The 57,671-nt window shown below is 47.5% G+C and carries 49 protein-coding genes (1 of these 49 running past the window's edge); 26 read left to right on the top strand and 23 right to left on the bottom strand.

All coding sequences use genetic code 11. The annotated features are described in order from the left end of the window. On the top strand, positions 1–400 hold the 3' portion of the coding sequence (locus tag RYZ26_RS09545) for a methyltransferase family protein (RefSeq protein WP_317682970.1). Its footprint begins 203 nt before the window's first position; 400 of the gene's 603 nt are visible here — the last part of the coding sequence; its start codon lies beyond the left edge, outside the window; it ends in the stop codon at positions 398–400. A gap of 6 nt (positions 401–406) precedes the next feature. Then, the gene (locus RYZ26_RS09540) at positions 407–1,111 is read left to right on the top strand and encodes a methyltransferase domain-containing protein (protein WP_317682969.1); all 705 of its coding nucleotides are present in this window, start codon (positions 407–409) and stop codon (positions 1,109–1,111) included. 4 nt (positions 1,112–1,115) lie between these two features. Here the strand turns inward: RYZ26_RS09540 and RYZ26_RS09535 are convergent, their stop codons facing one another. The 5 genes from RYZ26_RS09535 to RYZ26_RS09515 form a co-directional block, all read right to left on the bottom strand. Beyond that, on the bottom strand, positions 1,116–1,859 hold the full coding sequence (locus RYZ26_RS09535; RefSeq protein WP_317682968.1) for a substrate-binding periplasmic protein: 744 nt from the start codon (positions 1,857–1,859) through the stop codon (positions 1,116–1,118). A gap of 240 nt (positions 1,860–2,099) precedes the next feature. Continuing rightward, positions 2,100–3,788 (bottom strand): hypothetical protein, encoded by a 1,689-nt coding sequence (locus RYZ26_RS09530; protein WP_317682967.1) that lies wholly within the window; start codon positions 3,786–3,788, stop codon positions 2,100–2,102. A gap of 288 nt (positions 3,789–4,076) precedes the next feature. After that, entirely contained in the window at positions 4,077–5,219 is a 1,143-nt protein-coding gene (gene dnaJ, locus RYZ26_RS09525; protein ID WP_317682966.1) for a molecular chaperone DnaJ, read from the bottom strand. A gap of 84 nt (positions 5,220–5,303) precedes the next feature. Beyond that, positions 5,304–7,235: a molecular chaperone DnaK gene (dnaK, locus tag RYZ26_RS09520; protein ID WP_317682965.1), complete on the bottom strand. Its 1,932-nt coding sequence runs from the start codon at positions 7,233–7,235 to the stop codon at positions 5,304–5,306. Between the two features lie 194 nt (positions 7,236–7,429). Beyond that, positions 7,430–8,320 carry a LysR family transcriptional regulator gene (locus RYZ26_RS09515; RefSeq protein ID WP_317682964.1) on the bottom strand — a complete coding sequence of 297 codons (891 nt, stop codon included), beginning with the start codon at positions 8,318–8,320 and terminating at the stop codon, positions 7,430–7,432. A 126-nt stretch (positions 8,321–8,446) separates the two neighbouring features. On the opposite strand from RYZ26_RS09515, the gene RYZ26_RS09510 reads away from it, so the two are divergent. The 3 genes from RYZ26_RS09510 to RYZ26_RS09500 all read left to right on the top strand — a co-directional run bounded on the left by RYZ26_RS09510 (position 8,447) and on the right by RYZ26_RS09500 (position 11,246). Further along, the gene (locus tag RYZ26_RS09510; protein WP_317682963.1) at positions 8,447–8,899 is read left to right on the top strand and encodes a group I truncated hemoglobin; all 453 of its coding nucleotides are present in this window, start codon (positions 8,447–8,449) and stop codon (positions 8,897–8,899) included. A 57-nt stretch (positions 8,900–8,956) separates the two neighbouring features. Next, positions 8,957–10,213: a cytochrome-c peroxidase gene (locus RYZ26_RS09505; RefSeq protein ID WP_317682962.1), complete on the top strand. Its 1,257-nt coding sequence runs from the start codon at positions 8,957–8,959 to the stop codon at positions 10,211–10,213. 130 nt (positions 10,214–10,343) lie between these two features. Beyond that, the gene (locus RYZ26_RS09500; protein WP_317682961.1) at positions 10,344–11,246 is read left to right on the top strand and encodes a hypothetical protein; all 903 of its coding nucleotides are present in this window, start codon (positions 10,344–10,346) and stop codon (positions 11,244–11,246) included. A 44-nt stretch (positions 11,247–11,290) separates the two neighbouring features. Here the strand turns inward: RYZ26_RS09500 and RYZ26_RS09495 are convergent, their stop codons facing one another. After that, the gene (locus RYZ26_RS09495) at positions 11,291–13,339 is read right to left on the bottom strand and encodes a sensor domain-containing diguanylate cyclase (protein ID WP_317682960.1); all 2,049 of its coding nucleotides are present in this window, start codon (positions 13,337–13,339) and stop codon (positions 11,291–11,293) included. Between the two features lie 111 nt (positions 13,340–13,450). Between RYZ26_RS09495 and RYZ26_RS09490 the strand changes: the two genes are divergently transcribed. The 5 genes from RYZ26_RS09490 to RYZ26_RS09470 all read left to right on the top strand — a co-directional run bounded on the left by RYZ26_RS09490 (position 13,451) and on the right by RYZ26_RS09470 (position 19,999). Next, a complete protein-coding gene (locus RYZ26_RS09490) occupies positions 13,451–14,356 on the top strand; it encodes a DUF1848 domain-containing protein (protein ID WP_317682959.1) in 906 nt (301 codons plus the stop codon). A gap of 101 nt (positions 14,357–14,457) precedes the next feature. After that, entirely contained in the window at positions 14,458–16,413 is a 1,956-nt protein-coding gene (locus tag RYZ26_RS09485; protein ID WP_317682958.1) for a PhoX family protein, read from the top strand. A 149-nt stretch (positions 16,414–16,562) separates the two neighbouring features. Next, positions 16,563–17,186, top strand: a complete 624-nt coding sequence (locus tag RYZ26_RS09480; RefSeq protein WP_317682957.1) for a bacteriohemerythrin — start codon at positions 16,563–16,565, stop codon at positions 17,184–17,186. Positions 17,187–17,270: 84 nt separating this feature from the next. Continuing rightward, entirely contained in the window at positions 17,271–17,726 is a 456-nt protein-coding gene (locus RYZ26_RS09475; protein WP_317682956.1) for a hypothetical protein, read from the top strand. A 131-nt stretch (positions 17,727–17,857) separates the two neighbouring features. Then, positions 17,858–19,999, top strand: coding sequence for a protoglobin domain-containing protein (locus tag RYZ26_RS09470; protein WP_317682955.1), 2,142 nt, complete (start codon positions 17,858–17,860; stop codon positions 19,997–19,999). Here RYZ26_RS09470 and RYZ26_RS09465 read toward each other — a convergent pair. Continuing rightward, positions 19,996–20,613: a LysE family translocator gene (locus RYZ26_RS09465; protein WP_317682954.1), complete on the bottom strand. Its 618-nt coding sequence runs from the start codon at positions 20,611–20,613 to the stop codon at positions 19,996–19,998. The genes RYZ26_RS09470 and RYZ26_RS09465 overlap by 4 nt on opposite strands. A gap of 128 nt (positions 20,614–20,741) precedes the next feature. Here RYZ26_RS09465 and RYZ26_RS09460 point away from each other — a divergent pair, with 128 nt between their 5' ends. The 3 genes from RYZ26_RS09460 (at position 20,742) to RYZ26_RS09450 (ending at position 22,841) form a co-directional block, all read left to right on the top strand. Next, positions 20,742–21,578: a hypothetical protein gene (locus RYZ26_RS09460; RefSeq protein WP_317682953.1), complete on the top strand. Its 837-nt coding sequence runs from the start codon at positions 20,742–20,744 to the stop codon at positions 21,576–21,578. Next, positions 21,575–21,760: a hypothetical protein gene (locus RYZ26_RS09455; protein ID WP_317682952.1), complete on the top strand. Its 186-nt coding sequence runs from the start codon at positions 21,575–21,577 to the stop codon at positions 21,758–21,760. The genes RYZ26_RS09460 and RYZ26_RS09455 overlap by 4 nt, the downstream gene beginning before the upstream one ends. A 298-nt stretch (positions 21,761–22,058) precedes the next feature. Next, complete coding sequence (locus tag RYZ26_RS09450; RefSeq protein WP_317682951.1) at positions 22,059–22,841, top strand: substrate-binding periplasmic protein; 783 nt, start codon at positions 22,059–22,061, stop codon at positions 22,839–22,841. Between the two features lie 9 nt (positions 22,842–22,850). Here the strand turns inward: RYZ26_RS09450 and RYZ26_RS09445 are convergent, their stop codons facing one another. Continuing rightward, a complete protein-coding gene (locus tag RYZ26_RS09445; protein ID WP_317682950.1) occupies positions 22,851–23,312 on the bottom strand; it encodes a tRNA (cytidine(34)-2'-O)-methyltransferase in 462 nt (153 codons plus the stop codon). Between the two features lie 253 nt (positions 23,313–23,565). Between RYZ26_RS09445 and petA the strand changes: the two genes are divergently transcribed. The 5 genes from petA (at position 23,566) to RYZ26_RS09420 (ending at position 28,080) form a co-directional block, all read left to right on the top strand. After that, complete coding sequence (gene petA, locus RYZ26_RS09440; protein WP_317682949.1) at positions 23,566–24,120, top strand: ubiquinol-cytochrome c reductase iron-sulfur subunit; 555 nt, start codon at positions 23,566–23,568, stop codon at positions 24,118–24,120. A 14-nt stretch (positions 24,121–24,134) separates the two neighbouring features. Then, complete coding sequence (locus tag RYZ26_RS09435; protein WP_317682948.1) at positions 24,135–25,367, top strand: cytochrome b; 1,233 nt, start codon at positions 24,135–24,137, stop codon at positions 25,365–25,367. A gap of 13 nt (positions 25,368–25,380) precedes the next feature. Continuing rightward, positions 25,381–26,196 carry a cytochrome c1 gene (locus tag RYZ26_RS09430; protein WP_317682947.1) on the top strand — a complete coding sequence of 272 codons (816 nt, stop codon included), beginning with the start codon at positions 25,381–25,383 and terminating at the stop codon, positions 26,194–26,196. Positions 26,197–26,391: 195 nt separating this feature from the next. Next, the gene (locus RYZ26_RS09425) at positions 26,392–26,826 is read left to right on the top strand and encodes a BLUF domain-containing protein (RefSeq protein WP_317682946.1); all 435 of its coding nucleotides are present in this window, start codon (positions 26,392–26,394) and stop codon (positions 26,824–26,826) included. 441 nt (positions 26,827–27,267) lie between these two features. Further along, complete coding sequence (locus RYZ26_RS09420) at positions 27,268–28,080, top strand: hypothetical protein (protein WP_317682945.1); 813 nt, start codon at positions 27,268–27,270, stop codon at positions 28,078–28,080. A 66-nt stretch (positions 28,081–28,146) separates the two neighbouring features. Here the strand turns inward: RYZ26_RS09420 and asnB are convergent, their stop codons facing one another. Then, on the bottom strand, positions 28,147–30,063 hold the full coding sequence (asnB, locus tag RYZ26_RS09415; protein ID WP_317682944.1) for an asparagine synthase (glutamine-hydrolyzing): 1,917 nt from the start codon (positions 30,061–30,063) through the stop codon (positions 28,147–28,149). A gap of 3 nt (positions 30,064–30,066) precedes the next feature. Then, a complete protein-coding gene (locus tag RYZ26_RS09410) occupies positions 30,067–31,287 on the bottom strand; it encodes a UbiH/UbiF/VisC/COQ6 family ubiquinone biosynthesis hydroxylase (RefSeq protein ID WP_317682943.1) in 1,221 nt (406 codons plus the stop codon). Positions 31,288–31,484: 197 nt separating this feature from the next. Here RYZ26_RS09410 and RYZ26_RS09405 point away from each other — a divergent pair, with 197 nt between their 5' ends. The 7 genes from RYZ26_RS09405 to RYZ26_RS09375 all read left to right on the top strand — a co-directional run bounded on the left by RYZ26_RS09405 (position 31,485) and on the right by RYZ26_RS09375 (position 41,462). Further along, positions 31,485–32,993 (top strand): class I SAM-dependent methyltransferase, encoded by a 1,509-nt coding sequence (locus RYZ26_RS09405; protein WP_317682942.1) that lies wholly within the window; start codon positions 31,485–31,487, stop codon positions 32,991–32,993. Between the two features lie 287 nt (positions 32,994–33,280). Next, entirely contained in the window at positions 33,281–33,619 is a 339-nt protein-coding gene (locus RYZ26_RS09400) for a P-II family nitrogen regulator (RefSeq protein WP_317682941.1), read from the top strand. A gap of 14 nt (positions 33,620–33,633) precedes the next feature. Beyond that, on the top strand, positions 33,634–34,962 hold the full coding sequence (gene amt, locus RYZ26_RS09395; RefSeq protein WP_317682940.1) for an ammonium transporter: 1,329 nt from the start codon (positions 33,634–33,636) through the stop codon (positions 34,960–34,962). A gap of 441 nt (positions 34,963–35,403) precedes the next feature. Then, entirely contained in the window at positions 35,404–36,633 is a 1,230-nt protein-coding gene (locus RYZ26_RS09390; RefSeq protein WP_317682939.1) for an ammonium transporter, read from the top strand. Positions 36,634–36,834: 201 nt separating this feature from the next. Next, on the top strand, positions 36,835–37,728 hold the full coding sequence (gene cysD, locus RYZ26_RS09385; protein WP_465245935.1) for a sulfate adenylyltransferase subunit CysD: 894 nt from the start codon (positions 36,835–36,837) through the stop codon (positions 37,726–37,728). Then, positions 37,728–39,647: a sulfate adenylyltransferase subunit CysN gene (gene cysN / locus RYZ26_RS09380; RefSeq protein WP_317682937.1), complete on the top strand. Its 1,920-nt coding sequence runs from the start codon at positions 37,728–37,730 to the stop codon at positions 39,645–39,647. The genes cysD and cysN overlap by 1 nt, the downstream gene beginning before the upstream one ends. Positions 39,648–39,806: 159 nt before the next feature. Beyond that, a complete protein-coding gene (locus RYZ26_RS09375) occupies positions 39,807–41,462 on the top strand; it encodes a heparinase II/III family protein (protein ID WP_317682936.1) in 1,656 nt (551 codons plus the stop codon). Positions 41,463–41,471: 9 nt separating this feature from the next. Here the strand turns inward: RYZ26_RS09375 and RYZ26_RS09370 are convergent, their stop codons facing one another. The 13 genes from RYZ26_RS09370 to neuC form a co-directional block, all read right to left on the bottom strand. Beyond that, positions 41,472–43,364 carry a polysaccharide biosynthesis protein gene (locus RYZ26_RS09370; protein ID WP_317682935.1) on the bottom strand — a complete coding sequence of 631 codons (1,893 nt, stop codon included), beginning with the start codon at positions 43,362–43,364 and terminating at the stop codon, positions 41,472–41,474. A 60-nt stretch (positions 43,365–43,424) separates the two neighbouring features. Continuing rightward, a complete protein-coding gene (locus tag RYZ26_RS09365) occupies positions 43,425–44,426 on the bottom strand; it encodes an MraY family glycosyltransferase (protein WP_317682934.1) in 1,002 nt (333 codons plus the stop codon). A 14-nt stretch (positions 44,427–44,440) separates the two neighbouring features. After that, a complete protein-coding gene (locus tag RYZ26_RS09360; RefSeq protein ID WP_317682933.1) occupies positions 44,441–45,562 on the bottom strand; it encodes a glycosyltransferase family 4 protein in 1,122 nt (373 codons plus the stop codon). Beyond that, positions 45,559–46,797, bottom strand: a complete 1,239-nt coding sequence (locus RYZ26_RS09355; RefSeq protein ID WP_317682932.1) for an O-antigen ligase family protein — start codon at positions 46,795–46,797, stop codon at positions 45,559–45,561. Before RYZ26_RS09355 ends, RYZ26_RS09360 begins: the two co-directional genes overlap by 4 nt. A gap of 11 nt (positions 46,798–46,808) precedes the next feature. Beyond that, complete coding sequence (locus RYZ26_RS09350) at positions 46,809–48,092, bottom strand: nucleotide sugar dehydrogenase (protein ID WP_317682931.1); 1,284 nt, start codon at positions 48,090–48,092, stop codon at positions 46,809–46,811. Then, positions 48,089–49,111 (bottom strand): NAD-dependent epimerase, encoded by a 1,023-nt coding sequence (locus tag RYZ26_RS09345; protein WP_317682930.1) that lies wholly within the window; start codon positions 49,109–49,111, stop codon positions 48,089–48,091. Before RYZ26_RS09345 ends, RYZ26_RS09350 begins: the two co-directional genes overlap by 4 nt. 83 nt (positions 49,112–49,194) lie before the next feature. Then, positions 49,195–50,361 (bottom strand): hypothetical protein, encoded by a 1,167-nt coding sequence (locus RYZ26_RS09340; RefSeq protein WP_317682929.1) that lies wholly within the window; start codon positions 50,359–50,361, stop codon positions 49,195–49,197. A gap of 32 nt (positions 50,362–50,393) precedes the next feature. After that, a complete protein-coding gene (locus RYZ26_RS09335; protein ID WP_317682928.1) occupies positions 50,394–51,557 on the bottom strand; it encodes an N-acetyl sugar amidotransferase in 1,164 nt (387 codons plus the stop codon). A 21-nt stretch (positions 51,558–51,578) separates the two neighbouring features. Further along, positions 51,579–52,208: an imidazole glycerol phosphate synthase subunit HisH gene (gene hisH / locus RYZ26_RS09330; protein ID WP_317682927.1), complete on the bottom strand. Its 630-nt coding sequence runs from the start codon at positions 52,206–52,208 to the stop codon at positions 51,579–51,581. Further along, positions 52,205–52,972, bottom strand: coding sequence for an imidazole glycerol phosphate synthase subunit HisF (gene hisF, locus RYZ26_RS09325; RefSeq protein ID WP_317682926.1), 768 nt, complete (start codon positions 52,970–52,972; stop codon positions 52,205–52,207). The genes hisH and hisF overlap by 4 nt, the downstream gene beginning before the upstream one ends. 32 nt (positions 52,973–53,004) lie before the next feature. Beyond that, positions 53,005–53,604, bottom strand: coding sequence for an acetyltransferase (locus tag RYZ26_RS09320; RefSeq protein WP_317682925.1), 600 nt, complete (start codon positions 53,602–53,604; stop codon positions 53,005–53,007). After that, positions 53,601–54,689: an N-acetylneuraminate synthase gene (neuB, locus tag RYZ26_RS09315; protein WP_317682924.1), complete on the bottom strand. Its 1,089-nt coding sequence runs from the start codon at positions 54,687–54,689 to the stop codon at positions 53,601–53,603. The genes RYZ26_RS09320 and neuB overlap by 4 nt, the downstream gene beginning before the upstream one ends. Next, positions 54,686–55,852 carry a UDP-N-acetylglucosamine 2-epimerase gene (gene neuC, locus RYZ26_RS09310; protein WP_317682923.1) on the bottom strand — a complete coding sequence of 389 codons (1,167 nt, stop codon included), beginning with the start codon at positions 55,850–55,852 and terminating at the stop codon, positions 54,686–54,688. The genes neuB and neuC overlap by 4 nt, the downstream gene beginning before the upstream one ends. A gap of 224 nt (positions 55,853–56,076) precedes the next feature. On the opposite strand from neuC, the gene RYZ26_RS09305 reads away from it, so the two are divergent. Further along, a complete protein-coding gene (locus RYZ26_RS09305) occupies positions 56,077–57,375 on the top strand; it encodes a hypothetical protein (protein WP_317682922.1) in 1,299 nt (432 codons plus the stop codon). The last annotated feature ends 296 nt before the right edge of the window (positions 57,376–57,671 follow it).

The following is a 57,671-nucleotide window of genomic DNA, read 5'->3' as shown; positions in this document are numbered from 1 at the left end:
GTATTTGCTGGCAGGCTGGTTAAGTTCTTCGCTGACGGTCCTATATATTGCGGGCTGGATTTTGATGGTTCTGGCCTTGCGCGAATATGATCTGGGTCTGTTTAGCGGGCTGAAACAGGTGCGTACCAAAATGACGAATGATGAGGAACCTTTGCATTTCAAAGGGTTCCATCGTTTTGTGCGCCACCCGATATATTCAGCGGCCTTCCTGATCCTCTGGGGGCGGGTGCGTGATGAATTTTCTTTGATGACGGCTGTTTTTGCTTCCCTCTATCTTTGGATCGGATGTTTTTTTGAAGAACGCCAGTTGATTAGGCTGTATGGTGATCAATATAGATTTTATAAATCACAGGTTCCCGCCTTTATCCCCTATAAAGGCCGGGTTGATCTAGGGGAATGAGGGCACATGAGCGATTTTGACACCACCCAGCATTTTGATGACCAAAAGGCCGAAGCCTATGACCGTGTGATCCGCCAGGTCGTGCCAGGTTATGAGGTCTTGCATGAAATGATCAAGGTGGCACTGGATCATTACGTTCCAGCAACAGAAGCGAAGTTGCTGAGTGTCGGCTGTGGTACGGGTGTTGAAATGTTGACCATGGGTGAACATTTCCCTAACTGGCATTTCACCGGCGTGGAACCTGCCCCTGCCATGGCGGCGGTTGCGCAGGCCAATGTCGAGATCAATCAGATGTCCGAACGCGCCCATGTTTATGAAGGCTATGTTGAAGATCTGGCTGCGGACATGAAATTTGATGCTGCCACCCTTATTCTGGTTATGCATTTTGTCCCGGATGATGGCTCCAAAGAAGCTTTGCTGCGCTCCATCGCGGATCGTCTCAACCCCGGTGCTCCTCTGGTTCTGGCGGATTTGCATGCGGATGTGGAAGGTGCGCGTTTTAAACGCTTCCTTGATATCTGGCGGGATTGGCAACTCCACAACGGCATGCCCGAACATATCGTGGACCGCGGCTTTGAACATGTGGTGCGCGATATCCAGTTTGTGTCTGAGGACCGGGTTCTTGAACTGCTGCATAATGCCGGGTTCAAGACGGTGGAACCGTTTTACGGCGCTTTTTTGTTTGGCGGCTGGCTTGCGTGGAAAGAGTAGCTGTTTACGTACCGGGGACACTCAACTCAGGCATATAGCGATGATAAATCTCGCTGATCACGCCGTCTTTCTGGAGTGTGTCTAGCTCGTCACGCATGCGCTCTAAGATTATATCATCCGTATGGATGTTACAGGCAATGCCGCCGGGGGTGGAAAAAAGCGTGTAGGCTTTTGTGATATTCTCAATACCAGCGGCATCGGCCAGCTCCAGACCAGCCAGCTCGCCAGTTGCCCATAAATCAATCCGTCCACTTTGCAGTTTTCTCAAATTAAACTGGTCATTGGTGACGGTTTCCACAGCGATGTTTTTCTGCACAAGATAATCAGAAGCCGCATCACCCAGATATCCACCAATACGATAGTTCCGCACGTCATCCAGTGTGTTCAGGGTGACGGGGTTGTCTTTTCTGGAAAACAGGACGAGGGAAACTTCGGTAAAAGGGGTGACCCATTTAAACAATTTTTCCCGATCTTCTGTACGTCCAGTGGAAAAAAGGCAGGTATTTTTTCTGGAAAGTGTGGTTTCATAGCCTCGTTTCCACGGTACCAACTGAATTCTGGTCTTAAAACCTGTGCGCTTTAAGATATGATCGACAATATCTACTGCAATACCGCTTATTTTTCCGGTGGTTTTGTCTTGATAGCTATAAGGGGGGTAGCTTTCAGTGTAAAAAACAAGACCATCGGCATGGGCAGGGGTGTGCCAGAATAGAATGCAAAAACAAGCCAGTCTAAAAAACACACGCATCTGAACCCCCAAAATCATGTTTGGACTTTGAGTATTAGATGAGAAGTTCTTAATGTTTTTCAACTTATATTTTCTGGGGTTAATTATTCTTGTGGAAAGGGGGCCAGAGTCCTGTCCGTATGGGAATGACGGTTAGGTGAGAACAAAAACCGTCATCGCGCACCTGCTGCGCGGCAAGAGGTTGATATCATGCTTTTGCCCTGATGGCGCAACCCGTGCGCCATGACGATGAGAGGCCTCTTAATCGTCCTTCTTCACCAACCCGGCAAGCCCGGCGACCAGCAAGGTCGATAAAAACCAACCCATGGCGATATGGAACCATCGATATATGCGGGTGGCTAACCCCCATCCACTGGTATTCTTACCATCGGGCATCCAGTATTTCTCCTGATCCAGTTCGACAAAAGGTAGAAATGAATCAACGGAATAGATTAAGGGTATGAAAGTGGGGTAGGTTGGCATAATTTCTTCTAAAGTCTTTTTTCCCTTTGCCATTTCCATGGAAACTTTGGGGTTTGCCGGAACGATGTAATTGTTCTTGTGGGCTTGCAGGAAGATATTTTCCCCAAGGATAAAGATAAGTAAAATATAGGGAATCACATTCCAGGGCCGATAACCGAAGGCAATGAGGTATCGTGTGAAAAATAGCCAAACTCGATGAAGCCAGGTTACATTACCGTGTTTAAATAGCTGTTTTTGTTTTTCAACGAGGACATTACGGGCATCCCTGAGATGACCGTCTGTTTTTAGGACTTTGGCGAGTTGTTCATAAGGTTGCGGGAAATATTTTTCCTCTGGCATTTTCTGAAGCCAGGTAATTTGTTGCCTCCCGCTTGCTCGACGATGAAGGTGATTATATTCGAAGCCATCAAGGTGAATCTCTTTAAAACCTTGCCAGCTTTTTAGGTCATCTTGCAAGACATCGGAAAAAGCATGATTTAAGCTTATGCGGCTGGTGGAATCACATGTAACGGATTTGAAAACAAGCCGCTGGTTGGTGCGGGTATTTCTTAAGTTTAGATCACCGTTAATTTGAGCATCCCATATCTCAAGATCACCTTTAATAGTACCGTTAGTAATGTGTATATGGCCTTTACATGAAAGGTTGTTGCGTAAAAATAGGCTGCCATCTATCGAAATATTATCTGCTTCAATGCAATTTTTGTTGTCATCATTTAAGTTATAGGAAATTTCAGCGTTATCAATTTCAAGATTACTTGAGAGTGTAGCGCCAGGTAGTCGAATGATTCCAGAAGCTTTAAAACCATTGCGTAAAAAGATTGCGCCGCCAATGGTTAGTCCGTCGGCAAAAAGAGAGGTAATGTCGTCTACATTAGGTCCGCTTGAAATTATGGCACCGTCCAAGTCAAGATTTCCTTCAATTTTTGCATTTAATAATCGTATACAGCCATTGGATTTGAAGTTGTTTCGGAGAAAGGCATGTCCATGGATTGTCAAACCATCTGCAAATATACAATTACTGATTTTATTTTTATTCTTTAGATGTGAGCCGCTTAAATACAATCCATGCGAAATTATTGATCCAATTAAATTCAATTCTTTGAAGAAGGAACAGTTATCAAAAAATAGAGTTTTGTAGTGACCATGAATAAATTGGCATTGTTGTTCGAATGAGCAGTTATAAAAATATAGTGAATTGTTAATGTGACGTTGGTCAAAATCGAGTCGTTCTGTAAAGCGAAAGCCATCAATGCACAGACTTTTGGGGTGAAGATTCCAGTTTTGGTTATGTTGACTGGTGACAAGGGACGCGATTAGGCGGGCAGAAAGGATGGGTCTGTTTTTTTCTTCTTTGATGTGCGATCTTAGCGGTTTGCCTTTTCTTGCACATTCGATGAGCTTTTTGTCCCAATGGCTTAGTGCGGTGACCTCTTCTTCGGTCCAGATGTCTACCCAATCTTTTGTCATGGTTGTTTTTATCCCTTTATTTTCCCGTTTTGACTTTAGCCAAATCAGGGATTGGGGGGAAGGGGAGATTGTGGTTGGAGATTCCGGCCTTCTCTGGAATGACGGGTGGGGCAGAGTAGAGAACGTCATCCCGCACGAGTTGCGGGATCAGGGTGGGGGCCAGAGTCCGGCTTTTGCCCCTTATGGGGCAACTCGTGCGCCATGACGTGTTTCTTTGATGAGAGAAGCAATAAAAAACACCGCCTCCCATCAGGAAAGCGGTGTTTTTATTCAAGCTCTCAAACCAGCTTAATCGGTCAAATCTTCGAAGAAGTCTTTGACTTTGCTGAAGAAGCCCTGACTTTCGGGGCTGTGTTTTTCAACATTGCCGCCGCCGGCTGCTTCGAATTGTTTGAGGATGTCTTTTTGCTCAGCCGTCAGTTTAACCGGGGTTTCAACGGAAACTTCCACAAACATGTCGCCGCGCGCATCAGAACGCATAACGCTCATGCCCTTGCCACGCAGGCGGAACTGGTTGCCACTTTGGGTGCCTTCAGGGATTTTGATACGTGCACGTCCGCCATTCACCGTCGGGACCTCGATCTCACCGCCAAGGGCCGCTGTGGTCATGGGGATGGGAACGGCGCAGAAGATGTTGGCACCTTCACGCTGGAAGATACGGTGAGGGGCAACGGACAGGAAGATATAGAGATCTCCGCTTGGTGCACCACGTAAGCCTGCTTCGCCTTCACCCGTCAGGCGAATGCGTGTACCGTCTTCAACACCCGCTGGAACGGTGACAGACAAAGTCTTGGATTTACGTTCCCGACCTGTACCACCACAGGTACCGCACGGATCAGAAATAACCGAGCCTGCACCGTGACAGGTGGGACAGGTGCGTTCAATCGTAAAGAAACCTTGCTGTGCACGCACCTTGCCGCGGCCATGACAGCTGGGGCACATGGTCGGTGGTTTGCCATCTGCTGAACCCGTGCCGTCACAGGAGCCACAGTTGACCGAGGTGGGAACCTCGATCTTGGCTTTTTTACCGTTAAAGGCATCTTCAAGGCTGATTTCCATGTTGTAGCGCAGATCGGCACCGCGACCGGAAGCTTGACCCCGGCCTCCGCCGCCCATCATGTCGCCAAACATTTCTTCGAAAATATCGCCGAAACCTGAGAAACCGCCGCCGCCAAAGCCTGCGCCACCGCCACCTGGGCCGCCCTGTTCAAAGGCAGCATGGCCGTAACGGTCGTAGGCTGCGCGTTTTTCCGCATCCTTCAGGACTTCGTAAGCTTCGTTGATTTCTTTAAACTTGCTTTCTGCTTCGGCATTATCCGGATTGCGGTCCGGGTGATACTGCATGGCAAGCTTACGAAACGCACTTTTCAGCGCTTTCTCGTCAACCTCGCGATCAACGCCTAGTGTTTCGTAATAATCTTCTTTAGCCATTGGATGATCCTCTTATTCGACAAATGTCTTTCTGATAGAAAAGAGGCCCCGGATTGGGTCCGGGGCACAGCTTCACATCAGGAATTACTTGTCTTTTTTGTCCGGATCGACTTCTTCGAAGTCTGCATCCACAACGCCGTCATCCGCAGGGGCTTCGTCCGCTGCTGCACCCGCCGCCGGGCCTTCAGCGCCGCCTTCGGCTTCCTGCTGGGCTTTGTACATGGCTTCACCCAGTTTCATGGACGCATTCATCAATGTTTCGGTTTTCGCTTTCACGTCTTCCGGATCGATGTCGTCACCTTCCAAAGCAGATTTCAGGTCGTTGATCGCAGTTTCGATCTCGCCTTTGTCTTCCGCACTCAGAGAGTCACCATGTTCGGTGATGTTTTTCTCAGTTGTGTGGATGAGGCTTTCTGCCTGGTTGCGTGCTTCAGCAGCTTCCTTACGCTTGGCATCTTCTTCAGCGTGGCTTTCCGCGTCTTTAACCATCTGATCGATTTCAGAATCGTCCAGACCGCCGGAAGCTTTAATGGAGATTTGCTGTTCTTTGCCCGTTGCCTTGTCTTTCGCAGACACATTTACCAGACCGTTGGCATCAATATCGAAAGTAACTTCGATCTGTGGAACGCCGCGTGGTGCTGGTGGGACGCCAACCAGATCAAACTGACCGAGCATCTTGTTGTCAGCAGCCATTTCGCGCTCGCCCTGGAAGACGCGGATGGTTACAGCAGACTGGTTGTCTTCGGCAGTTGAGAAGACCTGTGACTTACGTGTCGGGATTGTTGTGTTACGGTCGATCAGGCGTGTGAATACGCCACCCAGTGTTTCGATACCCAGAGACAGTGGTGTTACGTCGAGCAGCAGAACGTCTTTTACGTCGCCTTTCAGAACACCGCCCTGGATCGCAGCACCCATGGCCACAACTTCATCAGGGTTAACGCCTTTGTTAGGCTCACGACCGAAGATTTCTTTAACTTTTTCAACAACTTTCGGCATACGGGTCATGCCGCCCACCAGGATAACGTCGTCGATTTCAGAAGCTTTCAGGCCCGCATCTTTCAGTGCGTCCTTACAAGGCTTAACGGTACGTTCAATCAGGTCAGAAACCAGGCTTTCCAGTTTCGCACGGCTCATTTTCACGTTGAGGTGTTTTGGGCCGGACTGGTCAGCTGTGATAAACGGCAGGTTTACTTCTGTTGCAGTGCTCGAGCTCAGCTCGATCTTGGCTTTCTCGCCAGCTTCTTTCAGACGTTGCAGAGCCATACGGTCGTTGCGCAGGTCGATGCCTTGTTCTTTCTGGAATTCTTCTGCCAGGTAATCAATGATCGCCATGTCGAAGTCTTCACCACCCAGGAACGTATCACCGTTTGTGGATTTCACTTCGAAAACGCCATCGCCGATTTCCAGGATGGATACGTCGAATGTACCACCACCAAGGTCATAAACAACGATTGTGCCGGATTCTTTTTTGTCCATGCCGTAAGCCAGAGCAGCGGCTGTTGGCTCGTTGATGATACGCAGAACGTCCAGACCAGCGATCTTACCCGCATCTTTTGTTGCCTGGCGCTGGCTGTCGTTGAAGTAAGCTGGAACGGTGATCACAGCTTGTGCAATTTCTTCACCCGCAAAGCTTTCTGCTGTTTCTTTCATCTTTTGCAGGATGAAGGCAGAGATTTGAGACGGGCTGTATTTCTCGCCATTGGCTTCTACCCACGCATCGCCATTGTCAGCTTTAACGATTTTATAAGGGACAAGGTCCTGGTCTTTTGCAGTCAGCGGATCGTCGAAACGGCGGCCGATCAGACGCTTGATTGCGAACAGGGTGTTTTCAGGGTTTGTAACTGCCTGACGTTTGGCAGGCTGGCCGGAAAGGCGCTCACCACCGTCTGTAAAGGCAACCATAGAAGGGGTTGTACGTGTGCCTTCTGCGTTTTCAATAACGCGGCTGTCGCCGCCGTCCATGATAGATACACAGGAGTTGGTTGTACCAAGGTCGATACCGATTACTTTGCTCATTTTACACTCTTAATGTTGCGGCGAATTTCCTGGCCTGCCCTCCATCAATGAGGCACAGGGAGATTAGAAATTCCCATGAGGGTTAAAAACTGGGCGTTATATAAGCCCATCGGCGCTGTGTTGCAAGCGTTGGGGGCATGATTCAATAAAGATATTAAGAAATTATGTATAAAAAAGTGGGGTTATTTCTGTGATTATAGAATGTCGGTGAGAGAATCTTTAATAAAATCAATGCTCTCTTTAACTAAAGGGGCATTTACATTGCTCGCATTCCACACCGCCTGATAACGGATGAAAAGCGGACCAGCAGGGCTAATCAGCGGCCGTAGCGATTCGCTGGTTAGCAGATGGGATTTGGGCAGAATACCACCTGCCAGCCCCAGGCCTGCCCAGTCATTTACCACCTGATAATTAAGCGCTTGGCCGGGATAAGGGTTAAGCGTGATGTTATGGGTGTCAAACAGATCAAAGATGACATCTGAAAGACCGCAGCCATTGGTCAGGATCAGCGGCTGATTATCCAGTTTTTCTATAGAAATCGGATCGGAAATCGGTGTGGGGGCGATGTCGGTCTGGGGCGGCAGGTAAAAAAGTGGTTCCTGATAGAGAAATTCAGTATTGCCGTAAGTTCTTTGATTTTGTTCCGGCTGAATAACAATATCGATGGTTTCGTCAAACAGGCGCTTTTCCATATCGTTCATAAAGCATTGTTTTAAAAATACATCCATCCATTTTCCACCCTCTTTTAAATCGCGCAGGCAGTTGGAAAAATGGGGATGGGAAATCACCGGTGATAGGCCGATACGCAGGATTTTGTTTTGGGGGTTGAAATAGGCAGTGGCTGATTGTTCCAGTTCTTCTTTCGCCTCAATCACCGACTGGGCCAACGGCAGCATGAACTGGCCAAAGGGTGTCAGTTCCACATGGCGGGTGGTGCGGCGAAACATCTTGCCGCCCAGTTCTTCTTCCAGCTGGGCAATCCCGTTGGACAGGGTCGGCTGGGTGACACAGCAATCTTTGGCTGCCGTCTTGAATGAACAGGTTTGAGCTAAGGACAATAGATAGCGCAACTGGTTGAGGTTCATGGCTGTCTCAATTAATAGATAAAAACTATAAATTATATTTTTAAAGAAAATTTCTTTTTTAATGGTGTCCCTTCTACAGTCGTTTTGCAAGCGAAAAGTGCTTGTTTTCAAAAACAGGAGATGTGGATGTTAAAACTTAAGAAAATGGTCGTTATGCTGTCGTTCGTCGCAGCCGCCCTGATCTTCACCCAAAGTCCGAGCCTTGCCAATTCAGACAGCCTTTACAATCGTTTAGGCGGATATGATGCGGTCTCTGCCGTCATTGATGACCTGATGGAACGGTTGATTTCAGACAAGCAACTGGGTCGGTTCTGGGCCAATCGTGGGGACGATGGGGTGATGCGTGAAAAGCAGTTGGTCAAAAGCTTTATTGCGTCAAAAGCAGGCGGGCCGCTCTTTTATCTCGGGCGTGAAAACAAACAGTCGCATCGCGGTATGAAAATTTCCGATGAGGACTGGAAAATCTTTATGGGTCATTTGGAGGCAACGCTGGTGAAATTTGCTCTGCCGCCACGTGAAAAGAACGATGTGGTCAGTTTCATCGAAAGCACCCGTAAAGACATTGTCAATGTGAAATAAACGACGGGGACGGCCACATTCGCAGGGGTCGTCCCGTTTTTTTTAGGGGAAGGGAAGATGGAATTATCTGTTTTACTGATCACAGGGATTGTTCTGGGCGTCGGCGTAATCGTTTTGGTGTCGGGGGAGTTGTCTATAACCAATGGCCTGTCCAAAGCCAGCCGTTATATTCTGGCAGGCTTTTTAAGCTTTGGCGTCATGGGGTTGACAGTGAAAGCGGTTGCGATTTTGCTGCTTCAAAGCAACCCGGTGTTGGCGCGTGCGGTGGATGCCAGTTCCATCGGTGTGTATGAAAAATCCACAGAAGGGCAGGGGCGCGGCCTGATCTATCCGGTGCGCAGTAAACACTGGAAAGCCTTACCAATGGAGGGTGATCAGCCTGATCTAAAGTTGGTTAATCTTGGCAAACGGCTGTTTTTTGATCAGAGATTATCTTCAACCAAAACAGTATCTTGCGCATCGTGTCATATCATCGGTCTGGGTGGGGATGATAATGCAGCCGTTTCCAGTGGAATCAACGGAAAAAAAGGGACGCGCAATGCCCCGACTGTGCTGAATGCAGCCTTTCTCAATCGATTGTTCTGGGATGGACGGGCGCGGTCTCTGGAAGATCAGGCCATTGGTCCGTTCTTAAACCCGATTGAAATGGCGATGCCGTCTGAAGAAGCGGTGGTCGAAGCTGTTTCCAAAGACCCGATTTATGCGTCTTTATATGAAAAGTCCCTTGGACTGCCGATCACAATTGATGGCTTACTAAGTGCCATTGCGGCATTTGAAAAGACATTGGTCGTACAGGACTCGCCCTATGACCGTTTTGTGCGTGGGGATGAAACGGCGATGACGCCACAGCAGTTGAAAGGCATGGTTTTGTTTGATGAAATTGGCTGTCGAAATTGCCATATGGACCCTTATTTTTCGGTGGCTGGGATTGAAAAGAAAAGCCCGTTTCGAAGTTTCCCGGTTTTTAAAGGGTCTGATTATATTTCCAAATATGATCTGGATGCGGATAAAGGCCTGCGTGACCAAGGGGTCTGGCGGGTGCCGTCCCTTCGCAATATCGCTGAAACCGCACCCTATTTCCATAATGGGTCGGTCACCAGCCTGGAAGACGCGGTGAAAGTGATGGCGAGTGCGCAATTGGGTTTAACCATTAGTGACCAGGCACGTGATGATTTGACCATTTTGTATGATCTGGACGGACGGGTGACCGTTAAGAAAGGCCGTAGTCTTAACACAGAGGAAATATCCGCATTGGTTGCTTTTCTGAAAAGTTTAAGTGGTACACTGCCTATGGTGGAAAACCCCTGGCGCTGAGATTATCTTGTTGTTTTGTATTAAGAAAATCTGCCTAAGGGCAAATACGCATATACTTCTGCACCCTTTACTTTAGGTAGGGCTAGGTCTTTTATTGTTGAAAGTGATCGAATTTCGTTTGGAGGGGGACTTGAAACGAATAGGGCTCATTTTCATTTTCTCGCTGATGTTCTGCACATCAGGTGCCAGAGCAGACTATAATGCCATATCTGCCCTGACCAACGAACTCACCCATCATATCGTTACTGTCATGCGCGAAATGCGCGAAAATGGTGCACGGGTGGAAGTTTATTGTGAGGACTGTTCCCACAAAATGTTAACTCGTCATACCTATCAGCGTGCCTTTGATATTGACCATGAATTGTCCTTGTTTTTGAAAATGCATGGGATTAACGCAGAAGATGTCAGTCTGCTGCAGTATAAAATGTACAATCAGGATGATCTGGAAGCGGTTTTGCGTCTGATCGACAACAAGCTTGAAATGGTTCTGACTGCCAATGAGATTGATGTTGTTCACAATGATTCCTATGAGGATCGCAAATTGCCACGGGATCACTATGCGGTGCTGGATCGGATTGAAAATTTTCTGTTGTCCATCGGGACACCTTCGATTCAGCCCAAAACGGTTTTCCGTCGCGCCAAAACCATCCGTAAAATTATCAAAAGCCTGTGTATCGGAGAGGTTTGTCCGGCCACCCAACCGTCCCCGATTGATCTGGTGACCCCGAAAATGCCCATCCATGTCTATCGTGAGGTCAATCGCCTGGCGGTTTTGCTGAAACGTTATACGGATGGCAATGGCATTCAGATTGAAGGCGGCGTCAGCGTGCCGGCCATTTCCCGCGAGATTGTCACCCCGCGTATTGTGAATAAGGTCAGCGGCGTTTTATTGGCGGACCTGATTGAAATCAGACATCAGATTGGCGGATTTGGAGATCTGGAACTTCCGCAGGAAACCGGAGAATTAACCCCCACACATGTTTGGCGGGAATTTAACCATGCCCGACGTTATCTGGAAGAATTGCTTTATTAGGTCGAGGTCGTAAACTTATAAAATTGATTTTATGAGCTTACGGTCTAACTTTCGCTTTCACAAACCCGGTTGCGCCCTTGTGATTTGGCGGCATAAAGGGCGATATCGGCGCGTTTTAACAGATCATCCGGGTTGGTGTCACCGTCTTTGAGTTCGGTCACCCCAAAGCTGGAGGTAAATTCACATAGTGTTTCATCATCAATCTTGAAACTGTGATTTTCAGCCGCCTGTCGGATGCGCTGGGCGATCTGCCAGGCGCCGGTAATGTCGGTCATGGGCAGGATAATCGCAAATTCTTCCCCGCCGATGCGCCCGATGACATCGGTGTCACGTAAACTGTCGATACAAAGCTTGGTCATCACCCGGATGGCTTCATCGCCTACTGCATGTCCATGGGTATCATTGATATTTTTAAAATGATCAATATCCAGCATGATCAGAGACAACGGGTTTTCATAGCGTTTGGCGCGTTTTATCTCGCGTTCGCATAGATCAATGAAATGACGACGGTTGTTAACCCCGGTCAAAACGTCGGTGGAGGCCAGCTCGCGCAGTTCTTTTTCCAGTCGTTTTTGTTCCGTAACATCCGTTGAAATCCCAAGCAAAGCATAGGAATTTCCAAGGTCATTGATGAGCGGCACCTTGACTGACCAGAAATAGCGTTTTTTCTTGGTGCGGAAGTGGCGGGATTTCTCAATGCTGGAGCTGTTTTCCTTGTAGTTAAAGACCTGATTGTCGGACTTGTGGAACCGTTCTGCGATTTTTTCACCAAAGATTTCCGTATCGGATTTACCAATGATGTCGTCTTTGTCCATGCCCAGATATTCACACATGTCTGCATTGACATAGGTGTAATGGTAATTCACATCCTTGATGTAAACGTGGGCCTTCAGGTTATCCAGGATGGTGGTGAGCTGGCTTTCCTTGCGGCGCAGTTCTTCTTCCAGGCGTTTTTGTTCGGTCACATCGGTTGAAATCCCCAACAGGGAATGAACTTCGCCTTCTGATGTCATCAGCGGAACTTTGACCGACCAATAAAAACGTTTCTCTTTGGTGTCAGGTTCAATGGACATTTCCAGTCCATCGACTTTACGTTTGGTTTCGAAGACTTTCTGGTCAGTTGCGCGGAAACCAATGGCGGTTTCCAGTTCAAACAGATCGTAGTCATCCTTGCCGATGATATTGACCCGATCTATGCCCAGAAGGTTACAAAGCTCTTCGTTGGCATAGGTGTATTTCAGGTCGGCATCCTTGATATAAACCCGGGCCTTCATGTTATCGAGGATGGAATTGAGCTTTTCTTCACTTTCGCGAAGGGCGCGTTCCAGGCGTTGCTGTTCGGAAATATCGACCGACATGCCCAGCAGTTCTTCCACCTGGTCATCTTCGTCCATAATCGGGCATTTGACCGATAAGTAACTGCGCTCAATACCATATTCGTCAATGCCGGCATTTTCCAGGGCGCGGATGGTGCGCCCTGTACTGAAGACCTGGTCATCATTACGGGTAAAGACTTTGGCAGCCTGCTTTTCAAACAGGTCATAGTCTGATTTGCCAATAATGTCTTCCACCGGGCGGGCATGCAGCATGGCCAGCATTTTGTTGGCGTAAGTATAAAGCCCGTCACGGTTTTTGGAAAAAACATACGCCGGGATATTATCCAGAATACTGTGCAGGCGCTTGTCGCTATGTTGCTGTTTGCGCTCCAGTAATTTTTGTTCGGTGATATCCAGCTGGACCCAGACACAGTGAGTGAGGCTGCCCATTTCGTTGATGACTGGGGAAACAGTCGTGCGACACCAGACAGGGTCACCGGACAGCGTTTTGGTTTTTAGTTCCCCGCGCCAACGTGTACCTTCTTTGATTGCGGCCCAAATCTCGTTCAGTTTGTCATCGACGCCATTTTCCGCATAGAGGAAATCAATGTCTTTGCCTTTTGCCGCTTCTAGATCATGACCCAACACATCAGAAAAGGCCGGATTGACATATTCAATCACGCCATGTTCGTCCGTTACGGTGATCAGGGCATCTGCATTTTCTACGGCAGCTGCAAAGACCCCGGCTATTGAGTCAAATTCTGTCGAAAGCGACACGCTTTGCTATTCCTAATTCGATATGCGAAACATATATTTATATTTTGGGCGAGATCATCTACCTCTTGCCCTTTAAATGCAAGTTTTTCTCAGTCACATTATTGTAATTATATGATTATTTCTGCCTCTTATAAAACAGATATTCCTGCTTTTTACACGCCCTGGTTTGTAAACAGGCTTGCGGCAGGGTTTTGTAAGATGGTGAACCCTTATAACCAGCAGGTTTATGATATTTCCCTAAAGAAAGAAGACGTCCAGGCCTTTGTCTTCTGGAGCCGCAATTATCAACCGTTTCTGGATGCAGATGTTCTGGAAAATCTGGAAAAACCCTTTGTCTGCCATCTCAGCGTTCTGGACTACCCGCGCATCCTGGATCAATCCACCATTTCGAAAGAAAAAGCGGTGGCCCAGCTGAGAGAGATTAGCAAGCGCTTTGGCAAAAAGTCAGCCGTCTGGCGCTATGATCCCATTGTCATCAGTGCTGATACACCAATTGACTGGCACCTGAATACCTTTGGCGAAATCGTGGCCGATCTGGACGGGGTGGTGGATGAGGTGATGGTGTCCTTTGTCCAGTTTTACCGAAAAACCCAGCGAAACTTGCAGGCAAAAGAAGTCAGGACATTGGATCCAGGTCCAGCGGAAAAGCAGGAAATATTGTTGAAATTACATGCGCTGGCGGCCCAACATGGCATTCAACTGACCCTGTGTGCTCAGCCTGACCTGTTATGTGGTTCGATCAAACCCAGTGCCTGCATCGATGTCACCCGTCTGGAAGAAATTGCAGGTCACAGTCTGGTGGTGCCTAAAAAACCCCATCGCAAGGAATGTGGCTGCGCGTCATCCAAAGATATTGGAGAATATAACACCTGCCCCCATGGCTGCCTTTACTGTTATGCGGTGGAACATCGAGATCTTGCGAAATCACGCTATCAAAACCATGACCCTGACAGCGCTTTTTTGTTTGAGACAGAAGGGGTTAAAGCGCGAACTGAAAGCCAGGGAAATCTATTTTAGATGGATTCAAAAAAATGTCATATGTTTGTCACCTGAATTACTTTTTTATCCTTAAATATTCCTGATCGTTTCACATTAAACTAACTCAGGAAAAGACAAAAATGGTTGATAACCCACAGTTTCACGATCCAATGGATGAACATGAAGATGATGATTTCAGCGTAAATCCATCTGAAGAAAAGACAATCGGCGATGTAATGGCTGCCCGTATGGGGCGTCGTTCTTTTCTGAAAGGCATGACATTTGGTGCTGCTGTTGCTGCGGGTTCAACCATGACGTCACAAGCAGCCCTTGCCATGGCGACCCCGAAAGCGTCCATGACCTTTAAGGAACTGCCCCTGGGCTATGACGAAATGCACCATGTGGCTGATGGATATGACAGCCAGGTCCTGCTGCGCTGGGGCGATGCGGTTAAGAAAGATGCTCCAACATTCGATCCGATGAACCAGACAACAGAAGCTCAGCTTAAGCAGTTTGGCTATAACTGTGACTTTGTGGGTTATCTGCCACTACCACACGGGTCGGAAAATTCTGACCATGGTCTTCTGTGCATAAACCACGAATATACCAACCGTCACCTGATGTTTAACGGGGTGGGCAAGAAAGACCTGGACAAGCAAACCAAAGAACAGATCGATATCGAAATGGCTGCCCATGGCCATACGGTTGTTGAGATCAAAAAGATGAATGGACAGTGGTCTGTCATCGAAGATTCTGAATATGCGCAGCGTATTAATGCACTGAATACAGAAATGGAACTGACAGGCCCGGTGGCTGGTCATGACCGTGTCAAAACATCGGCTGACCCCATGGGTAAAACCGTGATCGGGACCATCAACAACTGCGCTGGTGGCGTTACCCCTTGGGGCACTGTGTTGATTGCAGAAGAAAACTTCCATGGTTATTTCGGTGGTGATCCTGCGAAAACAGCAGAAGGTGAAAACTATAAGCGCTATGGCATGAAGGGCAAATCACGTTACGGCTGGTCTCGTTTCCACGACCGCTTCGACGTTGAAAAAGAAGCTAATGAGCCAAACCGCTTTGGCTGGATGGTTGAAATCGACCCCTACGAGCCACATGCAAAGCCAAAGAAACGCACAGCTTTGGGCCGTTTCAAACATGAAGGCGCAAATGCATTGATCAATAAAGACCGTCATGTTGTGGTTTACACGGGCGATGATCAGCGTTTTGAATATCTCTATAAGTTTGTTTCCAAAAACAAATATAACTACGCCAACCAGATGGCCAACAAAGACATCCTGGATGACGGCACACTGTATGTGGCCCAGTTCCGCGCAGACGGTAACTTGTTTTGGCTGCCATTGGTCCATGGTACAGGCCCATTGACGGCTGAAAATGGCTTTAATTCACAGGCTGACGTGTTGATTGAAACCCGTAAAGCAGCTGACCTGTTGGGGGCAACACCAATGGATCGTCCGGAAGATGTGGAACCAAACATGGTCACCGGTTCTGTCTTCATGATGCTGACCAACAACACGAAACGCAAAAGCGGTCAGGAAGATGCAGCAAACCCGCGCGCTGCCAACAAGCATGGCCATATCATTGAAATGACACCTCCGGGTGGTCGTGGTTCTGATGCGGATCATGCTGCTGACGTCTTTAAATGGAATATCTTCCTGATGGCGGGTAACCATGCCAAGAAAGAAGATGCGGCCATGTATGGTGACGGTGTGTCCAAGGACGGCTGGCTGTCTTGTCCGGATAACGTTGCCTTTGATAACAAAGGTCGTGTCTGGATTGCGACAGACGGCGCACCAAAAAGCGGCATTGCCGATGGCCTGTGGGTCGCAGATGCTGATGGTCCGGCCCGTGCCCAGACCCGTCACTTCTTCTCCGCCCCCCTGGGTGCGGAACTGTGTGGCCCTTGCTTTACACCAGATGACAGCACTTTGTTTGTTGCCATTCAGCACCCAGCCGATACGAAAGGGTCGACATTTGCGAAACCTTCAACACGCTGGCCTGACTTTGATGACAAGATGCCGCCACGTCCAAGTGTGGTTGCCATCACCAAACGTCGCGGTGGTCCAATCGGATAAACATAATCGGTTGATCCTTTTATGAGAAAGGCCCTGATTTCCTTGTGAAATTAGGGTCTTTTTTGTTAAGAATCGAAAAGTAATTGTTAAAGAATTATGCGTAAGCTCCATATATGAATAGAGAAATAAGCTAGAAGCGAGCCACAGATATGAAATTTAAGGAATGGTCGCCAGAATTTGAGATTGGCATTGGGGCGATTGATCAGGATCACCAGACCCTGTTTAATTCTATCCGACAGTTAGGGGAACATATTCATCAGGACCGTGGCGAAGGTCGTATCAAAGCCACCATCAATGCCCTGTTGCTGTATGTGGATGAACATTTTGAACGCGAAGAACGCTTTATGATCCGTGCGGGCTATCCCGATTTTGAAGTTCATAAACAGGAACATGATGCTTTTCGCGACTCCATCATGTCCTTACGTGATTTTCATGAAACCTGTCCGGGCGATATTGATGCGCAGAAGATTGTGACCTTTCTGGAAAACTGGTTGTTGAATCATATTTTGAAAATTGATGTGCAGTATCAGCCTTATTTGAATGGCGAGAAACAGGGTGATCCGTCGATTACCAACCGTTTTCAGGCCAATACCTCGTCCCAGATGGTGCAGATTGCCTGCCCGATTGATAAAGAAGATCACGTGCGCCATTTCATTAAACTGATTACCGAATCTTCCGAAGAAGGCGCACTGGTCGATCAGGCGGTGGAGAAAATCACCAGGATTCAGACCGCGCGACGTGAAAAGAAAGCCAAGGAATTGTTCGGCAAATAAGTGAAGATTGCATTGAACATGACAATTCGGTATTAAATCATTATAGTTAATACAGAAATCGACTGACGACAGGGTACGACGACAATGGGACTTTTTGGATTATTTGGTGGCGGTAAAAAGAACGCGAAATCAAACGTTCTGGACGTGGCATGGTCTAAAAGTGATAACGGCAAATTCCGCCGTTTGCCCTTTGTTGAATTGGCCAAAGAAAATGTATCCGGTGTTTCTGCGATATATGTGATCTGGCATGGTGGAGTAAAGCCGGGCTGGGTCTATGTGGGGCTGGCGGATGATCTGGCTATGGATATCACAGATGCCAAGCAAAGCCGCGAAGTCATGGCCTATGATATGCGTGGCGGGGTGTTTATTACCTGGCAGGCTTTTCCGAAAAATATGGCCCCGGGCGTCTTTGCCTTCCTGACTGAAGTGCTGCAGCCGGAAATCAGAAACCCTGAAGCTGATATGTATCGCAATAAGGAACACGTTAAGGTTCTGCCGCCGGGCTATACACAGGAATCATTCGCCAAAATGTTTGGTTAAGGCCTGATTCTTTCCTCTTTGGGTTAGTCCGTCTTTTATTCTTTAGATTAGTTTGTTCGAAAGTTCTTTAATTTCTAGTCACTATGTGAATAGAATAAAGAAAAATGGTAACGAGCTGGGGAGACGAGACCATGGGAGCCGGGGATAAGACCGACATCGAAAAACGCTTGAAGTTTTTGCGTATTGATGAAAACGCAAAACGGGATATGGGGACCTTTTTCCAGACGGTTAAAGCAGACGTACCCGCCGCAGTTGCACAATTTTATAATCATCTGGCACAATTTGAAGAAACCCAGAAAATCATTGATGGTCATTCAACGGTCGAGACTCTGACCGATGCGCAGCTGGTGCATTGGGAAAAGATGTTTGCCGGTGATTTCAGTGATGAATATATCGAACGTGCCATGATGGTGGGGCAGGTTCATGATGTGATCGGGCTGACACCGCGCTGGTATCTGGGCGGATACTTCCTGATCCTGGAAAAAATGATCACGGCCTTTTTGCAGAAAAATGGTGTGAAATCCCCGAAAGTGACCGACCAGATCGGCGGTATGTTACGTACGGTCTGTCTGGATATCGATCTTGCGATGATGAGCTATATCGAAAAGGGCGAGCTGCGTAAAATCCGTGAACAATTGCTTGCCATGTCCGACCAGATCCTGTCAGAAGCCAATGAAACCATCCGCAGTGTGTCTGATCAGACCAGCCTGATGCAGGATAATGTCCAGAAGCTCAACAATGCTCAGATTGATCTGGAAAAGCAGGTCAATGTGGCCGACGAATCGCTGGTTCATACGGTGCAGGCCATTCATACGGTGGCTGCAGCGACCGAAGAACTGGATGCGTCCTCGCAAAGTATTGCCAATCAGGTGCAGACATCGGAATCCATTGCCCAGGATGCCATTGATCAATCCCAACGCAGCCGGGAAACGGTGACCAGTCTGGCCGAAACCGCCCAGGAAATATCGTCTGTCGTAGCATTAGTGCAGAATATCGCATCGCAAACCCGCTTGCTGGCCCTGAATGCGACGATTGAGGCCGCGCGCGCTGGGGAGGCCGGCAAAGGCTTTGCTGTTGTGGCATCAGAAGTGAAAAATCTGGCGGCCGAAACCGAAAAAGCGATCGATCAGGTGAATGAGCAATCCGCCCAAATTCAGCAGGCAACAGAACGCGCAGCACAAGAAATCGAGCTGACCAACCAGCTGATCCAGCAGATGGGTGAAAATGTCGCGACCATCGCAGAATCGGTGGAACAACAAACCGCCGCAACATCCGAGATCAGTTCCAGTGCGCAAAGTGCGTCTGACAGCACCGCTCATGTGGATAGCAGCATGAAAGATGTCAGCGGGCAAAATACGACGGCACAGTCGGTGGCGCGTAAAGTGTCCAACATTTCAAACAATGTGGTGCGCGACGTTGAGGGCCTGAGTAATTCCATGGTCTTGTTGCTGCGTACATCCTATGCTGGTGATCGCCGTCATACGGTCCGTGTGCCTTACGGGACCCAGCTGAAAATCAATCAGAATGGGGTGATGGTTGATGGGACCAGTGCAGACCTTGCCCTGGGCGGGGCGTCCTTGCGGGTTTATGATGAAAATATGCCGCTGCGCGTGGGGCCTTGTCAGGTTTCTTTCCCGGAACTGGGCACGTTTGACTGTGAGATCAAATCCATTGCTGCGCCAATTGTTAACCTTGCCTTTGGTCGCCATAATGAAGATGAGCGCAACAAGGTGATTGAAGTTTTGGAAGCGACCAAAGCTCATGATCAGACCTATATTGATCTGGTACAGGAAGGCGCACGCCGGGTGGAAGTAGCCTTTGAAGATGCGATTTCCAAAAACAAGATCCGTTTCGAAGATTTCTTTGATATTGATTATCAACCCATTGCCGATACGAATCCGCGTCAGGTAATGACCAAATTCACCCCCATCACCGATGAATATCTACCCGATATTCAGGAAGAACTAGTGACACGTGCGCCGAACATCGTGTTTGCAGCGTGTGTGGATCGTGCGGCCTATCTTCCGACCCATAACCTGGTTTATGCCAAGGAACAAAGCGATGATCCGGTCTGGAATGATGCCAATTGTCGCAACCGCCGTATTTTTGCCGACCCGGCAGGTTTACGTGCGGCACGCAATACACAGCCTGTTTTGGTACAGGCTTATGATCGGGTGGTTGGGGATCAACGGGTTTTGCTGAAAGAAGTAGACGCCCCGGTCTATATCCGCGAACGTCACTGGGGCAACCTGCGTATGGCCTATAAGTTCTAACGTTCTTCCATCGCAAGTCGAACGCCTAATAAAGCGAAAAGCCCGGCAAATCCTTTCTGGATACGTTGCAGGATGCGCGGGTTTTCCATGATAAAGTGCCGCACAAAGGCCGCCCCGTACCCATAGATCAGAAAAACCAACAGGGTTAATCCCATGAAAAAGCCCCCCAGTGTGGCCATTTCTAACAAAGGCTGTGTGTTTGTCGGGTTCATAAACTGCGGCAGGAACGCGAGGAAAAAGATCGACAATTTCGGGTTCAGGATATTGATCAGAATGCCGCTGATGACGGTCCTTAGATGGGATTTTTGCAGGGATTTGTCATCTGTATTGACTTGCAGGGATCCGGTTTCTTTCCACATGCAATAACCCAGATAGATCAGATAAGCCGCACCCAGATATTTTACAAATTGAAAGGCAACCGCACTGGTATGGAGAAGGGCGGCAACGCCCAGTGCACTGGCGAGGATATGAGGCAGAATCCCAAGGGTACAGCCCAGTGCCGCACTCAAGACATAACTATTGCCACGCAACAACCCGTTGGTAAGCACATAGATAACACCGGTGCCCGGGATTAAAACGACAATCAACGAAGTGACGATAAATTCAATCGACATGGATCAGCCTTCCCTTTTTTTGAACGTTTAAGATGGGCGGATTGAGAGAATAAATCAAGAGGGCTTGATAATAGGAATAATAACCTTATATCAAGGAAATTGATCTTAAAATTAAGGAGTATCTTATTATGTCATCCACGCAATTCCGTTCTGAAGATTGGGTCTATGTGGCCGATCAGATGGGACGTTTGGGGCAGGGGTATTATAAAAACCGGCAGAACCCCAGTCAGACCATTACGGCTGAAGAGTTTGAGCGCCGCCGATCACAACCTGTCACCTTGACAAAGGAAAATACGGAACAAAACATAAACAAAAATACGACAACTGTCGCATCTACAACAGGCAGTGGACTGTTGGCCACTGCCGGGACAGAGCAAAATGACCTTTCACCTTGGGATAATCCGGTTGTGGGGGAACAAAAAATCACTTCAGAGAGCGCCCAAACGGACGCAGTTCAACAAACCAAAGTAACGCCCCAGGTGTCACAATCCACGCAAGCTGTTGCACAAGAAGAACGTAAGAAAAAACAACAGGCAAATCAGAATACGAGCGGTGAAAATACGGCCACTGCCTTGAGTGCCGCGCCGAGTGATGGTTCGGATGGTGCTGATAGCAAAGTTATTTGTACGGAAATGACCCGCCAGGGCCGGATGAATAATCGTCATTGTCAACTTTGCACGCAATATGCCCGTAAACATTTGCCACCGTCTTTCATGCGGGGATATCAGTTCTGGGCCGTGCCCTATGTGCGTTTGATGCGTCGGTCCCGGATTGCGACGCAGATGATGTCATTCTTTGTGAACCATCGCACGGCAGAAGTTCTCTATCGTCTGGGGGTGCGCAAGAAGGGGTCGATGTTTGGCAAATTGATTTGTGCTGTTCATGATCCGCTCTGCTCTTTTTTGGGGCATATGATCGAACCTGTGGACTATCAGTCTCTCTATCAGAAGGAAGCTTATTCATGAGTGCATCGGTACAGGATCTGACCATTTTTGTTCTGGAATCTTTAGGAAAGCTGACGGCAGAAGAACTTGCACGCCTGGAAGAGGCGGTGACACCGGATGTGGCCTATCTGCTGACCAAAGCGTTTGGTGCCGAAGTCGGGGTGCTAACCTGGCCTTTGGTTTCCACTGGTGAAGCCTGTTGATTTTAAAAAATATATTTGCCATCCCGGCGAAGGCCAGGGTCTCCGAGGCTCTGGGGTTGAATAGATTCCGGCTTGTGTCGGAATGACGAATTTTTTACCACGAAGCCTGTGTGTTGTTCCACCTGACACGCAGGACTTCGTGTGTTTGAATACAATTTTAAGACATCTAAATTTATTTATTTGTTCAATTTAAAGATTTACAAGAAGAATGAATAAAAATCTTATTATACATGTAAAAGCTGTCAAATCAGTCGTATGAATTTCTTTTTGATTCAGATATGATGGGCCAATGAGGTGGATGTTAAAATATTTGGTTGTGGCTGTGATCAGCCTGCATGTCAGTTTTTCAGCCGGGGCGGAAAAACCGATGTTGTTTGGCACGGAAACACTGCCACCGTTTAATTATCTGGATGACAAAGGCCATGTGGTTGGACCTGGGGCTGAAGTGGTGCGCGAGGTCTGTGAAAATCTGACCATTGAATGTCAGATTGAAATGTATCCGATCAAACGTCTGATTTCCATGATGTCAAATGCAGAACTGAATGGCATTATCACCATGGGCAAAAACAAGGCGCGGGAAAGAGATTTCTATTTCAGCAAGCCTTACGCCATGACCCAATATGGCTTTTTTGTCCCCAAGGCCATTCATGAAGATATCCGGCATATCAGCCAATTTGAAGACTATACGATTGTGACCCTTTATGGGTCAAACATGCTGGCGACCCTGGAAGATGTCCGCAAACGAAGCGGTGTAGATTTTGAGATTTTGACAGAAACCACCCTGCAACAGGCCTTTAAAAAGCTGGCGTTCGGTCGATATCAGACCAAGAAGATCGCCATTTTCTCCAATCGTGATATCGGTCAGTATATCATGCGTATGAGCGACATTAAGCAGCTGGATTATCGTGTCACCCAAAAGACCCTGCATTATTATATAGGCTTGCCGAAAAATGCGGTGAAGATGGAATTTGTAAAGGCCTTCAACCAATCCATGGATAAGCTTTATCAAAATGGTCGGCTGCAACAAATCCTGGAAAAGCATTTCGTCAAATTGCCGGACCAGACGTTTTATATGAACTGACGTGCTGCTTTAAAGACTGGGGAAACCATCGGTTTGGCGCAAGCCTTCCCCTAAAACCATGGCCCCTGAAATGGCTACATTAATGGAGCGCATGCCTTCAGACATGGGGATGATTAACCGTTCATCGGCGTGATCATGCACTTCCTGTGGTACACCTTCGCTTTCACGTCCCAAGAGTAAGGTATCATTTGGCTGATATTCAAATTCTGTATAGAGATGCGCTGCCTTGGTCGATAATAGAATGAGGCGGCCGCCTTTTTCTTTTTTTACCTCACAAAAGCTGGTCCAGGAATTATGGCGCACGAGATCGACACGATGGAGGTAATCCATCCCGGCACGGCGCATGCGTTTGTCATCTAGAACAAAGCCGCAAGGCTCGATAATATCCACTCCAATCCCCATGCAGGCCGCGAGTCGAAGCAGGGTTCCGGTGTTTTGGGGAATGTCCGGTTGAAAAAGGGCGAGGCGCATCTATTTCTTCTTTCTTTATTAAGAGTCGTTATTAACTGCAGGCTAGTTCTTGCTTTTCCTATCATTATTTCGTCTGAAAAGCATTCTTAAACCTTTTCTTGCGCTGCAAAATGCATTATACCGTGCGCGGTTCATTCTGTTGGGAATGAGCCTGCGTTGTGCTTTGTTTTTTTTAAGATCGATTTAAAAAAACAACCATAACAACGACTTGGGCACCCCGCATCATGTACGGGGACATGAATGAGGTAATCACATGGCTGATACGGCTACCAATGTAGAGAATAAGACGGAAGGCGGAGAATCCCGCCGCGACTTCCTGCTGCTGGCGACTTCTGCTGTCGGCGCTGCAGGTGTTGCTGGCGCTGTCTGGCCTTTTGTTGACAGCATGAACCCATCTGCTGACGTTCTGGCGTTGTCAACAACTGAAGTTGACATTTCACAGATCGAAGAAGGGCAAAGCGTCACTGTAATCTGGCGCGGGAAACCAGTATTTGTTCGTCACCGCACAGCGGAAGAAATCGAACAAGCACAAAAAGATGACAGTGCGTCCCTGGTTGACGTACAGACAGACGCCGATCGCGTTCAGAAACCTGAATGGCTGGTCCTGCTGGGTGTGTGTACACACCTTGGCTGTGTACCGCTTGGTCAGAAGGCTGGCGATCCACGTGGTGATTATGGTGGCTGGTTCTGTCCATGTCACGGTTCTCACTACGACACTTCTGGTCGTATCCGTAAAGGCCCTGCGCCGTTGAACCTTGCTGTTCCGCCGTATGTCTTTAAAGACGACTCAAACGTTCTGATCGGTTAAGGAGCCCCTAAGATATGAGTTCTCCTGAATGGAAAAACCCAGTCATCAAGTGGGTAGACACGCGTTTGCCGGTCTTCTCCATGATGCATCACTCCACTGCAGGCTATCCAACGCCTCGTAACCTGAGCTACTGGTGGAACTTCGGTTCCCTGGCGCTGACTGTCCTGATCGTTATGATCCTGACAGGTATTTTCCTGGTTATGCAGTACACTCCACACACATCCATGGCGTTTGATTCGGTCGAACGTATCATGCGTGACGTGAACTACGGTTGGCTGATCCGTTACATCCATATGAACGGCGCGTCCATGTTCTTCATCGTAGTGTACATCCACATCTTCCGTGGCCTGTACTACGGTTCCTACAAAGGCCCACGCGAGATCCTCTGGATCATCGGTGTTGTCATCATGCTTCTGATGATGGGTACTGCCTTTATGGGTTACGTACTGCCATGGGGTCAGATGTCACTTTGGGGTGCGACGGTAATTACGAACCTGTTCTCTGCCTTCCCAATCATTGGTGAGTCTATTGTAACACTGCTTTGGGGTGGCTTCTCTGTTGATAACCCAACACTGAACCGCTTCTTCTCCCTGCACTACCTGCTGCCATTCGTTCTGGTTGGTGTTGTGGGTCTGCACCTGTGGGCGCTGCACGCTGTTAAATCCAACAACCCAATCGGTGTTGAGATGAAACAGCCTGAAGACAGCATCCCGTTCCACCCATATTACACGATCAAAGATTTGTTCGGCATGTCTGCCTTCTTCATGTTCTTTGCGTTCTTCGTGTTCTGGGCACCGAACTACATGGGTCACCCGGATAACTACATCCCGGCAAACCCAATGGTAACGCCTGCACACATCGTTCCTGAATGGTACTTCCTGCCGTTCTATGCGATCCTGCGTGCGATCACTTTTGATATCCTGTTCATTCCTGCAAAACTCGGCGGTGTATTGGCAATGTTTGCTTCTATCATCCTGCTGATGGTTCTGCCATGGCTGGATCGCTCCAAAGTGAAATCCTGTAAGTTCCGCCCTGTGTACAAGTGGTTCTTCTGGGTATTGTTCCTGGATTGTGTGCTGCTGGGCTGGTTGGGCCAGATGCCTGCTGAACAGCCGTACGTACTGATGTCACAATTGGCAACAGCGTACTACTTCGCACACTTCCTCGTGATCCTGCCGCTTATGAGCAAGATCGAGAAAACAGTTGATCTGCCTGAAAGCATTGCTGCTTCAGTGCTTAAGAAATAAGGAGATGCGTAACATGCGTAAACTGATTATTGCCGCTGTTGCCGCTCTGACTTTGAGCGCTGGTACAGCAACAACTGCGCAAGCTGCTGGTGGTGCCTATGTGCCACCTCTGATGGACAAGGATTTCTCGTTTGAAGGTTTCTTCGGTCAGTACGACCAGAAACAACTTCGTCGTGGTTTCCAGATTTATCAGGAAGTTTGTTCGTCTTGTCACGGTCTGCGTCTGGTTGCTTATCGTAACCTGTCTGCACTTGGTTTTACTGAAGACGAGATTAAAGAAATCGCTGCTGAAAAAGAAGTTCGCGTTCCTCATAATGAGATCGGCGAAGAACTGAACGAAGACGGTGAATTCTTCATGCGTCCGGCGAAACCTCACGATCATTTCGTAAACCCTTATCCAAACGATGCTGCTGCGATCGATGCGAACGGTGCACTGCCACCTGATTTGTCTTTGATGGCAAAAGCACGTATGGGCGGTCCTGACTATATCTACAGTTTCCTGATGGGCTTCATGGACGAAGTTCCTGAAGAAGTTTCGTCTCAAAAAGGTTTTGTAGAGAACGAAGACAAAACGTTTAACGTTTACTTCCCGGGCTACTATTCTTCCATGCCTGCTCAGATTGTTGACGAGCTGGTTGAATATGAAGATGGGACACCAATGACAGCTGAACAGCACGCACTGGATATCTCTGCGTTCCTGAACTGGGCAGCTGAACCTGAGTTGGACCAACGTAAGTCTCTGGGCCTTAAAGTTATGCTGTTCCTGCTTGTGCTGACAGCTATGCTTTATGCGTTGAAACGCAAAATCTGGGCTGACGTGAAACACTAAGTTTCGCAACTCAGTTACTGATTAAAGAAGCCGCCGCTTCCCGATTGTGGGAGCGGCGGTTTTCTTTTGAATATTACACAAAAGAATAAGGTAGATTTACTCAAGCAATGATGCGGATATTCTAAATTAAATAGTTCTGATAAGCTTTTTAAGAATAAGTAACAAGGAGACAAAATAGTAAGAAAGGACCGAAGAATGACAGACCTTAGCCAAATCATCTACGCCAGTGCAGCCCAGGATGAATTCAAACAAGATGAATTGAACGAGATTCTCACGCAGGCCAGAAATCATAATCAGGGATTAGATATCAGTGGCATCCTTGTTTATCGCAAAGGCTCTTTCTTGCAGGTTCTTGAAGGCCCAAAAACAGAAACAAACGCGCTTTATAAACGTATTTGTCAGGACGCTCGCCACACCAATATCAAATTGATCTTTAAGGGTGATATTGACGAGAAAGACTTTGAAGACTGGTCCATGGGGTTTGTCGATACCATGCGGCAGGCTGATCAGTTAGACGGATTTATTGATTATGCGACGGAACTGAGTGCGCTAACGTTGGATGACACCCGGGCGCGTCAAGTTCTGAAGAAATTCACCAAAGGCATCTGGCGCCAGGCGGTAAGTAATTAGGATTGCAAGTATTTTTCCTGATGTAAATGTCCTGAGCGCATAATTACCGAGGTATTCAACCGTATAGAAATATAAGATAAAAGTGATAGACTACAGACACCTAAGAAATCGAATACTCCTTTGGAAACAGTGATTTTAAGCGGCACGGGTAGTCCGGTTTTCGAGTTTGGAGGGTGAGAAGAACATCTACTTCCTTCCCACCCAAGTATCCCGCCGAGAAGTGTGATGCTCGACTTTCCCTCCAATCCGAAGACCTTCTTGCCCTCCTCCCCCTTCATACGTGTTGCGTATTAATCAATTGTTTTCAAAGGGGTTCTGTCTTTTGTTTTAAGAAAATTTTCCGGCGTTAACCATCTGCTCATTTTTCTCCGTCATGATGTTAGAAATGGATATATTTCTTTGCACCCGGCAAATAGGGGTGTGGCATGGGAGTGAGCAAAAATGGCACAGGCACAGCAGGCAATCGCGGTAACACCGAAGGTGGATAACATCACGCCCTTAAAGCGATCCCCGCTAACACCGGGTCTGGCGTCTGCTGCTAAACGCTTCGGTATTCGCCCCGACGCGGTGAAACGTCATGAAGCATATGTCAAGGAACGCCAGGCGGACCTGCACCGCATCCGTGAACAACGCGATGAACATAAAGCCAAATATGAAGCTTTGCGCGGCACCGTTGATCAACTGGTGGAACGTATTCAGGATGTCGCACAGGCTCCGGCGCAAGCGCAATCCGGTGATATTCAGAATATCCGTGTGCTCTTGAAACAGGCCACCCTTGCGATGGAACGCCAGCAGGTAGAACTGAAAGGTATTCGCGCGCGGACCCAACGGATGGAAAGGGCGGCTATGAAAGCGGATACGGTTCATCAGGAATTTGCTGAAATGCGCAGCGAGATCACCGGTTATCAAAAAGCGCTACATGGGGCGCGCAAAGATATGGCCGATCTGATGGAAATCGTTGAAGGCGAAGGTGGCCTGAAAGACTTGGCAAGTCAGGTTCGTGTGGTGCGCAGTGACTTGGAAGATACCCGCACGCGCACCAGCATTCTGGAAATGGACGCCGCAGAACAGTCTGCGCGCACCATGAAGCTGGAACAGGACATGGAAACGTTACGTACCATGGTCGAATCGAACATGAATGAAACAGCCGGTGTGGCTGGGGCCTTGTTGACTTTGCGAGAAGAAGTACAGAGCATGCGCAAGAAAGTTGGCCGCTATATCATCGATCAGATGCGTTTCGTGCGTCAGGGTTAATGAGATCCCGGATCAGGTCCGGGACACAGGCTGTTTTCCGGCGCAGGCCGGAACCTCTTTGCCGTTTTAGCTACGCCACTTCTGGTGCCAGCTGTTGAACATCAGAATATCCCACAGATGATACTGCCAGTTCTGGGCGCCGCTTTGGTATTCATCCCATTTCTGCTGAATGGCTGTCTGATCAAACACATCTGCATTTTGGAACAACAGATCATGCGCCCACTCTTTCAACGGCCCACGCAACCAGGCATCTATCGGTACGCCAAAACCCATTTTTGGACGTTCGATCAGGTCTTTCGGGACATGGCGGTATAAAACCTGCCGCAAAGCCCATTTGCCCTGGCCGTCTCTGATCTTCATGTGGGGGGGAAGATTCCAGGAAAATTCCACGACCCGGTGGTCAATCAGCGGCACGCGCGCTTCTAATGACACCGCCATGGAGGCCCGATCCACCTTGGTCAGGATATCGTCCTGCATGTAGGTCAATGTGTCGAGATACTGCATGCGCTCAACAAAATCCGGCACGATCTGCTTGATGCTTTCATCCCAGACGATGCCTTTGGGTTCAGTTGAGCCGGGGACAACGTTTTCCGGGTTTGGCCATTGGCTGATCAGCGTGCGGTAATAATCATCTTCATCCCCGCGCATCACGTTGGCCAGTTTATAGAGCTTATTGACCATATGACTGGGCCGTTTGGAAGCCGGAATGACTTTGATCAGCTGTTCCCAGGCCTTGGGCGGCAGGCTGCGGATCATGCCACTGCCTAATTGACGCACAGGTTTGGGCAGGGAAAACAGCTTGTCGCCATATTTCTGTGCGGTGAGGTATCTGGTATAGCCGCCAAACAGTTCATCCCCGCCATCGCCGGACAAAGCGACAGTCACATGATCGCGCGTCATCTTGGAAACCAGATAGGTCGGAATTTGCGAACTGTCGGAAAAGGGTTCGTCATAGTAATCCGGTAATTTCGGGATTACATCGCGCGCTTCAGAAGGTGTGACATAAAGTTCCGTATGATCGGTGCCGAGATGGTTGGCGACTGCCTTGGCATGTTTGGCCTCGTTATAGCCTTCTTCCTCAAACCCGATGGAGAAACTTTGGATGGGTTTGTCAGATTGTGCCTGCATCAGGGCAGCAACGGTGGAACTGTCAATGCCGCCGGACAGGAAAGTACCGAGCGGTACGTCAGACACCATGCGTCGTTTCACCGCATCTTTTAACAGGTTTTCCAGTTCATCCACGGCTTCCGTTTCACTGCCTTGGAAGATCTCCCTGTTTTTCACCACATTTTCAAGCGACCAGAAGGGTTTGATGGTCTGAGTGCCATCGAACTCGCGCACCAGCATATGGCCGGGCATGAGCTTGTGGACATTCTCGATGATGCTGTGGGGGGCCGGGATGCAGTTATGACGCAAGTAAGCTGCAATGGCCCCGCGGTTGATGTTTTTAGGGCAATTGGGATGGGCATAAAGCGCTTTCAGTTCAGACCCGAATAATAGATGGGTACCTGTATCGCTCCAGAAAATCGGTTTGATTCCCAATCGGTCGCGGATCAGATAAAACCGACGCTCTTTCATATCCCAAAGCGCAATGGCGAACATGCCGATCAGCTTTTCGATGGTGGCTTCAACGCCCCATTCAGAAAAGCCGTTGATCATCACTTCGGTATCGCTATGACCTTTAAAACTATAGCCTTTTTCCAAGAGTTCCGGGCGCAGGTCTTCGGCGTTATAGACTTCCCCGTTATAAACCATGACGAAACGGCCATCTTCCGACGTCATAGGCTGATGGCCTGCCTCGGATAAATCAATAATGGCGAGACGACGATGGCCCAGACCCACGCCAGTTTCCCCATCCACCCACACATCCCCGCCGTCGGGGCCACGGTGAAGCAGGGTATCGGTCATCTTTTTGGTCAAGAATGACAATTCTGGCGTGGAGGTGGATCGGGTCAGGTCGATGAGACCGGCAATACCACACATATCCTAAGACGCCTCACGTTCTTTCATGATCTCGGGCAATTCACCCACCAGACCCATGGCGGATTTGGTGAAGAATTTTTTGGCAAAGGGCAGTTTATCCACCACGGCCAGACCCACATCGCGGGCAAAACGTACAGGACCGATATTGTTGGAAAACAGTTTTACAATTGCGTCTGTTGAGGCCAGCATCAGGTGGTTATCAAAATGACGCCAGCGATCATAATCTTCCAGAACACGTCCAGCCCCGATATCAAGGCCGAGGTTTTTGGTTTCAATGATCAGCTCAGCAATCGCGCAGGCATCGCGCGCGCCCATGTTAAAGCCTTGGCCTGCCACCGGATGCATGCCGTGGCTGGCGTCGCCCACCAAAGCAAGGCGTTGATCAATGGATCGTTTGGCATATTGCAGGGTCAGCGGATAGGACCAGCGAGGCCCCACGACCTTGACGTCGCCTAAGTAATCACCAAACCGTTCTGCCAGTTCGGCATGGAAATCTTCATCGTTCAGATTGATCAGCACAGGCGCATTGCGTGTGCTTTCCGTCCAGACGATGGAACTGCGATGACCCGGCATAGGCAGGATGGCAAAAGGCCCGGTGCTGCGAAAATGTTCCTGCGCCACATTTTGATGGGACTTTTCACTTTCTACTGTGCAGACAATGGCGGTTTGATCATAGGACCATTTGGTCACATCGATATTGGCCGAACGACGTACCCAGGACCCACGTCCATCTGCGCCAATGACCAGTTTCGATTTCACCGTGGTACCATCAGACAGGGTGGCATTGACTTCAGAAGCTGTGCGCTCTAGGTTCTGGACGCGCATGGGCGCCAGATAGGTCGCGTGATCCATCTCCGGTACGACCTTAAGCAAGGTTTTACGCACCGTGCGGTTTTCCAGCATATAGCCAAAGGGTACGCCCGTTAGATCAAGACTGTCGAAATGCAGGAAAAGCGGGGATTTGCCATCGGTCACGCGGATATCTTCAATAATGCCGGCTTCCGGTTCCATATGATCCCACAGGTCAAGGGCGACAAAGGCATTATGGACAGATCGTGCAATGGCAGAACAGCGTCCGTCATATTTTGCATTCAACAGGGTTTCGGGATCATCGGCATCGACAACCACCACATCCACACCGCCGCGCGCCAACGCACAAGCGGTCAAACCACCGACCAGACCGCCGCCAATAATCAGAACGTCTGTTTCAAGATGCTGCGCCATAATACCCTCTGCATAATTACAGGATTATATGTAACTTGTGGAATGATTTTGTCTAGAAAAAACAAGGTTTGGAATCAGGATTATCCGTTGAAAAGCTGCCAAAAAGGATACAGATGATCACAAAAGAAATTCATATGCTGGACCATTTTGCCCAACTCTCATAAGCTTATTCTGGTTTTGAAAAATCTGAGATTATTATGACGAATTATGATTTGGCGACGTATCCAGGGTATCCCTATCCACAAACCACACCAGCACAGGTCGGGGCGCTTGCCTTTCTGCATGGCTTGAACCCTTGTCCGGTTGAATCGGCAAAGGTTTTGGAGATTGGGTGTGCCACCGGTGGGAATTTGTTGGGATTGGCGGCACGTTTTGATAAATCGTCTTTTGTTGGGGTGGACTTGTCATCTGTTCAGATTGAAACTGCTCGCAAACATGCTGAGGCTATGTCGCTGCGCAATATTGATTTTATGGCACAGTCCATTCTTGATGCGGATTTTCACGGGCAGAAGTTTGATTATATTATTGCCCATGGTCTGTATTCTTGGGTGGACAAGACGCTGCAGCCACAAATTCTGGAAGCCTGTGCCTCTCTGCTGGAACCGGATGGGCTTGTATTTATGAGCTACAATACGCTGCCGGGATGGAGCAGCACGCAAATCATTCGCAATATGATGATGTATGCCGGACAAATGATCGAGAATCCGGAAGAAAGAATAAGCAAAGCCAAAGCATATCTGCAGTTTATCCAAGGTTCTATCCCTTCTGACCAGCCCCATTACAAGGCCCTTGTGGAAGGGGAGATTAATGCTGTGATGGGGAAAGAAGAGAACTTCTTGTTACATGATCATATGGAAGAACATAATAATCCCTGTTATTTCCATGAATTTGAAACCAGCGTCCGAAACGCAGGATTGGCTTATTTTCATGATATGGACTATCCGGATATCAACCTGTCGCTTCAGGACCCGCTTGTCGCACAGAAGGCTCAGGCAATATCAGACCGATGTGAAAAACAACAGTATTTGGATTTTGTTTCCAATCGAAAATTCAGATCCAGTGTGCTGACTTTGAAGGATCAACAGTTCTCTGAGGAGATGATTCTGGAAAGGTGTCAGAATGTCCAGTTTATCCTGAATTGCAAAATTACAGGTGATTTTCAGCATGTTGATACAGATGCTATTGAATTGATCGGGACTAAGCGTTTTAACGTGCAGGGTAAATTGCAGGGCCAAATTATCTGTGCGTGTTTAATTGAAATGTCACGAGCGCTTCCCAAGCGTTTACTCAGGCAAGAAATCATAACAGCTGTTAAAAAACGTTTGTCGATGTATGACGAAGAACAGATTGCAGCTGAATTTGATAAGTATATTCTGGCGTTTTTAAATAGTGGGATTTTATCTCCCACACTTGATCATATGCAATTGGGTAATCTGTCCACTACGAGGCCGAAAGCGTTTGATTTGGCCCGTTATATGGCGAAATTTGTGGATATTGTACCAAATATTCATCATGAAGTTGTAAAATTGACGGTTCTTCAGAAAATTCTTTTGGCACATCTTGATGGGCAGCAAGAAAAGGCTGCGCTAGCAAAAATTGTGAAAAAGGAATGTGAAGAAAAGAAAATATCGGGCATGGATAATCTGGAGCGCATGCTTGATCTTGAATTGGATTTTTTCAGAATCAATGGTCTTTTGACGGGGTAGACGGTTTATTTGATGACTGAAACCTCTGAAAATGAATCGATTTTATCCAAATGCCTCATTTTTGTGCATAAATTTTAGGCATGAAAATACAGGTGCATAAATTTTAGGCATCAATATTTGTGCAGTGCACGCTCTGATTCCTTTTCTAAAAATACTATATTATTGTTTTTATTCATGTTTTTACCATTTTTTTGATTCTGGCACGGTCCTTGAAATAGAAGCGGCAAGAGCAATAAAGCTTTGTTTTGAATCAATTTTTGATTTCTTCAATTTTAGGAGAGTGTGAAATGAAAATGGTAATGGCCGTCCTCAAGCCCTTTAAGCTTGACGATGTGCGTGAAGCCCTCACGCAACTCGGTGTACACGGTTTGACCGTGTCAGAAGTTAAAGGTTTTGGTCGACAAAAAGGTCAAACTGAAATCTATCGCGGCGCCGAGTATGTCGTGAACTTCCTGCCGAAAGTAAAAATCGAGATCGTGACTTCTGACGATATGGTTGAAAGCGTTGTGGAAACAATCCGCAGCTCTGCTGAAACCGGTCGCATCGGTGACGGTAAAATCTTTGTTTATGACGTATCCAAGGCTGTCCGTATCCGTACGGGTGAGTCTGACGACGAAGCGCTTTAAGGGAGTTTATGATTATGACTGCGTGGAAAAAACTTTCCAAAATTTCGCTGGTAGCCCTGCTGGGTCTGGTTGCAGCGATTGATCCGGCGCTTGCTGAAGATGCGCCGACGACTGAAGTACAATATATTCTGAACACATTCCTGTTCCTGGTTTGTGGTTTTCTGGTCATGTTTATGGCTGCGGGTTTCGCCATGCTGGAATCCGGTCTGGTTCGCTCTAAAAACACAGCAACCATCTGTCTGAAAAACATCTGCCTGTACGCATTGTCTGGCTTCATGTTCTACCTGGTTGGCTACAACGTTCTTTATGGTGGCGACGCTGGTGGTTTCATCGGTTCCTTCTCTATCTGGGGTCCGGATGATGCAACTGCTCTGGGCGGCGACTTCTCTGGTGGCTATGCTTCTTCTTCTGACTGGTTCTTCCAGATGGTATTCGTTGCAACAGCTGCTTCTGTTGTGTCCGGTACTGTTGCTGAACGTATCAAATTCTGGCCGTTCATGATCTTCGTAGCTGTTCTTGCTGGTTTCATTTACCCAGTAATCGCTATGTGGCAGTGGGGCGGTGGCTTCCTTTCTGAAATGGGCTTTGCTGATTTTGCGGGTTCCACGCTGGTTCACTCTACTGGCGGCTGGTGTGCCCTGACTGGTGCGATTATCCTTGGTGCACGTAAGGGCAAGTACGACTCTGAAGGTCGCGTTGCTCCGATCCCTGGTGCTAACTTGCCGTTGGCGACACTGGGTACATTCATCCTGTGGCTCGGCTGGTTCGGCTTCAACGGTGGTTCTCAGCTTGCACTTGGTACAGCTGCTGACGCTGTTGCAATCTCTAACATCTTCATCAACACAAACATGGCTGCTGTAGGTGGTACACTGGCTGCTGCGGTACTGACACAGGTTATCTACAAGAAAGTTGATCTTTCCATGACCCTGAACGGTGCAATCGCTGGTCTGGTATCTATCACTGCAGGTCCTGACACACCTTCACTGGCTTCTGCCTTCCTGATCGGTGCTGTTGGCGGTGTGATCGTTGTCTTCGTTGTTCCTCTGCTGGACAAGCTGAAAATCGACGACGTTGTTGGTGCGATCTCTGCTCACCTGGCGGCTGGTATCTGGGGCACAATGATTGTTCCTGCTACGAACGCTCAAACAGAATTTGTCACGCAAGCTATCGGCGTGGTTTCCATCGGCGCATTTGTAATTGTTTCTTCTGCGATCGTCTGGACCATTCTGAAAGTTACGATTGGCATCCGTTGCTCCGAAGAAGATGAGGAGCTTGGTTTGGATCGCGCTGAATTGGGTATGGAAGCATATCCGGAATTTGGTCGCGGCTCCCAGACCGTGTAATCGATCCGTCGGTTACTAAATCTCTCTACCTTCCCAAAGGTCGGCCCCGGTAAGTTTCGATTTACTGGGGCCTCTTTGTTTATATGGCTTTGTTATCATTGTTCCCTTTTCGTCATCCCTGCGCAGGCAGGGATCTTTTTTCGGAAATTAGATTCCTGCCTGCGCAGGAATGACGGGTAGTGGGGTGTCCAATAAATATGCAAAATGGGCAATTGCACAAAAAATAATCATAAATTTGCCTATATGTGCAGCAGTTGGTGTTTTTCCGATCTTTTCTGGAATTGATCAAAATTTGGTCAGAATCGGCAGGAAACAGCCATTTGCCTAGTTTTTGCGCAGTTTTGGCACGTTTTTTGTTTAATAGGCGGCAATGTTCATTTGTTGGGCAGTTCGTGCTTGGGAAGGCGAGGACTGCTTCATGGGAAAAAAGGTAGAGAGAATATGGAAACCATTCAAATTGGTGCCGACGTCTTTTTCGTCCTGATGGGGGCGATCATGGTTCTGGCGATGCACGCCGGATTTGCGTTTCTGGAAGTCGGAACAGTTCGTCGTAAAAACCAGGTCAACGCCCTGGTCAAGATTATTGTCGATTTTGCTGTTTCAACTGTGGCCTACTTCTTTGTTGGTTACATGGTGGCGTATGGGGTTAGTTTCCTGGCCCCTGCAAGCATCATTTCCGGTGCAAGTGGTGATTTGTTTGCCAAAAGCGGATTTGATCTGGTCAAATTCTTCTTCCTGCTGACGTTCGCTGCGGCGATCCCGGCGATTATCTCTGGCGGGATTGCGGAACGGGCGCGTTTCTTCCCGCAACTGATGGCAACGGCCATCCTGACAGGCCTGGTTTATCCCTTCTTTGAAGGCATTGTCTGGAATGGCAATTTCGGTCTGCAGGGTTGGATTGAAAATACATTCGGTGCGCCGTTTAATGATTTTGCAGGTTCTATCGTTGTTCACGGTGTTGGCGGCTGGTTGGCGCTGGGTGCCGTTGTCATGCTCGGTGCACGTCAGGGGCGTTACAAGAAAGACGGCCGTGTGATCGGTATTCCACCAAGCAACATTCCATTCCTGGCGCTTGGTTCCTGGATCCTGTGCGTGGGCTGGTTCGGCTTTAACGTGATGTCTGCGCAATCTGTTGAAGGTGTGACAGGTCTTGTCGCTGTAAACTCTTTGATGGCGATGATCGGTGGTATTCTGGTTGCCCTTATCGTTGGTAAGAATGACCCGGGCTTTATTCACAACGGCGCGCTGGCTGGTCTGGTTGCGGTTTGTGCAGGCTCCAACGTGATGCATCCGGTGGGTGCCTTGATCACAGGCGGTCTGGCTGGTGGTCTGTTTGTCTGGGGTTTCGAGATGTGCCAGAACAAATGGAAGATCGATGATGTGTTGGGTGTTTGGCCATTGCACGGCATGTGCGGCCTGCTAGGCGGTATTGCCTGTGGCATCTTCGGTCTGGAAGCCCTTGGCGGTATGGGCGGCGTAACGTTCATGTCTCAGCTGGTGGGCTCGCTCATCGGGATTGCCTTTGCAACAGCGGCTGGCTTTATCGTTTATGGCGCTTTGGCAAAAACTATTGGTATTCGTCTCAGTGAAGAAGAAGAATTCCGTGGTGCGGATTTGTCTATTCACCACATTGGGGCGTACCCGGAAGAAGACCTGACGCAAAACCGTTAAGTCTTTATAATCCTTAAAGAAGCCGTCTCTTCTGTACCAAGAGGCGGTTTCTTTCTCGTTATTTAAACAAAATAAATATGTAGTATAAAATTATTTTACACATAAAAATGTATTTTATCTTTGACTCTGATCCAAGAAGCTTCTAGTGTGCCGTCAAAATCATAATCCATTATTAGGGTAAAATAGATGGACCAGACACAATTGACACATCTGCGCCAACTGGAGGCAGAGAGTATTCATATTATCCGAGAGGTCGCCGCAGAATTTGAAAATCCTGTGATGCTTTATTCGGTTGGGAAAGATTCAGCTGTGATGCTGCATCTGGCGCGCAAAGCGTTTTATCCCTCCAAGCCTCCGTTCCCGCTGTTGCATGTGGACACTACATGGAAATTCAAGGAAATGATCGAGTTCCGCGACCGCATGGCGAAGGAATATGGCTTTGATTTGATGGTTCACATCAATGAAGAAGGTGTCAAACAAGGCATTGGTCCTTACACGCATGGGTCTGCCATGCATACCGATGTGATGAAGACGGAAGCCCTGAAACAGGCGCTGAATAAATATAAGTTCGATGCGGCCTTCGGTGGCGCACGTCGGGATGAAGAAAAATCCCGTGCGAAAGAACGTATCTTCTCTTTCCGTTCAGAAAACCACCGTTGGGATCCGAAAAACCAACGCCCGGAACTGTGGAATGTGTTTAACGCCAAGGTAAAACCGGGTGAGAGCATTCGTGCTTTCCCGCTGTCCAACTGGACCGAGCTGGATATCTGGCAGTATATCTATAAAGAGAATATTCCGATTGTGCCGCTTTACTATGCTGCTGAACGTCCTGTTGTGGAACGCGACGGCATGTTGGTGATGGTGGATGATGAGCGTCTGCCGCTTGATCCGGGCGAAAAGCCGATGATGAAATCGGTTCGTTTCAGAACCCTCGGCTGTTACCCGCTGACCGGGGCTGTGGAATCCGAAGCCGCAACCCTGCCAGAAATCATTCAGGAAATGCTGCTGACTCGCACATCTGAGCGTCAAGGCCGTCTGATCGACCATGACCAGGCCGGATCCATGGAAAAGAAAAAACAAGAAGGATATTTCTAATGGCACATCAGGATACATTGATCGCTGAGGATATCCTTCAGTACCTGGAAACACAGGAAAACAAAAGCCTTCTGCGTTTTATCACCTGTGGGTCTGTGGATGACGGTAAATCGACCCTGATCGGGCGTTTGCTCTGGGATTCCAAGTTGATTTTTGAAGATCAGCTGGCTGCCCTGGAAGCAGATTCTAAAAAAGTCGGCACCCAGGGTGGCGACATTGATTACGCTTTGCTGCTGGACGGTCTGCAGGCGGAACGTGAACAGGGCATCACCATTGATGTGGCTTATCGTTTTTTCTCGACCGACAAGCGTAAATTTATTGTGGCGGACACACCGGGTCATGAACAATATACCCGGAACATGGCAACAGGCGCGTCTAACGCTGATATCGCTGTTATTCTGGTTGATGGCCGAAAAGGCATCCTGACGCAGACGAAACGACACAGTTATATTGTGTCTTTGGTTGGCATTAAAAAGGTCGTTGTCGCCGTCAATAAAATGGATCTGGTCGAATATTCCCAAAGTAAGTTTGATCGTATCGAAGCTGAATATCGTGAATTTGCCAAGGATCTGGGCTTTGAAGAAATTGCCTGTGTGCCAATCTCGGCGCTTAAAGGCGACAATATCATTCAAACCAGTCCGGAAACCCACTGGTACCACGGCCCCACACTGATGAGCTATCTGGAAACCGTCCAGGTGGCCTCAGACCTGCCAGAAGCGGCCTTCCGTATGCCTGTACAATGGGTGAACCGCCCTAACCTTGATTTCCGTGGTTTCAGCGGAACGATTGAGGCAGGTACCGTTCGTCCGGGGGATGAAATTGCTGTTCCGGCTTCCGGTCAAACCTCAACCGTTGATAAGATCGTCACTATGGACGGCGATCTGGATCAGGCTGTAGCAGGGCAGGCCGTCACCATTACGCTGAATGACGAGATTGATATTTCTCGCGGTGACATGCTGGTTGATCCAAAAAATCGTCCGGATTATGCCGATCAGTTTGAAGCCAAACTGGTCTGGATGCATGATGATGCCTTGCTGCCGGGTCGTTCTTATCAGATCAAATTCGGCTCGCAATCAGCCGGTGCGCAGATCAGTGAGTTAAAGTATAAAGTGAATGTGAATTCACTTGAACATTGTGCTGCCAAGACATTGGAATTAAACGAAGTTGGTATCTGTAACATCGTTCTTGATCGCAATGTCGCCTTTGATCCTTATGACCAAAGTCCGGGCACAGGTCGCTTTATTTTGATTGATCGTTACAGTAATGCAACGGTTGGTGTAGGTATGATTGACCATGCGCTTCGTCGTGCAAGTAATGTTCACTGGCAGTCACTAGATATCACCAAGGCTGAACGTGCTGAACGTAAAGGCCAGAAAGCGGCTGTTCTGTGGTTTACGGGCCTTTCGGGGTCTGGTAAATCCACCATTGCCAATTTGGTAGAAAAGAAACTGCATTCTCTGCACAAGCACACCTATACGCTGGATGGTGACAACGTGCGTCACGGTCTGAACAAGGACCTGGGCTTTAGTGATGCTGACCGTGTGGAAAACATCCGCCGGATCGGGGAAACAGCCAAACTGTTTGTCGATGCCGGGATGATTACCCTGACATCCTTTATCTCGCCGTTTGAATCTGAACGTAAAATGGCGCGTGAACTTTTGGAAGACGGGGAATTCATCGAGATTTTCGTCGATACCCCACTTGAGATTTGTGAGGAACGCGACGTGAAAGGGCTTTATGCCAAGGCACGTGCGGGTGACCTGCCAAACTTCACGGGGATTTCATCACCTTATGAAAAACCGGTTGATCCTGAAATTCATATCGATGGGACAGAGATGAACGCTGAAGAAGCCGCAGAATATGTGGTTCAGCGTCTGGAAGAATTCGGTATTCTGGACGTCTGGTTCCCGGAAATTTAAGAGATCTGACTCTTTAAGGAAAAGCGATCCTGTTCTTTGTGAATGGGGTCGCTTTTTTTATGTCTGATCTTGTGCAGATTCCATGAACCTGATAGGTATGACGCATGACTTGGGTGCGCTGCACACTTATATTGTTTCTTAGTCGAAATGTATCGGTTTATGGTATTGAATAAAAAAGAAAATATTCATCGCCCACCCGCGTGGCATAAATGGCTGCAGAAACTGCGCGCCCATCTTTATCGCTCCCCGTTGTATCTGGTGACTTTGAAAAAGAAAAACCATCTGAATGTGGATGGCATGCCTGATATGTTATCTGCCGGACGGGTCGAGCGTGGTCAGAATATTTTTACCGGACAATTTCCCTTTGCCGGACGTTTATATCAGGGCGAAGACACCCCCTGGACCGTGGCGCAGGATGATGAAGCCTGGCAGGCCCATATCCATGGCTATAACTGGCTGGCCGATCTTTGTGCCACCAATCAGCCGGAAGCTCTTGTAAAAGCACGGCATTTTCTATCAAGCTGGCTGGATTTACATGGTGTCTGGACGCAACTGGCCTGGCGCGCCGATGTGATGGGGGATCGTCTGGTTTCCTGGATGGGATTTGCGCAAAAACTCACCCATTCTGCAGACGAAACATTTACCAAACCCTTTTATAATAGCCTGTCTTTGCAGGCTTCTCATCTGGCGCGGTCTTATTTTAAGGATTTATCCGGTCTGCGCCTGCTGCGTGCCTTGCGTGGGCAGCTTTATATCGCCTTGTTTCTGGAAGGGTTTGACAAAAACCTGCCCAGGGTTCTTGCCCGGCTTAATCAGGAATTTGATCAACAGGTGCTGGCCGATGGCGGGCATGTATCACGCTGTCCCACAAGTTTGCTGGATTTACTGGCGCTGGCTTTGGAGATCAAGCAGGTGCTGGAACTGCGCAAAGTCGAATTGCCGGACCAGCTGACCCGCGCCATTGACCGGATGGCCCCGATGGTACGTACCTTGCGCCATACAGACGGGGGATTGGCCTTGTTTCATGGCGCGCAGGAAGGCGATGCGGGCACTATTGACCAGTTGTTGGAACAGACGGGCAATCAGGGTCAGCCGTTAAGCGATGCGCGTCATAGCGGGTTTCAGCGCATTGAAGCGGGAAAGACCGTTTTGCTTCTGGATGTGGCAAGCCCACCGGATATAACGTTGCACCCCCACGGGCATGCAGCCCCGTTGAGTTTCGAGATCAGCTGTGGGGAAGAACGCTTGTTGGTCAATTGCGGCGCGGTTATCGGTGGTGATCCCAACTGGCAGGAAGCCTTGGCGGCAACAGCAGCCCATAACACATTGACGGTAGATGAGAAAAACTGCCAGCAACTGATCCATGGTGGTGGTATTGTCCCGCGCGAGATCAGCGTTTCCAGCACCCGTTTTGAAGAAGATGGCCAGGTGCTGATTGATGCCAAACATGATGCGTATCGTGAAAGCCTGGGGCTGATTCATGAGCGCAGTGTCTATGTCAATAAAATGGGTACGGATATCCGTTTTGAAGATAAGCTGACGGGCACAGGCGGCAACAGTTTTGCCATTTCCCTTCATCTGCATCCAGAAGTGCAGGCATCTCTGGTTCAGGATGGGCAGGCCGCGCTCTTAAAACTGCCAAGTGGGGCAGGTTGGCATTTACGCGTACAGGGTGGCAAGCTTGAAATGCGCGACAGTATTTATGTGGGCAACCCCGGTCAGATGCGCCATACGGACCAGATTATCATTCAGGGTCCCTTGCGCGGTGAAGGCGCCGATATCAAATGGCGTCTTTCCAAAATCGGTGGACAGTAAGCTAAATTCTTAGCCCAGCTTTTCGTGTTTCAGTTCCGGCACCATGGTTTTCACGGTTTGTAGAGCGATGGTGCTTTCCTTGGCAACACATTGATCTTCCAGTGTTTTTAAGGTCTCAGCTAGCTCATCAGCATCCAGGATACGTGGCGTGGCGATCAAGACACCTTCCAGACCGGAGGGAGTGGGCGGTTCATCACCGTGGAAAATTTCTTCAAACAGTTTTTCACCCGGGCGTAGACCTGTAATGTTGATATCAATGTCTTTATAGGGTTCAAGGCCTGACAGGCGGATCATCTGTTCTGCCAGATGCAGAATTTTAACGGGTTCACCCATATCCAGAACGCAAATTTTTCCATCCAGAGAATTGTCTTTCTGCGCAAGGACGGAAGCTTGCAGGACAAGTTCCACCGCTTCGCGCACAGTCATGAAGTAGCGGTTCATGTCTTTGTGGGTGACGGTCAGTGGACCGCCTGCGTTTAACTGTTTCTGGAACAGCGGCACAACAGACCCGGTGGAGCCCAAAACATTGCCAAAACGTACGGTGATAAAGCGACAGCCGGTCTTTTTAATGTCCAATGCCTGGGCATAGCTTTCGGCAATACGTTTGGTGGCGCCCATGATGTTTGTCGGGTTGACTGCTTTGTCTGTCGAGATTTGCACCATGGCTTGTACGTTATGGGCCACACAGGCATTGGCCACATTACGCGTGCCAATGGCGTTGGTGAGGATACCTTCCAAGGGGTTTTCTTCCACCAGCGGCACGTGTTTCAGCGCTGCGGCGTGAAAGACCAGTTCGGGTTTGGCGTCATCAAAGATTTGATTGAGGCGGTTGTCTTCGCGGATATTACAGATCAGCGCCTGACGTTTCAGGTCCGGATATGTGCGTGAAACTTCCATATCAATAGTGTAAAGCGCATACTCCGAGGCCTCAATCAGGATAATCTCTGCTGGATTGAAGCTGCAAACCTGGCGGACAAGCTCGCTGCCGATGGATCCACCTGCGCCAGTGACGACAACGCGCTTTCCGGTCACCAGAGATTTAGGCAGGGACTTATCCAGGGCTTTTTGTGGGCGACCTAGTAAATCTTCCACATCAATAGGGCGGACTTCAATCTGATCATTCGTGCCGGATTTCAGATCGGTCAGTTTGGGCAGGCGGGACAGCGGAATACCCAACTGTTCCGACAGATCATAAAGTTCGCGCACTTTTTCACCGGGCCAGTCGTCTTTGGTCAGGATCAGACGTTGCGGTTTGTTGTTACTGGCTTCCAGCTTGGCGATGATGTCCGAGATATTGTCAATTAACCCCAGGACAGGCACGCCGTGGATATCCAGGCCCAGGCGGGATTTCTTTTCCGCTGCCAGACCAACTGCGGCATAAGGGATCGTCGGGTTGCGATCAATGGCGCGCAGGAACAGTTCGGCCCCATCACCGGCGCCGATTAAGAGGGACGGCACGGTTTTGTTGGTTGTGGCCATATGGGGCAAATCAAATCGTCTATCCTTGATCAGACGATAAAGGAAACGCGGACCGCCCAACAGGGCCATCAGAACAAACCAGTTGATCAGCGGGGCAGAACGTGGGAAATCTTCAAGACGCGTCGCAAAGAACATCACCAGCGAGAAAATCAGGATCAAAAGGCTGGTGGATTTGGTAATGGCGATCAGGTCGCGCATGGAGGCATAACGCCAGATCCCGCGATAAAGGCCCATAAAATAAAAGACAACAGCGCCCAGGCAGGCAATCAATGGCGTTGCGATACTAAGAACATCCATCCGGTTCAGAATGTCATTGCCCAGGCGTAGATAAAGCGCAACGTTGATGGACAATGCCGCCATAAAGATATCATGACCAAAGGCAATCATGCCGCGAGGGGTCAATCGTGTAAGTTTAAAGGTCATGAAAATACTATAGGCCTGCCAATTGAAGAACTATTGAAGTACCCGCTTTTGGTCAGGATTTCAACCGTTTGGTAGCTTAAGCGATGCGAAATATCGAAGGCAGAAAGCGACAGAAAGCACTGCCAGGACCAATCCAGCCCAGATGTTATAGCTAAAGCCCAGCCAGACACAGCCCAGCAGACACAGATTTACCATGGCAATGCGGATGACGACCTGATCATGGGACATGCCGGCTTGTGTGGCTTTCTGGTAATAATGTTCACGGTGTGCCTGCCAGATTTTTTCTTTGCGAAGGCCGCGTTTAATCAGGGTAAGGGTGGCATCCATCAGGTAATAAAGGGCAACGATAATGCTGGCGATCAGGAAGCCTTCCCCTGCCAGATTGATTAACAGCCAGGCAAGTAAGAAACCCAATGGTACACTGCCTACATCACCCATAAAGACTTTGGCCTTGTGCCAGTTCCATTTCAAAAAGCCCGCTGCACCGCCTGCCAGAATAAGGGCACTTTGGTTGTATTCGGTTTTCAGGTCCCCAAGGCTCGCGATCAGCACGATGCCTGCGGCGATGGATAGAATTTCCACCCCTGAAATGCCATCAATCCCGTCCATAAAGTTAAACAGATTGATAAACCAGACCCAGCCGATCCCTAGGATCACTTTTTCCAGCCAGATGGGCAGGAACCCACCCAGAAAGCCTTGTTCGCTAGCCGGAATGAAATAAAGGCACAGGCTGACCGCTACAATTTGAGTGGCAAAACGCACAGCTGCGCCCAAGTCTTTCAGGTCATCCAGCCAGGATAATAGGGCAAGGGAAAAAGTAGAAAGTAAAACGGGCTGATAGCCGCCGATTGGGTCATTGGCAAAAAGCTGGATCAGTAAAAGGGCAGGCAGAACAGCGATTAAAATCCCGATACCGCCGCCGCGTGGTGTGGGGATGGAATGGCTGCTGCGTTCATTGGGATGATCCAGAATAGCTTTTTTAATCAGGTATTTAAGGACAAGCCCGGTGGCTGACATGCTGATCAGCACGGTACAGACAAAAAGTGTGACATAATGCAGCACTGTTGCTTAACCCCTTATAAATCGGCCACTTTTTTGGCCACATCCAGTGTTTTCTGTGCAATGGCTTTTTGATTCAGTTCGTCTTCTACCAATTTTCGCGCCGCACGTCCAAATTTTTGGCGAAGGTCCGTATCCTTGACCAATGTTTCAATGGCATCAGCCAGTCCGTTTGCATCTTTTAAAGGAACCAGCAGACCGTTTTCATTATGGGTGACAATTTCGCGACAGCCTGGAACGTCCGTTGTAATCATCGGCAGACCGCAAGCCGCAGCCTCCAAAAGACTTTTAGGCAGGCCTTCGCGCCAGGAAGGCAGGATTGCAATGGTGGATTTTTGATAAATATTGGCGATATCGCTGCGACGGCCCCAGCATTCCACCAGACCTTCTTTGGCCCAGCCGTCAATATCTTCCTGTGTGGCGCTTTGCGGGTTGCCCAGGTCCGGTTCACCCACCAGAACGATTTTAGGCAGGGCATTGCGGGTTTTTAGAATACGGGCGGCTTCCACCAGTTCTTCTACCCCCTTGGCCCAGAGGATACGTCCGACAAAGGTGACTTGCGGGACAGGCTCGTTTGCAGCAGGGGTGAAGGTCTGATCATCCACGCCAGAGCCACGGATCACATGTAAAGTCGTCCCTTCCTCGAAACCAAGGTCTTGAAAGATTTTTTGATCATCGCGGTTCTGCACCACAACCGCAATGGATTTCAGCCGGGCAAAAAGGCGAAACCAGAATTTAACGGCAAAACGCACCAGCTTGGCCTTGGCGGAATCTGAAATAAAGACAAAACCAAGCCCGGTGATTAAATTGACGTTGCGGCGATAGCCGCTGATCAATCCGGCAAGCGATCCCAAGAAAGACAGGAAAAGGGAAGAATGAACGATCACGTCGGGATCATTGGCTTTATAAAGGCGGGCCAGCGTGGCGATAGTTTTGACGGCAGAACCCGGCGAAATGGTTTCCCGGGCAAGGTCCAGGGCGATGGGGGTGAAGCCCATGTCTTTGATGGTTTTTTCGTGATCCTTGATGCGACAGGCGACCTGCACGTCAAAGCCATCGTCTTTTAAGGCCTGAGCCAAAGGTACGCGATGGGACAGAAAAGACCAGTCTTCTGCAACAATAATTAGCGCCTTTTTCATATGATGTTTCGTCGACGGAAATAAAGCATGAGAAAAATACCTGCTGAAACAAAATAACTTGCTTGCCACCAGCTGCTCCAATAAGAAAAGTTCAACAAGCCGGTACCCCAATAACCTATATTGACTGCAATAAACCCAAGTAGTTCAGGATTGGGTTTTTGCCAGAAACGTTTTAGGGAGCAAGTAAAGATAAAGGTTACAAGTGTTAGGAAGGGTAAAAAACCTATTAAACCACTGTCGAGTTGTAATTCGATTATCCAATTATGAGGGTGTGCAGGTAGAACCGGTGCAGAAGCAATTCCCGCAACTATATTAAAGCTGTCGCCAAAATATTCTTGAATGGTTTGATTGGCGAGAGGGTGATAGTTGGACGCATTGAGCCCATATCCGACCCAAGGGCTTTCAATAATTCGCTCAAAGGAAAATGCCCAAATAAACTGACGATGAAGGTCAAGAGCCCAAACAGGAATAATGGTTATCCCTTTATTTACAACACTTGACTGATTAACAGTATCTGGAAGCCAAAGTAGAAGTCCAGTCGTGACACAAGCCAGAAGCAGACCGAAGGAAGCAATGACGGTTCTTAATTTAAATTTTACGATGCTAATCAAGAATATACTGCTCGTGACCATAAGAATGAGGCCAGCCATGGTGGCTTTGACAAGGTACTTATTTAAAAACCAAATGAATATCCAAATAATCATAAGTGAAATTATTTTAGGAGATATTTTTTTATTTGTAAAAGAAATATATGCGCAAATAGGCAGTAATAGCAAATACGCGTTGAGGGTTGGTTTGCTTGGATGATTGGTGTGGTCTATTTCTCGCTTTATATAAAGGTAAAATATTGCAAATGCGACACCATAGAAAGCTGAATACGTTATTATATCCAGTTTTTCTCTAAGAACAAAAAACACATAGCTGGTTAACAAGAGTATTAACCAAGTCCTTCCCCATGCTTCAAGTGATAGATCTACTCGCAGAGAAAAAGGTATATTGACAGCACTAGCAATGATGACACAGCCCAAAAAGGCAATAAAGCGTTTGGGGAGTTGGTTATGGAGCGCAGATAACTCTTTTTTGTGATTGGTTAATATTAAAACTAATAGTAAAGCCAGTAGCAAAAGTCCGCCAATAAATGCACGACCAAACAAGATAGACGGTACAGATAAACCGACACAGATTGCTGCAATGCTTAATAGTTTATCTTGAATTTGTGGATTTAGGCTTACCATGTTAGCAAATCTTAAAGACGCCAAAGGGTAATGTCAGACGGGGTGTTGTTTCGATCCAGAACTGATTTGATATCCACCACAAATCCAGTTTTGTCTTTCAACAGGTTTTCAACCAATGCCCAGCCCTGATCGATATATTTTTTATGAGGGACGGCAAAGACGATTACGTCGGCGGGTTTCAGGTCTGTTTCATCTTGCAACTTCACGCCATATTCGCTCATAGCTTCTTCTTTGTTGGCCCAGGGGTCGGTGATCTGGGTGGTAACCCCCATTTCTTCCAGTTCCGAAATGATGTCCACAACCTTGCTGTTGCGCAGGTCGGGGACATTTTCTTTAAAGGTCAGGCCCAAGATGGTGACGCGCGGTTCATCCGTGCGGCCCCGTTTCATCAGCATTTTGGCCACCTGCATGGCGATATGATGACCCATGCGGTCGTTGACGCGACGCCCAGCCAGAATGACCTGAGGATGGTGGCCCAGCTGTTCTGCCTTATGGGTCAGATAATAAGGGTCCACGCCGATACAGTGCCCGCCGACCAGACCGGGGGTGAATTTCAGGAAGTTCCATTTGGTCCCGGCAGCTTCCAGCACATCGTGGGTATCAATGCCGACGCGTTCAAAAATCTGCGATAATTCGTTGACGAACGCGATGTTTAGGTCGCGCTGGGTATTTTCAATCACCTTGGCGGCTTCGGCGGTTTTGATATTGGGGGCACGGTGCACGCCTGCGGTGACAACCGCTTCATAGGTGCGCGCAACAATGTCCAATGTGGCCGCGTCATAGCCGGATACCACTTTCAAAATGGTTTCGAAACGATGTTCCTTGTCGCCGGGGTTGATGCGTTCGGGGGAATAGCCGACGCTGAAATCTTCCCCGCATTTCAGGCCTGAGAGTTCTTCCAGCACAGGCACGCAGTCTTCTTCGGTCGCGCCGGGATAAACGGTGGATTCATAGACGACGATATCGCCTTTTTTTAATACTTGCGCTACTGTGCGCGACGCTGCCAGAACCGCGCCCATATCGGGGCGATGCGCGCTATCGATGGGGGTGGGGACCGTGACGATATAGAAATTGGACTGTTTTAAATCATTTAGGTCTGAGCTATAGGTCAGGCTGTCATGCAGCACGTCGCCATCTTCGACTTCTTCGGTACGGTCATAGCCGCCTTGAAGTTCTTTAATGCGGCCCTGATCAATATCAAAGCCAACACACGGATAGCCCTGGCGTCCGTAGGACACGGCAACGGGAAGGCCCACATATCCAAGGCCGATGACAGCAATTTTACGCTCAGTCATGATGAGAGGTCCACATTATAGAAATCGACATACCAGTCGACAAATTTGCCCACACCTTCTTCGATTGAGGTATTGGGCGCATAGCCTGTGATTTTATTGAGCTCGGATGTATCGGCCCAGGTGGCGGGCACGTCGCCGTCTTGCATGGGCAGCATGTTCTTTTCTGCCTTGCGCCCCAGCTTGTCTTCTAAAACTTCGATATAGCGAGTCAGCTTCTCACAGCGTGAATTGCCGATATTGACGATGCGATAAGGGCCAATGCCTGATGTGCAGGGGTCGGGATTTTTTGCATCCCAGTTTTCATCCCGCTTAGGGGGCACGCCCAACAGGCGGAAAATACCTTCGACGATATCTTCGACAAAGGTGAAGTCGCGTTCCATATTGCCATGGTTAAAGACATTGATCGGCTTGCCTTCGATAATGGCTTTGGTAAAGAGGAACAGCGCCATATCCGGGCGACCCCAGGGGCCATAAACGGTGAAGAAACGCATGCCAGTGGCCGGGATGTCAAACAGATGGGCATAGTTGTGCGCCATCAATTCGTTGGCTTTCTTGGTGGCGGCATAAAGCGTCATGGGGTGTTCGGTGCTGTTATGTTCAGAAAACGGCATATTTTTATTGCCGCCGTAAACGGAACTGGTGGAGGCAAAAACCAGATGTTCCACCGGATGGGCGCGGCATGCTTCCAGAATACTTAAGAACCCATCAATGTTGGAATGGGTATAGGCGGCCGGATTTTCCAAAGAATAACGCACCCCTGCCTGTGCGGCCAGATTAACGCAATGGGTGGGTTTATGGCTGGCGAATGCATCCATGATAGCTTGGGAATTGGCCAGGTCTTCGCGAATTTCGGTGAAAGCTGCGTGCTTTTTAAGGCGCGCCAGACGGGCTTCTTTTAACGAGACATCATAATAATCGGTGACACAGTCAATACCGATGACTTCATGGCCGTTGGCAATGAGTTTTTCTGAGAGATGATATCCGATAAAACCGGCTGTTCCAGTGACGAGAACTTTCATAAATAAATATCCGCTTACAGCATTAAATGCGACGTATCATAACGATGGATTTTTATAGGGTAAATAGACAATGAAGAGAAAGGTTAGGTCTTGTAAGACATGAAATCCAGTAGCCTTTGTTTGGTTGTATAACGCTTTTGTGATTGAATAATATAGCGACAGCTTTCCCCATACTCGTTTTCATAATCTTCATCGGTCATGTTAAGAACAGTTTTGGCACGTTCATACAGGCTTCGGTAGTCGTCTTCAATTAGATAAAGTTTTGACCATAATTTGTCATTGGGGTCATGAATAGTCTCCTCGCTGGGTGGATCATTAAAGATGACTCGACTTCCGATGGAGACGGCTTCACGCCCTGATGTGGAATTAAGTGTAATGACAAGCGTCGATGCTTCCATTAGATCATAGGTTGAGAAATCTGTCGTGCTGTCATTGATAAAGACATTCGGGCCAAATATTTCTCTGAAATAGCTAATTTCTTCATCGTTTTTACGAACGCTCGCAACGCAGCAGGTATAATTTTCTTCTTTGACGAGGCGGGCAATATTTCGATAAACCTTTGTTTGTGCGTCACGAAAGATGGGGGCGCTGGACGGAGTATCAAAAAATTCCTTGCGCCATTGGGAAGAAACGCAAATATCGTATCGACGCGGAACGTTTTTTTTGCGTTCCATCCATAGGGCCTCTAATAAGGAACCTGCGGGAATCATACGGCTTTTGTCATAGCCATATCTGGGGAATATGCTTCTTTCATATTCTGATAGACAAAAATAATACACATGATTTGGGTTTGAAGGTTCAATTCGAGAGATATGGGATTCCATACGCGAAGCAGCTTGGATAGCAATGAATTTTATATTTGGGAATAAGGCTGAAACATTGAAAATAAACGGATTATTGTCAATCAGCGTGAATACATATTGGGGTTGGGAATACGAGATACATGCTTCTAGATAATTACCATTTGACCCACAAATGGAATGTAGAAAAGAAGAAAGCAGACCCTGTCCGCTTTTTCTTTTCTTGCGATAACTCGTTTTGATTATTTCAAGTAAGAGCCCGATCCCAACATAGATTTCTTCAGATCTGTTACTGATCGGTGTATATGGAATATCACCTAATAAAGAATTGATATCATATATTCTCACTGTATCGATGACGGCAATGCGGTTTTTCTTAGGAGACCTGAGTTTGATAGCCTTTAGCATCGAAAAAACTTTTGTAAGTTTCCCCCGAATGATTTTAAGCATTTTATTTTACACCTGAAATAACAACTATGGTGCTATTTTTCATCATGCCACACGGCGTGCTTCAATTCCCATTCGTTTTCTTTGGGTTTCCAGATGTGATCCCCGCGCCAACGATTGACAATATCCCAGAAAGTTGCTTCGGAAATGTCACAATATTCCAGGAATAAATCGAAATTTTTCTGTGGAAACTCGCCGTCATAGCGCCTCACGAGTGCCTGCCCTTCTTCGCGGGAAATTTTACCATCGCGAATTTCATGGGCAGTGTCCGATGTGCAACGTCCAATGCCAAATTTGATAAAGCCAAGATAATAATGAAAGCCATCAATTTTATCATCCAAACTTGCATATTTGGAATAGGTACCTTCACTGCGTTCTGGGTTGGCAGAAAAACCTGTATGTTCTTTACAGTAATAGTAGTTTTCTTGCGGATCCCAGAATGTGTAGTAGCTGTAGAAATGAATTTCGGTCTTGTTCTTTTTCAGATCCGCAATTGGCGGCGACATATAAGGTTTTAAATCCGCTTTGCTTAAGCCAAATTGTGTCCAGAATTCCGGCGGCATACCAGAAAAATAATGTTCATTATGGTCGCTAATTTCACGTGTGGGGATATAGGCGTTTTTCATATTGCCGCCATATTCCACTTCGCCATTTTCACCGTAGAAAATAAGCGGAATATCGTGCTTGAGCGAGATATTAAGTGGAAAGTTCGTTTGACCGTAAATGAATGGTTGGAAAGGGTCACCCAAGTGCAGGAACGCTTGTTTGGTCAATTCCCGATTAACCAAACCGTTTGGGGTACCCATAATATGATCAAAGCCCGATGCAATGAAGTTTTGCAGGTTTTTCCAGCCGATATCCGTATGAACATTTGGGGACCAGGTGACACAAAGCGGGTTCATGCCATATTTGTGCTTTAACTGGTGGGCCACAAAGCTGCCATCCTTGCCACCACTACAAGGCACAATCACATCATGGCGACCATCGCTACGTCTGTGTTTATCTAATAGAATCAACAGTTCTTTTTCGCGCTGTTCCCAATCAATTGTTCTTTTAAATTCTGCGAACTGGCACGCACTACAGACACCCTCTTCGTTAAAGGTGATGCGGGGGCGTTGGTTAGAGATTGTGCATTTCTTACAAAATTTAACCTCTGTCGGGAGGTTGTATTTTTTTGCAATATCAATTTTTTCGATCATGTCGGATTCTGCTTTCAATCTCTATGTTTTGCTCTTGAAGTAATTGTCTAATATACTTAGCCCTAATTCACCACTTTTTTCCGGGTGAAATTGGAAACCACATACGTTTTCATTGGCAACAATGACAGGGATATCTTCACCATTTACATCAATTGTCGCCAGGACGTTGTCCTGATTTTTACATCGGAACCCATAGGAATGGACAAAATATACCAAAGGGTTTTTGATGGAGGTGTTTATAATTGAATGGTCTTGGGTGAAAAATAGTTTTCGCCAGCCGATATTTGGGATTTTTGTGCTGTATTTGTCCGCTTTTTCCGCTTCTTTCAAGATTGATACGGTTCCAGCAATGTAGCCTAGCCCTTCATGATCTCCAAACTCTTCCCCATGACTGGCCAGAACTTGCATACCCAGGCAGATGCCTAAAATGTTTTTGCCATTGTTTTTTGTGCGATGGAGAGCTTCAATCAGGTTGTTTTCTTTTAGCGCATTCATTGCATCGCCAAACGCGCCAACCCCCGGTAGCAAAACATGATCTGACGCATCAATATCATCCGGATTATTGGTAATGATATATTCTTGACCGATTGCTCGTAATGCTTGGGCAATGCTGAATAAGTTTCCACGGCCATAGTCGATGATCGCAATCACACTCGAACCTCAATATTTGATGATTTTAGCTGTTTTTTTAACTGAGCTACTTCGTAGATGTTGTAATGGAAAACGGAAGCGCAAGCAACTGCCTGTGAATCGGTTTTTGCAAAAAGATCGAGGACATGTTCGACATTGCCCGCACCACCTGAGACAATAATCGGTAGGTCGCAGACATCCGTGACCGCATTGATCAGATCAAGATCAAATCCTTTTTGCGTTCCTTCTGTATCGATAGAGGTTAAAAGAATCTCACCCACGCCTAAGGATTTGGCTTCTTTAATCCACTCCAAGACATCCCTATTGGTTTTTTCACGACCATTATCGGTCATGACTTCCCATTTATGATTATCGCGGCGAATGGCTTCGACAGAAAGGACGATACACTGGCTACCAAAAACTTCCGAAGCTTGTCGTAGAAAACCGGGATTGAGAACGGCTTGAGTATTGATGGCGACTTTGTCGGCACCGTGTCGCAAAACTTCTTTGATATCGTCAATTGATCGGATGCCGCCTCCTACTGTGATTGGCACAAAAATATTTTCTGCAGCTTTCGCAATGATCGGTAAAAGGTTGTTGCGCCCATATAAAGACGCGACAGCATCCATAAATATAAACTCGTCAATACCTTGTTGATAATACTTTTGTGATAGATCTTCAGGTTTGCCGACAACACGTAACCCCTCAAGGTGAACCCCTTTGATTACATTTTCGCTTTTGATATCAAGCCGTGCGATTAATCGGACAGGAGGTACTTCTCTCATATTCGGTATCTCATAAATTTTGATATGATGTTTTAAATATTGTGAATGTCATTTTTAACTATCGTACCTGAAGGAATTAAGCAACCTCGAGTGATGTTTTTTCCCTGAATAACTGTTGCATTGGGGCCGATATGGACATGGTCTTCAAGATGGACAGAACCGCATAACACGGCCCCAGGTGCCAGATGGGTAAAAGATCCGATGATACAGTCGTGATCCATCTGGCTGCCTGTATTTAATATGACGTGCTCAGCAATGTTGCAGGATGATTGAATGATCGCACCAGCTAATACCACGGTGCCCGCGCCAATTGAGGTGTCTGAGCCAATAATAGCGTGTGGATGGATGACGCGCGCGAAGTCATATCCGAGGGCTTTAAACTGGTGGACCATTTTTTCTCGCATATGGGCATCACCAATGGAACCAATAGCGATGACCAGCTCTACGTCATCCGGTCGGTAGTTTTGCAAGGCTTCTGTCTGATTCAAAATCGGGATGGAGAAGATTTTTTGTCCGATTTTTTTGGGGTCTACATCGACTAAGCCTAAAACAGTTCTGCCAGACGCAAGTGCGGCGTCTAATACAGTTTTTGCATGCCCGCCAGCACCGATGAGAAGAAGGGGTTTTGTCATGGTTGAATCACATCGTCAATGGCATAATCTTGATCAGCGGTTTTACCAATCTGATCGAAAAAGGTTAGAGCATTTATGCCTGTGCCGCTTCGTTTTACACATAGATTATCTCGTGTAAAAAGGTCACCTTTTTTGATCGTTTTCTTGGCTACCAGGTTTTTACGCGCAATTTGGGCGTTTTTAAGCTCTTCTTGCGTCGGGGCTTTTACGTCACTACCCAGTGCAGTTTCTACGTCTCGTATTGAACGGATCATGTCTTTAAATTGGTGGGGTTCTGTTGAGGCAATATGGTCGGGACCTTCCATTGTGCGGTCAAGAGTGAGGTGTTTTTCAACAACAGTTGCCCCAAGTGATACGGCGGCAATAGCAGCAAGGATACCTTCGCTGTGATCCGAGAAGCCAATTTTTAGGTTAAATTGATTTTTCAGTGTTTTCATGGCACGTAAATTAATACTGTCAAGTGGTGACGGGTATTGGGTTGTGCAATGAAGTAAGGTGACGTTTTCTTGTAAGAGCTTTTGCGTTTCTTTTTGGGTGAAAGCTGTTTCAAAAGCTGCTGTACCTGGTGATATTGAATTTTGAAGGTAGCCGAAACCCAAAATGGACAGCGCCATTTTTATTTCAGCCATTGAGGCCATACCACTTGATAAGATAACCTTGCGCGCATGTTGGGCAATTTTTAATAACATGGGCGCGTTGGTTAGGTCGCCTGAGCCGATTTTAATGATTCGTTGGTTAAAATCGTTTAACACAGTATCAAGGCTTTCTTCATCGAAGGGCGTGAAGAGAAAATTAATTTCAAGTTGTTGGCAATAGTCAATGATCTTAAAATAATCATCTTTACTCAATTCTAAAGATTTCAACATAGAATACTGGTCACTTTTTTGACCAATATTTTGCACTTGATAGTCTGCTTGCCTGACATTTTTTAAAACAATGCCGTCTGCGCTGAAAATTTGAAACTTGACGATATCAGCACCAGCCTCTTTGGCGGCTTCTACGAGACGCAAAGCGGTGTCGATTTTACCATTGTGATTGACGCCGACTTCGGCAATCACGCTAACGGTGTGTGGAGAAGAAGTCATGAACAACCTGCGTCATAAAATTGCTTGAGGATCAAATCCTCAAGGTTTCGGATGTCTTTGATTTTTTGTACAATAAGATCTGCGCTATTTCCTTTTTTGTATGGATTTAAAACGCCTTGCTTGCCAAATTGTAAAGCCTGATCAATGGTCTGGCAAATGGCCTGTTGGTCCGCGGGACAGTCAAAAACAGACTCAGCTCGTAGACGTCCGTCTTGGCGCGAACCAATGTTTACGGTTGGTGTATTAAAAGAGGGGGCTTCATATAAGCCGCTGGATGAATTCCCGATTACAACATCAGCAAGAGCCAACATGGATAGATAGCGTTTCTGTCCAAGGGATGTATAACTGTATACATTTTCTTTATCTTGCGCGAATGTTTTGATTTTTTCGATGATGGCGCGCCCGCCGGTATCGGCGTTGGGTAAGGTAATGATAATCGTGGTGTTGCCAGTTTGTTGTTCAAGGGCAGTCAGCAAGGCGTCTAGTTGCACATCAGAAGATGTGTGTTCCAGTGTGACCGGATGGAAGGTCACGAGAAAATTTTTATCCTGAAAGCGACACTGCATGCTGTCTTCTAAGCTTGCGCGATCCATCAAACTGGTGCGATCCATAAAATCGAGACCGGGATTCCCTACATTGAAAATATAATCGGGATTTTCCCCCATTCTGGCTAATCGTTTGGCAGCATCGTCATTGGTCACAAAATGGAGGTGAGACATTTTGCTGATACTATGACGTAAAGCTTCATCAAACGCCCCATACGTTAAATCGCCCCCGGCAATATGGGCAATCGGGATGCGCAGGAACAAGGCTGCTTGGGCTGCGGCAAAAATTTCAAATCGATCACCCAAGATCAGGACCAGGTCCGGTTTTAGGCTATTTAACGCATCGGCAAAACCTAAAACGCCCAGTCCGGTGGATTTGGCAACGCCAACTGCGCTGTCAGAGGATAACAGGGTTTCTACTTCTGCGCTGACGTTAAAGCCGTCTTGTATAATCGTCTCAACGGTTTTGCCAAATTCTGGAGATAGGTGCATACCGGTGGCGATAATTTGCAAGTCGATGTCGGGGTCATCTTGCATATTTTTTAGGAGCCAATAAAGCAAACCATATTCGGCACGGCTGCCGGTTATGACGCAAATTTTCCGAGAGGGGGTTGGCATGTATTTACTCTATCACGTGATAACTTAGAATGAATGTGTCGGGCAGCATACTTTACACTTAAAATGATGCAAAATAGTTTATTTTTCTCCTGGGTTTTAGGGCTGTATATTTGTTTTTACATACGGGCATTTTATAATTTAAGTTAGTAAGGAAAGCTGTATAATTGCAACGTTTTTGAGCATTTATAAAGATTAAAAAGAGATTATTAAAATTAGGTATAATTATGATTAGATACATCAATATTTTTGGTATATTAATGGTTTTTGGTAACTTTTTGAACGAGTTATTTAAGGCATCCGAAAAACCGGTTATTATGATTTATAGTATGAATCGTGTTATACTTCTTTCAATACTCCTTATATTAATTGTTTATTTTTTAATCAGTTTAAAGAAGCGCTTTTTAGCAGAATTGAACGCAACTTTATTTATTTGTCTTTTTTCAATTGTTTTAACATTAGAAATAAGCATGAGGTTATGGGTTGAAAAAACACCTTCGCAGGTTGTCCCTTATTTATCGAAGGACGCATTGGCGCATTATGCCGCAAAGACCGGAAATTTTTCTGCTTCGTCGATTACTGGCAAGGGCATGCGCTATTATTATCAGCCTAATTTCAAAATCGAAAATTATCCTTGGGTAAAAATTGATGCGGATGGCTATCGTAATTCCGTAAGCGTTCAGCCAAATTCACATGTCAACACGGTGTTTATTGGTGACTCATTGACGATGGCGATTACCAGTGAAGCCGATCTTGCGGATTTATATCGCAAAGATTATGGGAGCGCCTATAATTTGGGGATGGGTGGATATTCAGCAGCTCATTACCCGCTGACTTTCCAAGAGATGGTATTAGATAAAAACATTAGCTTTGAGCATGTGGTGATTGGCGTTTGTTTGGAAAACGACCTTTTTGGTACCCATCGATTTGAAGAAATTTCAGCGCGTGGTGATGATTATAAAGCCTATTTAAAGGCAAGTGCACCAACCTCTTCAGGCTTTTCTTTATGGTCTGTCGAAACCGCTTATAATCTTATCCACTTGGCCAAGGACCGGTTTATTGATCGGCCGGACTATTACACCAACCGTGTTGTGTTTGACCTTCCCCACACAAGTGTTAGCGAACCACAGTCTGTCTTGAAGTTCCCATCTGCTCAAAATGCACAAGAAGCCGGGCCTTTGCTGCAATACCTTCAGCAAACAGCAGATATGGCTTATGACAAAGGGGCGAAGTCTGTTCTGTTCGTTTTAATGCCCACATCCATTACTTTATATTCTGATTTTATCAGCGATGAAAAATTCCAAAACGACATTCAAGCTTATAAACAACTTGCAGATGCTGAGATTTCTTTGTTGAAATCTGAGTTGGCCACTGAAACCACACTAGTTGTTGATGTGGGTCCGGTTTTGGCCAAAGCGGCAAAGACGCAAGTCATTGCCAGTGACAGCAAGATTGATTATCACCTAAACACGAAGGGCATTGAAATCTTGTTTGATTATCTGCGCCCTTATTTTGATCAGTATTAAGCGGCTGAATAACGAAACGTGTTTACCCCGCTTTTCTTTTGGAATCGAGAAAAAGCGGGGCAATTTCGTTTTTTAAGTGAGTTTTAGGATCCGTTTTAATTTGCGGATGATGCGAAGGACCAAAGAAGAGCGTTTTTGTTCAATTAAGGAAACCAGCTTCTTTTGCGCAGCATAAGATGCGTTGAAGTCCCTTTCACTTTCGCTAAGGTAATACCCCCGATTTTTAGTGGTCCTTAGAAGTAGAATTTTCTCGTATATTAAGTGCAGGAGATTCGAAATGAAAAAACCAAGATATA

Origin of the sequence: Terasakiella sediminum, from assembly GCF_033100395.1 — a bacterium.
In the GTDB taxonomy this organism is placed as follows: domain Bacteria; phylum Pseudomonadota; class Alphaproteobacteria; order Rhodospirillales; family Terasakiellaceae; genus Terasakiella.
The sequence above is the reverse complement of the archived record's forward strand: the minus strand, read 5'-3'. Positions and strand labels throughout refer to the sequence as shown.

Coding starts and splice junctions, on each gene's coding strand:
- RYZ26_RS09535 (WP_317682968.1), bottom strand. CDS start 1,859: ATGCGTGTGTTTTTTAGACTGGCTTGTTTTTGCATTCTATTCTGGCAC.
- RYZ26_RS09340 (WP_317682929.1), bottom strand. CDS start 50,361: ATGCTTAAAATCATTCGGGGGAAACTTACAAAAGTTTTTTCGATGCTA.
- RYZ26_RS09485 (WP_317682958.1), top strand. CDS start 14,458: ATGGTTGATAACCCACAGTTTCACGATCCAATGGATGAACATGAAGAT.
- RYZ26_RS09455 (WP_317682952.1), top strand. CDS start 21,575: ATGAGTGCATCGGTACAGGATCTGACCATTTTTGTTCTGGAATCTTTA.
- RYZ26_RS09490 (WP_317682959.1), top strand. CDS start 13,451: ATGATTATTTCTGCCTCTTATAAAACAGATATTCCTGCTTTTTACACG.
- RYZ26_RS09530 (WP_317682967.1), bottom strand. CDS start 3,788: ATGACAAAAGATTGGGTAGACATCTGGACCGAAGAAGAGGTCACCGCA.
- RYZ26_RS09350 (WP_317682931.1), bottom strand. CDS start 48,092: ATGACTGAGCGTAAAATTGCTGTCATCGGCCTTGGATATGTGGGCCTT.
- RYZ26_RS09375 (WP_317682936.1), top strand. CDS start 39,807: ATGGTATTGAATAAAAAAGAAAATATTCATCGCCCACCCGCGTGGCAT.
- RYZ26_RS09505 (WP_317682962.1), top strand. CDS start 8,957: ATGGAATTATCTGTTTTACTGATCACAGGGATTGTTCTGGGCGTCGGC.
- asnB (WP_317682944.1), bottom strand. CDS start 30,063: ATGTGTGGTATTGCCGGTCTCATCGACCTGACCCGATCCACCTCCACG.
- RYZ26_RS09540 (WP_317682969.1), top strand. CDS start 407: ATGAGCGATTTTGACACCACCCAGCATTTTGATGACCAAAAGGCCGAA.
- RYZ26_RS09355 (WP_317682932.1), bottom strand. CDS start 46,797: ATGGTAAGCCTAAATCCACAAATTCAAGATAAACTATTAAGCATTGCA.
- RYZ26_RS09390 (WP_317682939.1), top strand. CDS start 35,404: ATGGAAACCATTCAAATTGGTGCCGACGTCTTTTTCGTCCTGATGGGG.
- hisF (WP_317682926.1), bottom strand. CDS start 52,972: ATGAGAGAAGTACCTCCTGTCCGATTAATCGCACGGCTTGATATCAAA.
- RYZ26_RS09420 (WP_317682945.1), top strand. CDS start 27,268: ATGGCACAGGCACAGCAGGCAATCGCGGTAACACCGAAGGTGGATAAC.
- RYZ26_RS09450 (WP_317682951.1), top strand. CDS start 22,059: ATGTTAAAATATTTGGTTGTGGCTGTGATCAGCCTGCATGTCAGTTTT.
- amt (WP_317682940.1), top strand. CDS start 33,634: ATGACTGCGTGGAAAAAACTTTCCAAAATTTCGCTGGTAGCCCTGCTG.
- cysN (WP_317682937.1), top strand. CDS start 37,728: ATGGCACATCAGGATACATTGATCGCTGAGGATATCCTTCAGTACCTG.
- RYZ26_RS09510 (WP_317682963.1), top strand. CDS start 8,447: ATGTTAAAACTTAAGAAAATGGTCGTTATGCTGTCGTTCGTCGCAGCC.
- RYZ26_RS09370 (WP_317682935.1), bottom strand. CDS start 43,364: ATGACCTTTAAACTTACACGATTGACCCCTCGCGGCATGATTGCCTTT.
- RYZ26_RS09410 (WP_317682943.1), bottom strand. CDS start 31,287: ATGGCGCAGCATCTTGAAACAGACGTTCTGATTATTGGCGGCGGTCTG.
- RYZ26_RS09400 (WP_317682941.1), top strand. CDS start 33,281: ATGAAAATGGTAATGGCCGTCCTCAAGCCCTTTAAGCTTGACGATGTG.
- RYZ26_RS09470 (WP_317682955.1), top strand. CDS start 17,858: ATGGGAGCCGGGGATAAGACCGACATCGAAAAACGCTTGAAGTTTTTG.
- petA (WP_317682949.1), top strand. CDS start 23,566: ATGGCTGATACGGCTACCAATGTAGAGAATAAGACGGAAGGCGGAGAA.
- dnaJ (WP_317682966.1), bottom strand. CDS start 5,219: ATGGCTAAAGAAGATTATTACGAAACACTAGGCGTTGATCGCGAGGTT.
- RYZ26_RS09465 (WP_317682954.1), bottom strand. CDS start 20,613: ATGTCGATTGAATTTATCGTCACTTCGTTGATTGTCGTTTTAATCCCG.
- RYZ26_RS09480 (WP_317682957.1), top strand. CDS start 16,563: ATGAAATTTAAGGAATGGTCGCCAGAATTTGAGATTGGCATTGGGGCG.
- dnaK (WP_317682965.1), bottom strand. CDS start 7,235: ATGAGCAAAGTAATCGGTATCGACCTTGGTACAACCAACTCCTGTGTA.
- neuB (WP_317682924.1), bottom strand. CDS start 54,689: ATGACTTCTTCTCCACACACCGTTAGCGTGATTGCCGAAGTCGGCGTC.
- RYZ26_RS09475 (WP_317682956.1), top strand. CDS start 17,271: ATGGGACTTTTTGGATTATTTGGTGGCGGTAAAAAGAACGCGAAATCA.
- RYZ26_RS09460 (WP_317682953.1), top strand. CDS start 20,742: ATGTCATCCACGCAATTCCGTTCTGAAGATTGGGTCTATGTGGCCGAT.
- RYZ26_RS09515 (WP_317682964.1), bottom strand. CDS start 8,320: ATGAACCTCAACCAGTTGCGCTATCTATTGTCCTTAGCTCAAACCTGT.
- RYZ26_RS09405 (WP_317682942.1), top strand. CDS start 31,485: ATGACGAATTATGATTTGGCGACGTATCCAGGGTATCCCTATCCACAA.
- RYZ26_RS09445 (WP_317682950.1), bottom strand. CDS start 23,312: ATGCGCCTCGCCCTTTTTCAACCGGACATTCCCCAAAACACCGGAACC.
- RYZ26_RS09335 (WP_317682928.1), bottom strand. CDS start 51,557: ATGATCGAAAAAATTGATATTGCAAAAAAATACAACCTCCCGACAGAG.
- RYZ26_RS09345 (WP_317682930.1), bottom strand. CDS start 49,111: ATGAAAGTTCTCGTCACTGGAACAGCCGGTTTTATCGGATATCATCTC.
- RYZ26_RS09430 (WP_317682947.1), top strand. CDS start 25,381: ATGCGTAAACTGATTATTGCCGCTGTTGCCGCTCTGACTTTGAGCGCT.
- RYZ26_RS09435 (WP_317682948.1), top strand. CDS start 24,135: ATGAGTTCTCCTGAATGGAAAAACCCAGTCATCAAGTGGGTAGACACG.
- RYZ26_RS09425 (WP_317682946.1), top strand. CDS start 26,392: ATGACAGACCTTAGCCAAATCATCTACGCCAGTGCAGCCCAGGATGAA.
- RYZ26_RS09305 (WP_317682922.1), top strand. CDS start 56,077: ATGATTAGATACATCAATATTTTTGGTATATTAATGGTTTTTGGTAAC.
- RYZ26_RS09320 (WP_317682925.1), bottom strand. CDS start 53,604: ATGACAAAACCCCTTCTTCTCATCGGTGCTGGCGGGCATGCAAAAACT.
- RYZ26_RS09360 (WP_317682933.1), bottom strand. CDS start 45,562: ATGAAAAAGGCGCTAATTATTGTTGCAGAAGACTGGTCTTTTCTGTCC.
- neuC (WP_317682923.1), bottom strand. CDS start 55,852: ATGCCAACCCCCTCTCGGAAAATTTGCGTCATAACCGGCAGCCGTGCC.